Annotated in this window: 59 protein-coding genes and 1 pseudogene (1 of these 60 cut by a window edge); 33 read left to right on the plus strand and 27 right to left on the minus strand. The window is 60.0% G+C overall.

Features of this window, described 5'->3' with window-relative positions:
* Nucleotides 1–195: 195 nt before the first annotated feature.
* Nucleotides 196–447 (minus strand): outer membrane lipoprotei OprI, encoded by a 252-nt coding sequence (oprI, locus tag JJD66_RS19585; RefSeq protein ID WP_003172710.1) that lies wholly within the window; start codon nt 445–447, stop codon nt 196–198.
* Between the two features lie 612 nt (nt 448–1,059).
* Here oprI and JJD66_RS19590 point away from each other — a divergent pair.
* Nucleotides 1,060–1,341: a GNAT family N-acetyltransferase gene (locus JJD66_RS19590; RefSeq protein WP_003189869.1), complete on the plus strand. Its 282-nt coding sequence runs from the start codon at nt 1,060–1,062 to the stop codon at nt 1,339–1,341.
* A gap of 69 nt (nt 1,342–1,410) precedes the next feature.
* On the opposite strand, the gene JJD66_RS19595 is transcribed toward JJD66_RS19590, so the two are convergent.
* Together JJD66_RS19595 and JJD66_RS19600 are read right to left on the minus strand one after the other, a co-directional pair.
* Nucleotides 1,411–2,487 (minus strand): 3-deoxy-7-phosphoheptulonate synthase, encoded by a 1,077-nt coding sequence (locus JJD66_RS19595; protein WP_003189871.1) that lies wholly within the window; start codon nt 2,485–2,487, stop codon nt 1,411–1,413.
* A 130-nt stretch (nt 2,488–2,617) separates the two neighbouring features.
* A complete protein-coding gene (locus JJD66_RS19600; protein ID WP_200648815.1) occupies nt 2,618–3,052 on the minus strand; it encodes a PilZ domain-containing protein in 435 nt (144 codons plus the stop codon).
* On the opposite strand from JJD66_RS19600, the gene JJD66_RS19605 reads away from it, so the two are divergent.
* The 5 genes from JJD66_RS19605 to cysB all read left to right on the plus strand — a co-directional run bounded on the left by JJD66_RS19605 (nt 3,051) and on the right by cysB (nt 6,956).
* Entirely contained in the window at nt 3,051–3,437 is a 387-nt protein-coding gene (locus JJD66_RS19605; protein WP_200648816.1) for a thioredoxin, read from the plus strand. The genes JJD66_RS19600 and JJD66_RS19605 overlap by 2 nt on opposite strands.
* Entirely contained in the window at nt 3,434–4,396 is a 963-nt protein-coding gene (locus JJD66_RS19610) for a putative 2-dehydropantoate 2-reductase (protein ID WP_072448180.1), read from the plus strand. The genes JJD66_RS19605 and JJD66_RS19610 overlap by 4 nt, the downstream gene beginning before the upstream one ends.
* A gap of 15 nt (nt 4,397–4,411) precedes the next feature.
* Nucleotides 4,412–5,329 (plus strand): 5'-nucleotidase, encoded by a 918-nt coding sequence (locus tag JJD66_RS19615; protein ID WP_034126732.1) that lies wholly within the window; start codon nt 4,412–4,414, stop codon nt 5,327–5,329.
* Nucleotides 5,330–5,377: 48 nt separating this feature from the next.
* Nucleotides 5,378–5,878 carry a universal stress protein gene (locus JJD66_RS19620; RefSeq protein ID WP_034126733.1) on the plus strand — a complete coding sequence of 167 codons (501 nt, stop codon included), beginning with the start codon at nt 5,378–5,380 and terminating at the stop codon, nt 5,876–5,878.
* Between the two features lie 103 nt (nt 5,879–5,981).
* Nucleotides 5,982–6,956 carry an HTH-type transcriptional regulator CysB gene (cysB, locus tag JJD66_RS19625; protein WP_003189876.1) on the plus strand — a complete coding sequence of 325 codons (975 nt, stop codon included), beginning with the start codon at nt 5,982–5,984 and terminating at the stop codon, nt 6,954–6,956.
* Between the two features lie 18 nt (nt 6,957–6,974).
* On the opposite strand, the gene JJD66_RS19630 is transcribed toward cysB, so the two are convergent.
* Nucleotides 6,975–7,457, minus strand: a complete 483-nt coding sequence (locus JJD66_RS19630; RefSeq protein ID WP_034127037.1) for a GreA/GreB family elongation factor — start codon at nt 7,455–7,457, stop codon at nt 6,975–6,977.
* Between the two features lie 14 nt (nt 7,458–7,471).
* A complete protein-coding gene (locus JJD66_RS19635) occupies nt 7,472–7,840 on the minus strand; it encodes a hypothetical protein (RefSeq protein ID WP_054920156.1) in 369 nt (122 codons plus the stop codon).
* A 132-nt stretch (nt 7,841–7,972) separates the two neighbouring features.
* On the opposite strand from JJD66_RS19635, the gene earP reads away from it, so the two are divergent.
* Both earP and JJD66_RS19645 read left to right on the plus strand, forming a co-directional pair.
* Complete coding sequence (gene earP, locus JJD66_RS19640; protein WP_200648817.1) at nt 7,973–9,106, plus strand: elongation factor P maturation arginine rhamnosyltransferase EarP; 1,134 nt, start codon at nt 7,973–7,975, stop codon at nt 9,104–9,106.
* Nucleotides 9,107–9,155: 49 nt separating this feature from the next.
* Nucleotides 9,156–9,728 carry an elongation factor P gene (locus JJD66_RS19645; protein ID WP_032892737.1) on the plus strand — a complete coding sequence of 191 codons (573 nt, stop codon included), beginning with the start codon at nt 9,156–9,158 and terminating at the stop codon, nt 9,726–9,728.
* Between the two features lie 66 nt (nt 9,729–9,794).
* Here JJD66_RS19645 and JJD66_RS19650 read toward each other — a convergent pair whose 3' ends face one another.
* The 3 genes from JJD66_RS19650 to JJD66_RS19660 form a co-directional block, all read right to left on the minus strand.
* Entirely contained in the window at nt 9,795–10,214 is a 420-nt protein-coding gene (locus JJD66_RS19650; RefSeq protein ID WP_034126737.1) for an organic hydroperoxide resistance protein, read from the minus strand.
* A 251-nt stretch (nt 10,215–10,465) separates the two neighbouring features.
* On the minus strand, nt 10,466–10,918 hold the full coding sequence (locus tag JJD66_RS19655; RefSeq protein WP_105229104.1) for a MarR family winged helix-turn-helix transcriptional regulator: 453 nt from the start codon (nt 10,916–10,918) through the stop codon (nt 10,466–10,468).
* Between the two features lie 81 nt (nt 10,919–10,999).
* Nucleotides 11,000–11,950 (minus strand): LysR family transcriptional regulator, encoded by a 951-nt coding sequence (locus JJD66_RS19660; RefSeq protein ID WP_072448175.1) that lies wholly within the window; start codon nt 11,948–11,950, stop codon nt 11,000–11,002.
* Nucleotides 11,951–12,058: 108 nt separating this feature from the next.
* Between JJD66_RS19660 and JJD66_RS19665 the strand changes: the two genes are divergently transcribed.
* Nucleotides 12,059–12,808 (plus strand): sulfite exporter TauE/SafE family protein, encoded by a 750-nt coding sequence (locus tag JJD66_RS19665; protein ID WP_200648818.1) that lies wholly within the window; start codon nt 12,059–12,061, stop codon nt 12,806–12,808.
* On the opposite strand, the gene JJD66_RS19670 is transcribed toward JJD66_RS19665, so the two are convergent.
* On the minus strand, nt 12,798–13,679 hold the full coding sequence (locus JJD66_RS19670; protein WP_200648819.1) for a LysR family transcriptional regulator: 882 nt from the start codon (nt 13,677–13,679) through the stop codon (nt 12,798–12,800). The genes JJD66_RS19665 and JJD66_RS19670 overlap by 11 nt on opposite strands.
* A gap of 70 nt (nt 13,680–13,749) precedes the next feature.
* On the opposite strand from JJD66_RS19670, the gene JJD66_RS19675 reads away from it, so the two are divergent.
* Nucleotides 13,750–13,956: a DUF1127 domain-containing protein gene (locus tag JJD66_RS19675; RefSeq protein WP_200648820.1), complete on the plus strand. Its 207-nt coding sequence runs from the start codon at nt 13,750–13,752 to the stop codon at nt 13,954–13,956.
* A 45-nt stretch (nt 13,957–14,001) separates the two neighbouring features.
* Nucleotides 14,002–15,231, plus strand: a complete 1,230-nt coding sequence (locus JJD66_RS19680; RefSeq protein WP_200648821.1) for a winged helix-turn-helix domain-containing protein — start codon at nt 14,002–14,004, stop codon at nt 15,229–15,231.
* A 96-nt stretch (nt 15,232–15,327) separates the two neighbouring features.
* On the opposite strand, the gene JJD66_RS19685 is transcribed toward JJD66_RS19680, so the two are convergent.
* The gene (locus tag JJD66_RS19685) at nt 15,328–16,674 is read right to left on the minus strand and encodes a class II 3-deoxy-7-phosphoheptulonate synthase (protein WP_105226257.1); all 1,347 of its coding nucleotides are present in this window, start codon (nt 16,672–16,674) and stop codon (nt 15,328–15,330) included.
* A gap of 123 nt (nt 16,675–16,797) precedes the next feature.
* On the opposite strand from JJD66_RS19685, the gene JJD66_RS19690 reads away from it, so the two are divergent.
* Entirely contained in the window at nt 16,798–17,553 is a 756-nt protein-coding gene (locus JJD66_RS19690) for a spermidine synthase (RefSeq protein WP_200648822.1), read from the plus strand.
* A gap of 126 nt (nt 17,554–17,679) precedes the next feature.
* Here the strand turns inward: JJD66_RS19690 and JJD66_RS19695 are convergent, their stop codons facing one another.
* Complete coding sequence (locus JJD66_RS19695; protein WP_105226258.1) at nt 17,680–18,471, minus strand: crotonase/enoyl-CoA hydratase family protein; 792 nt, start codon at nt 18,469–18,471, stop codon at nt 17,680–17,682.
* 423 nt (nt 18,472–18,894) lie between these two features.
* Here JJD66_RS19695 and JJD66_RS19700 point away from each other — a divergent pair, with 423 nt between their 5' ends.
* The gene (locus tag JJD66_RS19700; protein ID WP_014717677.1) at nt 18,895–20,568 is read left to right on the plus strand and encodes a DEAD/DEAH box helicase; all 1,674 of its coding nucleotides are present in this window, start codon (nt 18,895–18,897) and stop codon (nt 20,566–20,568) included.
* Between the two features lie 133 nt (nt 20,569–20,701).
* Here JJD66_RS19700 and JJD66_RS19705 read toward each other — a convergent pair whose 3' ends face one another.
* The gene (locus tag JJD66_RS19705; RefSeq protein WP_105226259.1) at nt 20,702–21,469 is read right to left on the minus strand and encodes a DODA-type extradiol aromatic ring-opening family dioxygenase; all 768 of its coding nucleotides are present in this window, start codon (nt 21,467–21,469) and stop codon (nt 20,702–20,704) included.
* Between the two features lie 103 nt (nt 21,470–21,572).
* Between JJD66_RS19705 and JJD66_RS19710 the strand changes: the two genes are divergently transcribed.
* A complete protein-coding gene (locus JJD66_RS19710; RefSeq protein ID WP_105226260.1) occupies nt 21,573–22,229 on the plus strand; it encodes a thiopurine S-methyltransferase in 657 nt (218 codons plus the stop codon).
* Between the two features lie 91 nt (nt 22,230–22,320).
* On the opposite strand, the gene htpX is transcribed toward JJD66_RS19710, so the two are convergent.
* Together htpX and JJD66_RS19720 are read right to left on the minus strand one after the other, a co-directional pair.
* The gene (htpX, locus tag JJD66_RS19715) at nt 22,321–23,208 is read right to left on the minus strand and encodes a protease HtpX (RefSeq protein WP_003189904.1); all 888 of its coding nucleotides are present in this window, start codon (nt 23,206–23,208) and stop codon (nt 22,321–22,323) included.
* Nucleotides 23,209–23,512: 304 nt separating this feature from the next.
* Entirely contained in the window at nt 23,513–24,724 is a 1,212-nt protein-coding gene (locus JJD66_RS19720) for a pyridoxal phosphate-dependent aminotransferase (protein ID WP_044273990.1), read from the minus strand.
* Between the two features lie 202 nt (nt 24,725–24,926).
* Between JJD66_RS19720 and msrB the strand changes: the two genes are divergently transcribed.
* A complete protein-coding gene (gene msrB, locus JJD66_RS19725; RefSeq protein WP_105226261.1) occupies nt 24,927–25,319 on the plus strand; it encodes a peptide-methionine (R)-S-oxide reductase MsrB in 393 nt (130 codons plus the stop codon).
* A gap of 150 nt (nt 25,320–25,469) precedes the next feature.
* Nucleotides 25,470–25,955 (plus strand): glutathione peroxidase, encoded by a 486-nt coding sequence (locus tag JJD66_RS19730; protein WP_200648823.1) that lies wholly within the window; start codon nt 25,470–25,472, stop codon nt 25,953–25,955.
* 21 nt (nt 25,956–25,976) lie between these two features.
* On the opposite strand, the gene JJD66_RS19735 is transcribed toward JJD66_RS19730, so the two are convergent.
* A complete protein-coding gene (locus JJD66_RS19735) occupies nt 25,977–28,286 on the minus strand; it encodes a hybrid sensor histidine kinase/response regulator (protein WP_105226262.1) in 2,310 nt (769 codons plus the stop codon).
* 163 nt (nt 28,287–28,449) lie between these two features.
* On the opposite strand from JJD66_RS19735, the gene JJD66_RS19740 reads away from it, so the two are divergent.
* Complete coding sequence (locus JJD66_RS19740; RefSeq protein ID WP_034127157.1) at nt 28,450–29,340, plus strand: ATP-binding protein; 891 nt, start codon at nt 28,450–28,452, stop codon at nt 29,338–29,340.
* Nucleotides 29,337–29,819, plus strand: coding sequence for a GAF domain-containing protein (locus JJD66_RS19745; RefSeq protein WP_073521721.1), 483 nt, complete (start codon nt 29,337–29,339; stop codon nt 29,817–29,819). Before JJD66_RS19740 ends, JJD66_RS19745 begins: the two co-directional genes overlap by 4 nt.
* 69 nt (nt 29,820–29,888) lie before the next feature.
* Here JJD66_RS19745 and JJD66_RS19750 read toward each other — a convergent pair whose 3' ends face one another.
* The 7 genes and pseudogenes from JJD66_RS19750 to JJD66_RS19780 all read right to left on the minus strand — a co-directional run bounded on the left by JJD66_RS19750 (nt 29,889) and on the right by JJD66_RS19780 (nt 37,526).
* A complete protein-coding gene (locus tag JJD66_RS19750; RefSeq protein WP_200648824.1) occupies nt 29,889–33,524 on the minus strand; it encodes a transporter substrate-binding domain-containing protein in 3,636 nt (1,211 codons plus the stop codon).
* An 8-nt stretch (nt 33,525–33,532) separates the two neighbouring features.
* Nucleotides 33,533–34,159, minus strand: a complete 627-nt coding sequence (locus JJD66_RS19755; protein WP_034127160.1) for a response regulator transcription factor — start codon at nt 34,157–34,159, stop codon at nt 33,533–33,535.
* Between the two features lie 263 nt (nt 34,160–34,422).
* Nucleotides 34,423–34,809: pseudogene (locus JJD66_RS19760) on the minus strand (response regulator); the annotation flags it as partial.
* A gap of 161 nt (nt 34,810–34,970) precedes the next feature.
* The gene (locus tag JJD66_RS19765; protein ID WP_034127162.1) at nt 34,971–36,302 is read right to left on the minus strand and encodes a deoxyguanosinetriphosphate triphosphohydrolase; all 1,332 of its coding nucleotides are present in this window, start codon (nt 36,300–36,302) and stop codon (nt 34,971–34,973) included.
* 164 nt (nt 36,303–36,466) lie between these two features.
* Nucleotides 36,467–36,808, minus strand: coding sequence for a hypothetical protein (locus JJD66_RS19770; protein ID WP_198716763.1), 342 nt, complete (start codon nt 36,806–36,808; stop codon nt 36,467–36,469).
* Nucleotides 36,805–37,209 (minus strand): phage holin family protein, encoded by a 405-nt coding sequence (locus JJD66_RS19775; protein ID WP_005786473.1) that lies wholly within the window; start codon nt 37,207–37,209, stop codon nt 36,805–36,807. The genes JJD66_RS19770 and JJD66_RS19775 overlap by 4 nt, the downstream gene beginning before the upstream one ends.
* A 2-nt stretch (nt 37,210–37,211) precedes the next feature.
* Complete coding sequence (locus tag JJD66_RS19780; RefSeq protein WP_003189926.1) at nt 37,212–37,526, minus strand: DUF883 family protein; 315 nt, start codon at nt 37,524–37,526, stop codon at nt 37,212–37,214.
* A 345-nt stretch (nt 37,527–37,871) separates the two neighbouring features.
* On the opposite strand from JJD66_RS19780, the gene JJD66_RS19785 reads away from it, so the two are divergent.
* Complete coding sequence (locus JJD66_RS19785) at nt 37,872–39,080, plus strand: ammonium transporter (protein ID WP_034127164.1); 1,209 nt, start codon at nt 37,872–37,874, stop codon at nt 39,078–39,080.
* On the opposite strand, the gene JJD66_RS19790 is transcribed toward JJD66_RS19785, so the two are convergent.
* Nucleotides 39,067–40,803: a cation:proton antiporter gene (locus tag JJD66_RS19790; protein WP_200648826.1), complete on the minus strand. Its 1,737-nt coding sequence runs from the start codon at nt 40,801–40,803 to the stop codon at nt 39,067–39,069. The genes JJD66_RS19785 and JJD66_RS19790 overlap by 14 nt on opposite strands.
* A gap of 238 nt (nt 40,804–41,041) precedes the next feature.
* Here JJD66_RS19790 and JJD66_RS19795 point away from each other — a divergent pair, with 238 nt between their 5' ends.
* The 3 genes from JJD66_RS19795 (at nt 41,042) to JJD66_RS19805 (ending at nt 42,648) form a co-directional block, all read left to right on the plus strand.
* Complete coding sequence (locus tag JJD66_RS19795; RefSeq protein ID WP_105226267.1) at nt 41,042–41,278, plus strand: glutaredoxin family protein; 237 nt, start codon at nt 41,042–41,044, stop codon at nt 41,276–41,278.
* A 74-nt stretch (nt 41,279–41,352) separates the two neighbouring features.
* Nucleotides 41,353–41,688: a hypothetical protein gene (locus JJD66_RS19800; protein WP_003189932.1), complete on the plus strand. Its 336-nt coding sequence runs from the start codon at nt 41,353–41,355 to the stop codon at nt 41,686–41,688.
* A gap of 69 nt (nt 41,689–41,757) precedes the next feature.
* A complete protein-coding gene (locus JJD66_RS19805; RefSeq protein ID WP_105226268.1) occupies nt 41,758–42,648 on the plus strand; it encodes a pseudouridine synthase in 891 nt (296 codons plus the stop codon).
* A 55-nt stretch (nt 42,649–42,703) separates the two neighbouring features.
* Here the strand turns inward: JJD66_RS19805 and JJD66_RS19810 are convergent, their stop codons facing one another.
* Together JJD66_RS19810 and mobA are read right to left on the minus strand one after the other, a co-directional pair.
* Entirely contained in the window at nt 42,704–42,925 is a 222-nt protein-coding gene (locus JJD66_RS19810) for a YgdI/YgdR family lipoprotein (protein WP_003189935.1), read from the minus strand.
* A 79-nt stretch (nt 42,926–43,004) separates the two neighbouring features.
* Nucleotides 43,005–43,607, minus strand: a complete 603-nt coding sequence (gene mobA, locus JJD66_RS19815; protein WP_200648827.1) for a molybdenum cofactor guanylyltransferase MobA — start codon at nt 43,605–43,607, stop codon at nt 43,005–43,007.
* A gap of 76 nt (nt 43,608–43,683) precedes the next feature.
* On the opposite strand from mobA, the gene moaB reads away from it, so the two are divergent.
* Nucleotides 43,684–44,223 (plus strand): molybdenum cofactor biosynthesis protein B, encoded by a 540-nt coding sequence (gene moaB, locus JJD66_RS19820; protein WP_057976686.1) that lies wholly within the window; start codon nt 43,684–43,686, stop codon nt 44,221–44,223.
* Nucleotides 44,207–45,433, plus strand: coding sequence for a molybdopterin molybdotransferase MoeA (locus tag JJD66_RS19825; RefSeq protein ID WP_200648828.1), 1,227 nt, complete (start codon nt 44,207–44,209; stop codon nt 45,431–45,433). Before moaB ends, JJD66_RS19825 begins: the two co-directional genes overlap by 17 nt.
* Nucleotides 45,434–46,091: 658 nt before the next feature.
* Here the strand turns inward: JJD66_RS19825 and JJD66_RS19830 are convergent.
* Both JJD66_RS19830 and fliK read right to left on the minus strand, forming a co-directional pair.
* Nucleotides 46,092–46,421 (minus strand): EscU/YscU/HrcU family type III secretion system export apparatus switch protein, encoded by a 330-nt coding sequence (locus JJD66_RS19830; protein WP_198716759.1) that lies wholly within the window; start codon nt 46,419–46,421, stop codon nt 46,092–46,094.
* Nucleotides 46,418–47,995: a flagellar hook-length control protein FliK gene (fliK, locus tag JJD66_RS19835; RefSeq protein WP_200648829.1), complete on the minus strand. Its 1,578-nt coding sequence runs from the start codon at nt 47,993–47,995 to the stop codon at nt 46,418–46,420. The genes JJD66_RS19830 and fliK overlap by 4 nt, the downstream gene beginning before the upstream one ends.
* 200 nt (nt 47,996–48,195) lie before the next feature.
* Here fliK and ccmA point away from each other — a divergent pair, with 200 nt between their 5' ends.
* From ccmA to ccmI, 9 genes are all read left to right on the plus strand, one after another.
* Complete coding sequence (gene ccmA, locus JJD66_RS19840) at nt 48,196–48,831, plus strand: cytochrome c biogenesis heme-transporting ATPase CcmA (protein ID WP_200648830.1); 636 nt, start codon at nt 48,196–48,198, stop codon at nt 48,829–48,831.
* Complete coding sequence (ccmB, locus tag JJD66_RS19845; protein WP_014717701.1) at nt 48,828–49,496, plus strand: heme exporter protein CcmB; 669 nt, start codon at nt 48,828–48,830, stop codon at nt 49,494–49,496. The genes ccmA and ccmB overlap by 4 nt, the downstream gene beginning before the upstream one ends.
* Before the next feature lie 87 nt (nt 49,497–49,583).
* The gene (locus JJD66_RS19850; RefSeq protein ID WP_054899080.1) at nt 49,584–50,339 is read left to right on the plus strand and encodes a heme ABC transporter permease; all 756 of its coding nucleotides are present in this window, start codon (nt 49,584–49,586) and stop codon (nt 50,337–50,339) included.
* A complete protein-coding gene (ccmD, locus tag JJD66_RS19855) occupies nt 50,336–50,512 on the plus strand; it encodes a heme exporter protein CcmD (protein ID WP_003172771.1) in 177 nt (58 codons plus the stop codon). The genes JJD66_RS19850 and ccmD overlap by 4 nt, the downstream gene beginning before the upstream one ends.
* A complete protein-coding gene (gene ccmE / locus JJD66_RS19860; protein ID WP_014717703.1) occupies nt 50,509–50,967 on the plus strand; it encodes a cytochrome c maturation protein CcmE in 459 nt (152 codons plus the stop codon). Before ccmD ends, ccmE begins: the two co-directional genes overlap by 4 nt.
* Nucleotides 50,968–50,970: 3 nt before the next feature.
* The gene (locus JJD66_RS19865; protein WP_034127176.1) at nt 50,971–52,959 is read left to right on the plus strand and encodes a heme lyase CcmF/NrfE family subunit; all 1,989 of its coding nucleotides are present in this window, start codon (nt 50,971–50,973) and stop codon (nt 52,957–52,959) included.
* Nucleotides 52,956–53,492 carry a DsbE family thiol:disulfide interchange protein gene (locus tag JJD66_RS19870; RefSeq protein ID WP_200648831.1) on the plus strand — a complete coding sequence of 179 codons (537 nt, stop codon included), beginning with the start codon at nt 52,956–52,958 and terminating at the stop codon, nt 53,490–53,492. Before JJD66_RS19865 ends, JJD66_RS19870 begins: the two co-directional genes overlap by 4 nt.
* Nucleotides 53,489–53,962 (plus strand): cytochrome c-type biogenesis protein, encoded by a 474-nt coding sequence (locus tag JJD66_RS19875; protein WP_020301388.1) that lies wholly within the window; start codon nt 53,489–53,491, stop codon nt 53,960–53,962. Before JJD66_RS19870 ends, JJD66_RS19875 begins: the two co-directional genes overlap by 4 nt.
* Nucleotides 53,955–54,334: the 5' end (the start) of a c-type cytochrome biogenesis protein CcmI gene (ccmI, locus tag JJD66_RS19880; RefSeq protein ID WP_105226273.1), read on the plus strand. The gene runs 811 nt beyond the window's last position; only the first 380 of its 1,191 coding nucleotides appear in the window; the start codon lies at nt 53,955–53,957; the stop codon falls past the right edge of the window. The genes JJD66_RS19875 and ccmI overlap by 8 nt, the downstream gene beginning before the upstream one ends.

A 54,334-nucleotide genomic window follows, 5' to 3' on the forward strand; every position in this document is an offset into this window, starting at 1 on the left:
ACCACACAGGCGTTGGTAATACTGGCCCGCAAGCTTGCTCGGGTGGTGTTCGCTCTGCTGAAAGGGCAAAGCGAATATCAACCAAAAGTTGGTTGAGGGTTGCCCCTCAACCATAGAATCTCCCACACGCCAAATCAAAGGCAAAAAAAAGCCGACCCATAAATGGATCGGCTTGATAACAACCCCGAAGGATTATTACTTGCGGCTTGCTTTTTCAAGCATGCGCAGAGCGCGCTCGTTAGCTTCGTCAGCAGTCTGTTGTGCTTTTTGAGCAGCAGCCAGAGCTTCATCAGCTTTACGGTAGGCTTCGTCTGCACGGGCCTGGGAGCGAGCTGCTGCGTCTTCAGTTGCAGTCAGACGAGCTTCGGTTTCTTTGGAGACGCTGCTGCAACCGGTAGCCAGAACTGCGGCCAGAGCCAGAGCAGAGAATTTCAGAACGTTGTTCATCGTGTTCCCCTTCAAGGACTTTCAATTTAATGGCTACTTTCTCAGAGTGAGCTAATAGCCGGCGTACATACTACCCATTACTTGTAGTAAGTAAACTGACGTTGCGCAAGAAGCAAAAAAAATTCTTGTACCGAATCTATTTTGGCTAATCTTTTGGCGGTCTGTATGAAAACTGTCCAGATTTTTGCACCTCGACGAACATTGGATCCAGGCTGAAAGGGCCGGCCCGCATGTGTTAAGCCTTGTAAACAGATGAAATTTTATATAACGAAGCGGGGCACTTTGGTTGCGCTCGGCTTTACTGCGGCAGGCATCTTTCGCGCATCTAGAGGTGACTTTAAGTGCGCCAGTTCGTCTCAAGCTTCAACTGCCGGCAATGTTCAGGCTATCGGTCACCGGTTGATCGAGGCCCTTTCTATATCCACCAGCGGCAGGGGATGACGAGTGCGCCTTGAGCAATTTCAGGATTGGTGCCTACTATTCCCTATGTGCTGGTTGTGAGCGCTCACGGTTTTCTCGCTGTCGAAACCGGCACGGGGTGGCGTAGATGTTCCTTCGCCGGAAAAACATCGGTAAGGTAGGGTCGTTAATTCAGACCCGCGAGGAGTAGTGATGAGCGAGGCGTTGTCCATCCACCATGACCAGGCTGGTCATCAGTTCGAGACCAATGTGGACGGTCATCGTGCCTACCTGACCTACATGGACCTCGGGAAGCAGACCCTGGATATCTATCGCACCTTCGTGCCCAACGCACTGCGGGGGCGAGGCATTGCGGCTGCGTTGACCGAGGAAGCCTTGAAGTTTGCCGAAGAGGCTGGCTACACGGTGATCCCCTCATGCTCCTATGTCGAACGCTATATGGAGCGCCACCAGCGCCATGCTGCGAAGCTGTAACTGACCAGTTGCCAATACAAAACGCCGGGCTTGGCCCGGCGTTTTTGTGTGCGCGAAACAGGTATTGGCTCAGGTGCGTTTGCGCTGGGGCAACACGTCCTTGAGTTTGGCATGCATGCTGCGCAGGGTGGTTTCAGTGGCGGACCAGTCGATGCAGGCATCGGTGATCGACACGCCGTATTGCAAATCGGCCAAGTCTTTTGGAATCGCCTGGCAACCCCAGTTCAAATGGCTCTCGACCATCAAGCCGATGATCGACTGGTTGCCCTCCAGAATCTGGTTGGCAACGTTCTCCATCACCAGCGGCTGCAACGCCGGGTCTTTGTTGGAGTTGGCGTGACTGCAGTCAACCATGATGTTTGGCTTGATCTTGGCCTTGTTCAGTGCCTGTTCGCACAACGCGACGCTGACCGAATCATAGTTGGGCTTGCCATTGCCACCACGCAGCACCACGTGACCGTAGGCGTTGCCCTTGGTCGTCACGATGGACACGCCGCCTTCCTGGTTGATACCCAGGAAACGGTGAGGGCTGGAGACCGATTGCAGCGCATTGATCGCCACGGTCAGGCCGCCGTCAGTGCCGTTCTTGAAGCCTACGGCCGAAGACAGGCCGGACGCCATTTCGCGGTGCGTCTGGGATTCGGTGGTGCGTGCGCCGATGGCCGACCAGCTGATCAGGTCCTGCAGGTATTGCGGGGAGATCGGGTCGAGGGCTTCGGTTGCGGTGGGCAGGCCCATTTCAGCCAGGTCCAGCAGCAGCTTGCGACCGATGTGCAAGCCATCCTGGATTTTGAAGGAGTCGTCCAGGTACGGGTCGTTGATCAAGCCTTTCCAGCCGACGGTGGTACGCGGTTTCTCGAAATACACGCGCATGACCAGGTACAAGGTGTCGGACACCTCTGCCGCCAGCACCTTGAGGCGCTCGGCATATTCGTGGGCGGCCTTGAGGTCGTGGATAGAGCAGGGCCCGATCACCACGAACAGGCGGTGGTCGGTGCCGTCGAGAATGTCACGGATGACTTCGCGGCCCTTGGTGACGGTCTGCAGGGCAGCGTCGCTCAGGGGGATTTCGCGCTTGAGCTGATCGGGGGTGATCAGGGTCTCGTTGGATTCAACGTTAAGGTCATTGATCGGTAAATCAGCCATCGTGTTACTCGCCAGGGTCACGGGTGCCGGCCGCCAGCTATCCCCGTGCGGCGGGCACAGCATGATTTGAATGCAGGGGGGAGGAACCTTAGCGCGTAACACGGGCCCGCGACAATGGGCAAAGCCCGGTTTAATCCAGCGCTGGCTGCACAATCGCCTCATGGGAGAACTCGCCGGCATGGCGCGACACCCAGTCACGGGCCATGGCTTCAAGTTGCGCAGGCGTTGGCTCGGCATCTTCGTGCAGGCGGCAGTAACGCTCGATCTGGCACACTTGCTCGCCCATTCGCGCACCGAACAAGGCGTGTTCATCGGTAAAGCAAATACCGATGCGATAGCCCTGTTCGACTTTGCGGCACCAGGCGACATAGCCCGGATAACGGGCGCTGGGCCCCAGGGAAGGGATACGCAGGTCAACCGCCGTGCCGGCGCGCCAGGCACGTGGCCAATTGCAGGCGACGCCGCCGCGGCCGATAGTGTGCAGGCGTTGGCGGGGCAGGGCGGGAGAGGGACGTTGGATCAACTCGACAGCGACATCATCAGGGTGAGGTAAAAAACGACCCATGTACACGGACTCCGAGCGCCGTCCAGTTGACGGCAATAGCAGCAGTATAGTGAAGGAACTGGAATTGACCGACCTGGATATTGACCAGCAATTGCTGGGATTGCCAGGTATTTCGCTGGTAGTGTTCACCAGTGTCGGTTGTGCCAGTTGCCGCTGGGCACGCCAGCAGTTGCCTGGCTGGCACTTGCCGGTGGACCGCGTGTGCTGGGTGGATGCCGGGCACAACGGCGGTGCGGTGGAACGCTACCAGATCTTTCATTTGCCGGCGTTGTTCCTGGTGTGCGAGGGTCAATTCCTTGGGCAATTACAGACACGTCTTACAGCATCCGACCTCGCCGAATGCGTAAACCAGGCGCTCAATCGAATACCAGAGGATTTGCCATGACCGCAGTTGCAGCCCCGTCGCCACGCATTGGCATTATCGGTACCGGTGCCATTGGTGGTTACTACGGACTGATGCTGGCGCGTGCCGGCTTCGATGTGCATTTCTTGTTGCGCAGCGAATATGCCGCGGTGAGCAGGCATGGCCTGCACGTCAACAGTACGGTGCATGGGCAACTGCACCTGCATCCGGTGCAGGCCTATGCCAGCGCCGCCGACATGCCGCCGTGCGACTGGCTACTGGTGGGCACCAAGTCCACCGGCAATGTGGACCTGGCGCCAACCATCGCCCAGGTGGCGGCGCCGGACGCCAAAGTGGTGCTCTTGCAAAACGGCCTCGATGTGGAAGACAGCCTGCGTGAACACCTGCCGCCGTCGCTGCATCTGTTGGGCGGCCTGTGCTACATCGGTGTGCACCGCTCGGCCCCCGGTGTGGTCGAGCATCAGGCGTTGGGCCGGGTCAACCTGGGCTATCACAGTGGCGCGGCGGCCAACGACGAGGTGCAGCAACAGGCGATTGTCGAAGCCGGCGCCGGGCTGTTTCATCAAGCTGGCATCGAGTCCCAGGCCATGGCCAATGTGCATCTGGCGCGTTGGCACAAGCTGGTCTGGAACGTGCCGTTCAACGGCCTCTCTGTGTTGTTGGGCACGGGCACCACGGCCATGATGGCCGATGAGTCCAGCCGCGAGTTGATCCAGGCGCTGATGGCCGAGGTGGTGCAGGGCGCTCATGCCTGCGGGCATGAAATTCCTGCCAGTTACGCTGGGCAGATGTTCGCCATGACAGAAACCATGGACGACTACCTGCCCAGCATGTACCACGACCATCTGCACAAGCGGCCGCTGGAGCTGGCGGCCATCTACGCCCGCCCCTTGGCCGCTGCCAAAGCGGCCGGTTGCGAACTGCCACGCATGCAGGCGCTCTATCAGGCCTTGAGTTTTATTGATCGGCACAACCGCTGATTGGGGGGAACCACCATGGTGAAGGGATTGGCTGACAAACTGGTGCTGGCGATTTCCTCACGAGCGCTGTTCGACCTGAGTGACAGCCACAAGGTTTATCTGGCTGAAGGGGTCGAGGCTTACCGCAAATACCAGATCGAGCACGAGGAAGAAACCCTCGAGCCTGGCGATGCCTTCCCGCTGGTCAAGAAGCTGCTGAGCCTGAATGCCAGCCTGGGGCGTGCGCGGGTCGAGGTGGTGTTGGTGTCGCGCAACAGTGCCGATACCGGGCTGCGGGTGTTCAACTCGATCCAGCATTACGGCCTGGATATTTCCCGCGCCGCTTTCGTAGGCGGGCGTAGTCCCTATCCCTATTTGGCCGCCTTCGGTTGTCATCTGTTTCTCTCCACCCATGCTGAAGATGTGCGCAGCGCCCTCGATGCCGGGTTTGCGGCCGCGACGATTTTGTCTGGCGGCCCGCGCCGCGCTTCCAGCGAAGAGCTGCGCATCGCATTCGATGGCGATGCCGTGCTGTTCTCCGATGAGTCCGAGCGTGTCTACCAGGCCGGCGGGCTGGCAGCCTTCCAGGCCAGCGAGCGAGAGTCGGCGCGCCAGCCTTTGCACGGCGGTCCGTTCAAGGGCTTCCTGGCGGCACTGAACCTGTTGCAACGCGAGTTTGCCGATGAGGCCTGCCCGATCCGTACCGCGTTGGTCACCGCACGTTCGGCACCGTCCCATGAACGCGTGATCCGCACGTTGCGCGAGTGGGATATCCGCCTGGATGAGTCGCTGTTCCTCGGTGGCCTGGAAAAATCCGCGTTTCTGGAAGCCTTTGCCGCCGATGTGTTTTTCGATGACCAGGCCGGCCATTGCGAGAAAGCCAGGGAGGTAGTGGCCACCGGGCACGTGCCCCATGGCATCAGCAATGAGTTGAGAATCCAGACCGAGAGCTAGCTGCTAAGCTCATTCAATTCCCGCCATCCTGGCAGTCCAGGAGGTTATATGATTCGCTCGATGCTGTTTGCCACGGACCTCGGTCTGTATGCACCCTATGTGATGCAACATGCAGTGGCGCTGGCGCGAACGTTCAAGGCTGACCTGTATGTGATCCACGTGGTCGAGCCCATTGGCTTGTTCGCCGAATCGGTGTTGCAGAGCTACCTTGATGAAACCGCCTTGAGCGAATGGCAGAGCAAGGGGCTGAGCACGGTGATGGCGACGATTGAACAGCGCGTGCTGGACAGCTTTCGCGAGGAGTGGGAGGAAGGGGAGCAGGACCTGCAATGGATTCGCTCGGTCAAGGTTATCCAGGGGGACCCTTGCGAGGTGATTCTCGACCAGTTGCGAAAACTGTCCGTCGACTTGCTGGTCGTAGGCAGTCATAGCCAGGCAACCGGCGTGGCCGTCCCCCTTGGGCGTACCGCCGCACGGGTGTTGCAGTTGTCCCCGGTGCCGGTTTACCTGGTGCCGTCGCTGCAGCGTCGGCGCAGTGACGATAGTTGATCGGTAAAAACGATAAAAAGTTCTAGATTTATCCGTTAAACCTTTAATATAGTTATATACCGTCGCTGATACCCGTGGCGTCTATCTGCTTTGAGGGATTCATATGAAGCTTCAACAACTGCGCTACATCTGGGAAGTGGCGCACCACGACCTCAACGTTTCCGCTACCGCTCAAAGCCTCTATACCTCGCAGCCTGGTATCAGCAAGCAGATCCGCCTGCTCGAAGACGAGTTGGGCGTCGAAGTCTTCGCACGCAGCGGCAAACACTTGACCCGTGTCACTCCAGCTGGCGAGCGCATCATCACCACCGCCGGCGAGATCCTGCGTAAAGTCGAAAGCATCAAGCAGATCGCCCAGGAGTTCTCCAACGAGAAGAAAGGCACCTTGTCGATCGCCACCACTCACACCCAGGCGCGCTATGCATTGCCGCCGGTGATCCGTGATTTCATCAAACAATACCCAGACGTAGCGCTGCACATGCACCAGGGTTCGCCCATGCAGATTGCCGAAATGGCCGCTGACGGCACAGTCGATTTTGCCATCGCCACCGAGGCCCTGGAATTGTTCGGCGACCTGGTAATGATGCCTTGCTACCGTTGGAACCGCTGCGTGGTTGTGCCCCAGGGGCACCCTTTGGCCAAGCTGCCGAAGCTGACCCTGGAAGCCTTGGCTGAATACCCGATCGTGACGTACGTGTTCGGCTTTACCGGCCGTTCCAAGCTCGACGAAGCGTTCAGCCATCGCGGCCTCACGCCCAAGGTGGTGTTCACCGCTGCCGATGCCGACGTGATCAAGACCTATGTTCGCCTGGGCCTGGGCGTCGGGATCGTCGCCAAGATGGCGGTCGACACCAACCTGGACAAAGACCTTGTGGTGCTGGATGCCAGCGAACTGTTCGAGTCCAGCGTGACCAAGATCGGTTTCCGCCGCGGCACCTTCCTGCGCGGCTTCATGTGCGACTTCATCGAGAAGTTCGCACCGCACCTGACCCGTGAAGTGATGGCCAAGGCGATCCAGTGCCACAACAAGCAAGAGCTGGAAGAGTTGTTCGACGGCGTTGAATTGCCCGTCCACTGACCGCGATGACCCTGTAGGTTATCTGGCCTCGGTAACCGTAAAGTGCTGCCGAGCGCCGGCCACCAGAATCTCCACCTCTTCATCGATACGCTTGCCCAACAGGCCTTTGCCCAACGGCGAGCGCGGCGTGATGACGGTCACCGGTTGCCCGACCACATCCACTTTCAAACCCGCTGCATCCGGCGCCAGGAACAGCCATTGCTGACGACCGTCCTCGTCTTCCAGGCCCACCAGCGTGCCGATCTCTATCCCGCGTCGATCATCGTATGCACGTAGCTGCAGTTGCTGGCACAGCACCAGCGATTGCTTGATCTCCTCCACTCGCCGGGCCTGCCCGGTGGCCAGGTACGAAGCCTCCAGGCCGAGGGTGTCGTATTTGTTCTCGGCAATGTTTTCTTCGTGGGTCGCGGTTTCGTAGGCGGTCTGCGCGGCGCGTTGGACGATGTCGAGGTCGACGGTGAGCTTTTCCAGGATCAACTGGAGCACGGCGTGTTTATTCATGGCGGTATCTGGCATCAATCGCAGAATTGCAGGACATTGGCCCGCGTCTTTTCATTGGGGGCGTTCTGGTCTTGTTGCAGCCAGAACTGGCATTTGGGATTGGACAGGTTACGCGCGTTGCTTCGGGCCTGGTCCAGGGCCTGTTGTTGTGCCTGTTTTTGCAGGTTTTGTTGGTACTGTTCGAACAGACGGTTCGGTGGCTGCGGCTCAACCATCGCCGGTTTGCCCAATTGCTGAACCGCCTGTGCCACCGGCGCCAGGCTCTGGGGGAACAGGTAGCGAGACGCCAGCCAGGTGGTCAGCGCAATGGCGATAAACCCTAGCCACACGCCTGCGGCAATCGCGATGCAGAGTTTGAGCAGCGATAACGGACGGTCAGACATGAGAGCCTCCTGGCAGGCATTGACGGCATGACGGTGATTGTCGCACAGCCTCTGTGCAGAATAATCGCGATCAAGCCTTCTGCATCCACGCATTTATGCGGACAATCGAACCTTTGATTGATGGAGCCCGGAATGAAAGCCCGCTGGGATATTTTTTGCAGTGTCGTCGACAACTACGGCGACATCGGCGTGACCTGGCGCCTGGCCCGGCAGTTGGTGGTGGAGCATGGCTGTGACGTGCGCTTGTGGGTCGATGACCTGCGGGCCTTCGAACGCATGTGCCCGGACATTGATGTGCAGGTGGGCCAGCAATGGCAAGAGGGCGTCGAAGTGCGTCACTGGCCGGCCGAATGGCCAGGCGCGCACCCGGCCGATGTGGTGATTGCTGCGTTCGCTTGCCAGCTACCGCCTGAGTACATGGACTGCATGGCCGAGCGTGAGCGTATGCCATTGTGGATGAACCTGGATTACCTCAGCGCTGAAGACTGGGTGGTGGGTTGTCATCGCTTGCCTTCGGTGAAGTACAAAGGCGTGCAGAAATACTTTTTCTTCCCCGGGTTTCGCCCTGGCACCGGCGGCCTGTTGCGTGAAGCCGGCTTGTTGGAGCGACGCCAGGCGTTTCAACAGGACGCCGCCGAGCAGCAACAGTTCCTGCAAAGCCTGGGCGTTGCTCCGACGGCCGGCGCGCGTTTGATGTCGCTGTTTGCCTATGAGAATGACGGGTTGGCCGGCTGGCTGGACGTGCTGGCAGCCGATGGGCGCAGGACGCACTTGCTGGTGCCGGAAGGGCGCATTCTGGGGGATGTGCAACGCTGGCTGGGGGTGAGCAGTTTGTCGGCGGGAGACATTCAGGTGCGCGGCACGCTGACCGTTCAGGTCATTGCATTCGTGCGTCAGGAGCAATATGACCGATTGCTATGGTGCTGCGAATTCAACGCCGTACGTGGCGAAGACTCGTTCGTGCGTGCCCAGTGGGCGGGGAGGCCAATGCTATGGCACATCTACCGCCAGGACGAAGACATCCACCTGGACAAGCTCGATGCCTTCCTGGAACTGTACACTGCCGCACTTTCACCGGCCGCCAAGGCTGCCGTCGTCACGCTTTGGCAAGCCTGGAACGCTGATGGCGATATGGCTCAGTCCTGGAAAATGCTGCTGGAACACTGGCCCGAGGTCACCCAGCACGCTGAGAAGTGGTGTCTGGAACAAGGCTTGCAGGCCGATCTTGCGACGGCGCTGGTACAGTTTTATGAAAGTTGGATATGATACGCCACCTTGATTTTTGTCAATCCCATCCAAATTTCGGATATACGCAATGAAAACTGGTAAAGAACTGAAACCCGGTACAGTGATCCGTCTCGAAAACGACCCTTGGCTGGTTCAGAAAGCTGAGTTCACCAAGTCTGGTCGTAACAGCGCAATCATGAAGACCAAGCTGAAGAACCTGCTGACCGGTTACAAGACCGAGATCGTCTACAGCGCCGATGACAAACTGGACGACGTAATCCTCGACCGCAAAGAAGCGACCCTGTCCTTCATCAGCGGCGACACCTACACGTTCATGGACACTACCGACTACACCATGTACGAGCTGAACGCTGAAGATATCGAAGCCGTTCTGCCGTTCATCGAAGAAGGCATGGAAGACGTCTGCGAAGCTATCTTCTTCGAAGATCGCCTGGTTTCCGTAGAGCTGCCGACCACCATCGTGCGTCAGGTTGACTACACCGAAGGTTCGGCTCGCGGTGACACTTCCGGCAAGGTGATGAAGCCTGCCAAACTGAAGAACGGTACCGAGCTGAGCGTTGCAGACTTCATCGAAATCGGCGACATGATCGAGATCGACACCCGTGAAGGTGGTTCGTACAAAGGTCGCGCCAAGAAGTAATTCTGGCCCCGGCGATACGAAGAAAAGCCCGACCTTGAGTCGGGCTTTTTCATGGGCGTCTGTTTTTCAGACCGTTACATGCAAGCGCACATCAACGTTGCCACGGGTGGCGTTGGAGTATGGGCAGACCTGGTGCGCGGCGTCGACCAGGCTTTGCGCGTCATCCTGGGCCAGGCCCGGCAGGCTGACATGCAGGTCGATATCCAGGCCGAAGCCGCCCGGGATCTGGCCGATGCCAACGTGGGCGGTGATCGAAGCGTCATCCGGGATTTTGCGTTTGGTCTGGCTGGCAACGAATTTCAGTGCGCCGATAAAGCAGGCGGAGTAGCCGGCAGCAAACAATTGTTCGGGGTTAGTGGCCTGGCCACCGGCGCCACCCAACTCCTTGGGAGTCGACAGTTTGACGTCGAGGATATTGTCGCTGGAAACGGCGCGACCATCACGGCCGCCAGTGGCGGTGGCTACTGCGGTATAGAGCGTTTGCATGGGGCGTTCCTCTGTTGTTTTGCGCTAAACATTTGCGCGCCAAGTAGTTGGTGAGGTGAATGTATAGCGCTAATGTTTAGTGCGCAAGTTAATTTTTCAGCTTTTTGGCTGATTAAAAAATTTGAGGGCACCGCAGAGCAAAAAGTGGGAGCTGGCTTGCCTGCGATGACGGTGTGTCAGTCAATGCATTGTTGACTGATGTACCGCCATCGCAGGCAAGCCAGCTTCCACTTTTTTAGGTGTGTGTTGCGTCAGATGCTGGTTTGCAGATTGGCGCGCAACGCGATCAGGTCTCCTTGCAGCTTGCGCAATTGCTCCAGCGCCATCCCGCTGGCGCCCAGGATGCATTGCGGAACATCCTTGGCCTTCTGCTGCAAGGCGCGCCCGGCGTCGGTCAGTTCCACGACTACCACTCGTTCATCTTCGCGGCTGCGGGTACGGCTGAGCAGACCCTCGGCTTCGAGGCGCTTGAGCAGTGGCGTCATGGAGCCTGGGTCCGTCAGCAAGCGGCTGCTGATTTCGCTGACGGTCAATTCATCCTCTTCCCACAGCACCATCATGGCCAGGTATTGCGGGTAGGTCAGGCCGATGGCTTGGAGCAGCGGCTTGTAGACCTTGGTCATCAGCAATGAAGTAGAGTGCAGGGCGAAGCACAGCTGGTTGTCCAGCAACAGCGATTCGCAAGGATCAGGGTTTTTGCTCATGGTGGCGTCTCGAAAAAGCATGTCTGGGCTGGAATCTAGCGGGCAGATCTTTAATGCGCCAGATAATTGTTGTCCTCGGCTTCAGACCAGGCCACTTTGCAATGCCAGATCCCAAGGCGGCACCGGGCTGAAACGGGATTTGAGATATTCGAGCAGCAACCGGCTGCGAGCATTGGGCTGCTGTTCCAGGCGCAGCGCATAGATGCCGGCGGTTTCCGGGCTGGGCAAACCGTCTTCGCAAAACAGCGGCAACAGTTCGCCGCGTACCAGGTATTCACTGGCCAACCAGGTCGGCAGGTGAGCGATGCCCAGCCCGGCCAGTGCACCCGAGAGCAGGGCTTCGGCATTATTGGCGCTCATGCGGATGCGCCGGGGGCGATAGGTGGTGCGGCGCCCGTCCAGTTCGAAGCGCCAGGCGAACATTGGCGCCAGCCCGTCCCAGTCCAGGCCATCATGTTCGCTCAGCTCTCGAGGATGGGCCGGCGTGCCACGGCTTTTCAGGTACGCGGGGCTGGCGCAGGCGATACGCACGATACTCGCCAACGGCGTAGCGACCAGCCGGGTATCGACAATATGCCCAGCGCGCAGAACCAGATCGACCTTACCCAGATGCGCGCCCTGCATATCGACAAAGCTGTCGATCAAGTGCAGGTGCACGTCCAGTCCGGGGTACAGGTTCAAAAAGTCCGCAATGACCGGCGCCAGGTGCCGGCGGCCGAATGCTGCGGGCGCATCGACCCGGATCAACCCTTCCGGCGCATGGCTCAGCGAAACCGCTTCGGCCCGTGCCAGCTGCAACTCGCTGACAATCCGTCGTGCCCGCTCGGCAAAGGCCAGGCCCGCCGAGGTGGGCACCACCGCATGGGTGCTGCGTTGGAACAGGCGGCTGCCCACTGAGTTCTCCAGGCTGTCGATACGCCGGGCTACGGCGGAAGGTGTCAGCGGATGGCGGCGCGCGGCGGCGGAAAAACTACCGGCTTCCAGCACATCCAGAAACAGGCTGAGTTGGTCGGTCAAGGTGTTGGGGTTCATGGCTCGACGCTTATGCGAAATTGGCACAGCCATTGTGCGTTGCTGTGCGTTTCCGCGCCAGGGCCGACTGCGTAGCATGCCAAGCTTGGAATAGCGGAGTAGCGAGCGGTGTGGGATTTAGTGATGTACCTGGCATTGGGTGCGGTGTTGGGCACCGTGGGTGGGCTGTTTGGCATCGGCGGCGGGCTGATTGCTATCCCGGTACTCGGCGTGTTGTTCGGGCTGGATCAGCAAATTGCCCAGGGCACCGCTTTGGTGATGGTCGTGCCGAACGTGATGCTCGCCCTGTGGCGCTATCACCAGCGTAACCGCATCGAGTTGCGTCACGCCTTACCCTTGGGGCTGACCGGCTTTTGCTTTGCCTGGCTGGGATCGATCTGGGCGGTGGGGCTGGATGCGGGCGCCATGCGCATTGGTTTTATTGCGTTCTTGGTGGCGCTGTCTGCCTACAACTTGCTGCGCATGTTCACCCGCAACGCGCCGCCCACCACGCAAATGCGTTATTCCTGGCCCTGGCTTGGCGTCTTGGGCGCGGCATCCGGCTCCATGGGCGGGCTGTTCGGGGTCGGTGGCGCGGTGGTGGCCACACCGGTACTCACCAGCGTGTTCGGCACTACTCAAGTGGTTGCCCAAGGGTTGTCGTTGGCCTTGGCGTTGCCCAGTACCGGTGTGACCCTGGTCACCTATGCCTGGCACCACGAGGTGGACTGGATGATCGGCTTGCCGCTGGCGGTGGGTGGCCTGCTGAGTATCAGTTGGGGCGTGAAAGTGGCTCATGCCTTGCCGGAGCGTCTGTTGCGCGGCCTGTTCTGTGGCTTTTTGGTGGTGTGCGCGGTGATGCTTACCTTTAAAGTTTGAAGCCTTCGACGATGTAGTCCGCCAGGCACTCGGTGATCGGCGAGGTCATCTGCGGGTTACGCAGCAAGCGCAGGTTCATCGACGGCAAAGGCGGGAAGCCTTCGTCGCTGCCGAGCACTCGCAGGTCGTCGGTGACCAGGCTTTCCATGCTGACCATCGCCGCCAGGCCCGCACTCACCACCGCCAGGATCGCTGCTCCGTTAGAGCTGTGATAGGCCAGGCGATAATCTCGCCCGGCCGCGTCCAATGCGGCACGTGCCCAATGGGTGTACAGGCAGTCGTCGCCGGACACCGCCAGGGGCAGGGCATCGTGCTCCTCCACACAAAAGCACGGTGATGCTGCCCATACCATGCGTTCGGTACGCAACAACTCACCCAGATCATTGCCGGGCTCGCGGCTGATCACGGTCAGCGCCAAGTCCCGCCGTTGCATCAATACGGTCGATGCTTCGCAGTGCATTTCGATTTGAATCAGTGGGTAGGCTTTGGAGAACTTTTTCAGGATCCCTGGCAGAAAGCGCATCAGATAGTCATCCGGCGTGCCGATGCGCACCAATCCCACCATATGCGGCTCGCGCAGGGTATTGAACACTTCACTGTGCAATTTCAGGATGCGCCGCGCATAACCCAGCAGCACCTGGCCTTCGGGCGTGAGCCGTACCTGCCGGCCATCGCGCTCGAACAGTTTGCGCTGCAACACGTCTTCTTCCAGACGCTTCATCTGCATGCTAACCGCCGATTGAGTGCGATTGACCGTCTCGCCGGCACGGGTGAAACCGCCCTGGTCGGCAATGGCGACGAAGGTGCGCAGCACGTCTGTGTCGATGCTGGGATAGGCGGACAATTGATCAATCTCTGAGATGTAATGCATAAGAAACATTCGTTGGATTGATCATAATGCCAGGCACACACTGTCGTCATCCCCACTGGAGGGCGAGAAGATGAAAGGTCAAAAAGGTTTCATATCGACGGATAACTGGCTGTTTTCCGGGCTGTTTCACAGATTCGCGCGTTGGCAGCTGTTGCATCAGGAGCGGCAGATGCTGGCGACCCTGAGCGATGACGCACTCAAGGACATCGGGCTCAATCGCGCCGACGTCGCCCAGGAAAGCCATAGGCATTTCTGGGAAGACCCGCTGCGAAAATAAGTCCGGATGCAGTAGGGTAGGGGGCGAGCCTCAATGGAGATCGCCATGCCCGCCGACCTGTGTATTTCACTCAAGCAAGCTCGACGCATGGCGCTGGCTGCCCAGGGGTTTTCCGGGCGTCAGGCGCCTGCACAGATAAAGGCCACGCACCTCAACCGCTTGATCGAACGCCTGGGCGTTTTACAGATCGACTCGGTCAATGCGCTGGTGCGTTCCCACTACCTGCCCGTGTTTTCCCGCCTTGGTTCTTATTCCCCATCGATTCTTGAGCAGGCGGCCTGGAGCCTGGGGCGGCGGCGTACTCTGTTTGAATACTGGGGGCATGAGGCGTCGCTGCTGCCCTTGACGCTGTACCCGCTGATGGGTTGGCGTATGGAGCGCGCCCGGCAAGGGCAGGGGATCTATTCGCAGATGGCACGTTTTGGCCGTGAGCAGCAGGCGACGATTCAGCGCGTATTGCGCACCGTCGAACAGCAGGGCGCCGTGGGGGCGGGTAGCTTGTCGACCCGCGAGGAGCGTGCCGGGCCCTGGTGGGATTGGAGTGATGAAAAGCACGCGCTGGAATGGCTGTTCGCCGCTGGCCTGGTTACGGTTGCCGGTCGTCGAGGGTTTGAGCGGCTTTATGATCTGCCCGAGCGTGTTATTCCCGCAGAGGTGCTCAGGGTCTCCATGAGTGAAGGTGAAGCGCAGCGTGGCTTGCTGTTGCACAGTGCGACTGCATTGGGTGTCGCCACTGAAAAAGACCTGCGCGATTATTTCCGCCTCGACCCCGCCGACAGCCGCAACCGCTTGGTCGAGCTGGTCGAGGATGGGCAACTGCTGGCGTGCCAGGTGCGGGGCTGGAAACAACCAGCCTATTGCCTGGCGGCGCCCAAACTGCCGCGCAACGTGCCGGCCAGTGCATTGTTGTCGCCGTTCGATTCGCTGATATGGGAGCGCAGCCGCACCGAGCGCTTGTTCGAATTTCGCTATCGCCTGGAGATCTACACGCCGCAAGAAAGACGCGTGTATGGCTATTACGTCCTGCCGTTTCTCCACAACGAACGCATTGCCGCACGCGTCGACCTGCGGGCCGAGCGTGCCCATGGGCGCCTGGCCGTGCATGCCGTGCACGAGGAAGAACCTGGGCTGGATGAGGAAGGTATGTTGGCGCTGGCCTTGAACCTGCGAAAGATGGCCGACTGGCTAGGGCTGGAACAGATCCAGCTCAATTGCCAGCGGCCCAGTGCTGCCCGGTTGAGGGCTGCGATGCTGAACCGGGACGTCAGCCTTTAAGACCCTATCGCGGGCAAGCCCGGCTCCCACAGAGAAACGCGTTCAAATGTGGGAGCCGGGCTTGCCCGCGATGGCGTCATCCCCGTCGATAAAACGTCAGCGCTTTACCTGTTTCAAGGTCTCGGCAATCAGGAACGCCAACTCCAGCGACTGATCGGCATTCATCCGTGGGTCGCAATGGGTGTGATAGCGGTCCGACAGGCCGTCTTCGGTGATCGGCCGTGCGCCGCCGATGCATTCGGTGACGTTCTGCCCGGTCATCTCGATATGGATCCCGCCGGCGTAGCTGCCTTCTGCCTGGTGCACCTGGAAGAAATCCTTCACTTCGCCCAGGATCTGCGCAAAGTCGCGGGTCTTGTAGCCACTGCTGGCCTTGATGGTATTGCCGTGCATTGGGTCGCAACTCCACAGCACCTGCTTGCCCTCGCGCTGCACGGCACGGATCAGGTTGGGCAAATGGTCGCCGACCTTGCCTGCACCCATACGGGCAATGAGGTTGAGGCGGCCAGGGTCGTTATCCGGGTTGAGGATGTCGATCAGGCGGATCAGGTCGTCCGGGTTCATGCTCGGTCCGACTTTCACACCAATAGGGTTGTTCACCCCGCGCAGGAACTCGACATGGGCGCCGTCCAACTGACGGGTACGGTCGCCGATCCACAGCATATGCGCCGAGCAGTCGTAGTAATCGTTGGTCAGGCTGTCGCGGCGTACGAAGGCTTGTTCATAGTTGAGCAGTAACGCTTCGTGGGCGGTGAAGAAGCTGGTTTCGCGCAATTGCGGCGAGCTGTCCATGCCACAGGCGCGCATGAAGGCCAGGGTTTCGTCGATGCGGTCGGCCAGTTGGCTGTACTTTTCGGCGAGGGCGGAGTTGGCGATGAAATCCAGGTTCCACTTGTGCACTTGATGCAGGTCGGCAAAACCGCCCTGGGCAAAGGCGCGCAGCAGGTTGAGGGTGGCGGTGGACTGGTGGTAGGACTGCAACAGGCGGTCCGGGTCTGGCACGCGGCTTTTTTCGTCGAAGCCGATGCCGTTGACGATATCGCCGCGGTAGGCGGGCAGGGTGATGCCGTCGATGGTTTCATCGTTGGCCGAACGTGGCTTGGCGAACTGGCCGGCCATGCGCCCGACTTTCACCACCGGGCAACCGGCGGCGAAGGTCATGACAATGGCCATCTGCAGCAGCACCTTGAAGGTGTCGCGGATCTTCGCGGCGGAAAACTCGGCGAAGCTCTCGGCGCAATCGCCACCTTGCAGCAGGAAGGCACGACCCTGGGTCACTTCGGCAAACTGACGGCGCAATTCGCGGGCTTCGCCGGCAAACACCAGGGGCGGGTAGCTCGCCAGGCTCTGCTCCACTTGCTCCAAGTGCGCGGCGTCCGGGTATCGGGGTTGCTGCTGGATCGGCAGGGCTCGCCAGCTATCGGGACTCCAGGGGTGGCTCATCATGAACTCGTTTGCAGGTGGATGTTAGGGCGCCAATGTTAGCAGCAATTAGTGCGTGACCTGTGGTTGCCGCTTGGCCGACAATCGCGCCTTTGTCGTGCGGTAAACCCTTTAGGAGTAGTGATGAGCGAGGAGCGTGTCGAGCGCCTGCTGGCCGAAGTCCATGATGAATTCGGCATGATCCGTGTGCTTGAAGTGGCTGATTACCGCTTTCTCGAATTTGGCGACGCCATCGAGCAAAGCTGTGTGTTCACCGCTGACCCGAGCTGGCTGGAATACGACTACACCCGCGCGATGCTGATCGGCGCGTTGTGCCATGAACAGCCGGAAAGTGCGTTGTTCCTCGGCCTGGGCGCGGGCACGTTGACCCAGGCATGCCTCAAGTTCCTGGCGCTGGAGGATGTCGAAGCCATTGAGCTGCGCCCCGATGTACCGCGCCTGGCGATTGAATATCTGGGGCTGGATGACGATCCGCGCTTGTACATCCGCATTGGTGACGCGCTGCAATTGCTCGACAGTGCTGAAGCGGCCGATCTGATTTTCGTCGACCTCTACACCGATGTCGGCCCGGGCGTGGGGCATCTGGCCTGGACCTTCCTGGAAAACTGTCAGAAGAAACTCAACCCCGGCGGCTGGCTGGTGATCAACCAGTGGGCCACCGATGACGGCAAACCGCTGGGGGCGGCGTTGCTGCGTGGGTTGTACCACCGGCATTACTGGGAGCTGCCGGTGAAGGAGGGCAATGTGATTCTATTGGTGCCTTCGGAGCTGGATCAGGTGCTGGACCTGGATGCGCTGTCAGCCCGCGCCGAAGCCTTGGCGCCGCGATTGGGGTATTCGTTGCAGCCGTTGATCAAGGCGATTCGGCCAGCAACTTAGTTGTCAGTTCGGACGCTTTCGCGGGCAAGCCCACAGTCGAATTGCACTCTGGTTAAAATGCAATCCCCTGTGGGAGCGGGCTTGCCCGCGAAGAGGCCCTCACTAGCGACGGCTAATTCAGTTTGGTCAAATTCCCTTGAACACCCCGGGCCGCTTCTCGACCATCGCCCGAACACCCTCCTTGGCATCCTCACTGTTGAGCAGTTTACCCACCATGGGCGGCAGCGCGGCGGCTGCGACGGCCTCACCCTCCATGCGCGCCAGGCGTGCCGACATCAACGTGGCCTGCACACCCAGCGGCGCCTGGCGCGCAATGCGGTTGGCCAATTCAATGGCACGGGGCAACAGGTCTTCACTGGCCATCACTTCCTGCACCAACCCCAGGCGCAGGGCCTCATGGGCGTCGAATTCGTCGCCGGTGAGCAGCCAGCGCATCGCATTGCCCCAGCCGGCAATCTGATGGAAGCGCAATGTCGCGCCGCCAAACGGAAAGATGCCGCGTTGCACCTCCATCTGGGCAAAGCGGGTATTGCTGGCGCAGAGGTTGATATCTGCCGCCAGCATCAACTCGATACCGATGGTCAGACAGTAACCTTGGGCGGCGACGATTACCGGCTTGCTCACGCGCGGGCCGGCAAACACCCCCCACGGGTCGCACCCTCCCAGCGGCGGTTGCCAGCCGCCGGCCATTACGCCGCTGACATTGGCCAGGTCCAGCCCTGCGGTGAAGTGATCGCCATGGGCAAACACCACGGCCACACGTGCGTCATCGTTTCGATCAAATTCGCCATAGGCCAGGCTCAGGTCATTGAGCAAATCCAGGTCAAAGGCGTTGCGCTTGGCCACGCGGTCCAGGCCTAGCAATAGAACATGGCCCTCAAGTGCGCGGCTGACACGGCTACTGCTGGCTTGATTCATCGGGTGTGCCCTCGGGGCGCAGGTGAGGTTTCAGACCAAAGGGTCTCAATGGGTGGGTGAACCGTTTAAGCTCGATGACCAACAGGGCCGGGCCTTTGAAAAATAGACCCTGGCGCACGGATCTGCAAAGCGCGTGACCCAGTGCGGTTTATCGGCGCCTGGCGATAAAAAAAGCTCCCTTTTTCAGCTATTTCCGGTATAGTGCGCGCCGGCCTTTAACCGGGCCGCGTTTAGGTAGCGCAATTCCCCGAAGTCAGCTTCGGCTGCACGTCCGCACAGCGGACTCTTCCTTGACGAATCTTTTTCATTCATTCGTTTTCGCAAATCCCCGCCGACAAAGCAGCCAGGGCGACTCTTGAGTCTCAACACGGCATGCGCAGCTTTGGAGCATGGGTCTTTGCGGATGCACTTAGAGGCAGACCCATGACCCAGGAAACCGGCGGCTTCGCCGCTTTTAATCTTAACCCGAATATTCTTGCAGCCGTCGCAGCGACCGGCTACGAAGAACCTTCGGCGATTCAGCAGCAATCGATCCCGATCATCATGGCCGGTAAGGACATGATTGGCCAGGCGCAAACCGGTACCGGTAAAACCGCCGCGTTCGCCCTGCCTATTCTGCATTGCATCGATCCTGCCAAGCGCGAGCCGCAAGCCCTGATCCTGGCGCCAACCCGTGAGTTGGCGCTGCAAGTAGCAACCGCCTTTGAAACCTACGCCAAGCAAATGCCGGGTGTAACTGTTGTGGCCGTTTACGGCGGCGCGCCTATGGGCCCACAACTCAAGGCAATCCGTAATGGCGCACAGATCGTTGTCGCCACTCCGGGCCGTCTGTGCGACCACCTGCGTCGTGACGAAAAAGTCCTGTCGACCGTGAACCACCTGGTTCTGGACGAAGCTGACGAAATGTTGAAGCTGGGCTTCATGGATGACCTGGAAGTCATCTTCAAGGCACTGCCAGCGACCCGTCAGACCGTACTGTTCTCGGCTACCCTGCCGCAGTCCATCCGTGCCATTGCCGAACGCCACCTGCGCGATCCGGAGCACGTTAAGATCCAGACCAAGACCCAGACCGTTACCGCGATCGAACAGGCTCACCTGTTGGTTCACGCTGACCAGAAGACCTCGGCTGTATTGAGCCTGCTGGAAGTCGAAGACTTCGACGCCCTGATCATGTTCGTGCGCACCAAGCAAGCGACCCTGGACCTGGCCAGCGCTCTGGAAGCCAAAGGCTACAAAGCCGCTGCGCTGAACGGTGACATTGCCCAGAACCAGCGTGAGCGCGTGATCGACTCCCTCAAGGATGGCCGTCTGGACATCGTTGTGGCGACCGACGTTGCTGCCCGTGGCCTCGACGTTCCACGTATCACCCACGTGTTCAACGTTGACATGCCTTACGATCCAGAGTCCTACGTTCACCGTATCGGCCGTACTGGCCGTGCCGGTCGCGAAGGTCGTGCATTGCTGCTGGTGACTCCACGTGAGCGCCGCATGCTGCAAGTGATCGAGCGTGTTACCGGCCAGAAAGTTGCCGAAGTCCGCCTGCCGGATGCCCAGGCCGTTCTCGATGCGCGCATCAAGAAACTGACCAACAGCCTGGCGCCACTGGTGGCTGACGCTGAATCGACCCACGGCGACCTGCTGGACCGCCTGACCGCCGATATCGGTTGCACCCCGCGTGCCCTGGCTGCAGCCCTGCTGCGCAAAGCTACCAATGGTCAGGCCCTGACCCTGGCAGCCATCGAAAAGGAACGTCCACTGGTTCCGAACAGCGCGCCACGCGGTGATCGTCCAGAGCGTTCCGGTGACCGTCCAGACCGTGGTGACCGTGAGCGTCGTGCTCCAGTGCCATTGGCTGAAGGCCGTGCTCGTTGCCGTACCGCGCTGGGTGCGCGTGATGGTATCGCGGCCAAGAACCTGCTGGGTGCTATCCTCAACGAGGGTGGCCTGGCACGTGAAGCCATCGGTCGCATCCAGGTGCGTGACAGCTTCTCCCTGGTGGAGCTGCCGGAAGACGGCCTGGAAAAACTGCTGGCCAAGCTGAAAGACACTCGCGTTGCCGGTAAGCAGCTCAAGCTGCGTCGCTACCGCGAAGATTGATCCGCCCTTGGGCTGATTGATCGCACATAAAAAATCCCCGACTGGTTCGGGGATTTTTTTTCGCCTCATGTTTTAGGCTCCGACGCGATCAACTGTGAGAGCAGGCAAGCCAGCTCCCACAGGTATAACGGTGTCAGCCAAAGCGATAGATATCCATGCCCAAGGCACCCAGTGTGAAGCCTTGGTGCGCCACGCTGAAATCTGCGCCCGCACCCCGCGCAAAGTACAGCGGCAGCAAATGTTCATCGCTGGGATGGCTGCGCACGGCATGTGGCGCCTGGCGGCGATAGTCATGCAAGGCGGCGTCGTCATTGGCCGCTAGTTTGTCGACCACCCAGTCGCGAAATTCCCGGGCCCACGGTGTGATCGTCTCCGGCCCGGCGCGCCAATCCAGTTCGCCCAGGTTGTGGGTGATGCTGCCGGAGCCGATCAGCAGCACACCCTGTTCGCGCAGGCTCGCGAGTGCATGCCCGACTCGAGTCTGCAAAGCCGGGCCCAGGCGGCTGGGCAAGGACACTTGTACCACCGGGATGTCCGCTGCCGGGTACATCAGCGACAGCGGGACCCAGGTGCCGTGGTCGAAGGGGCGTTGCTCGTCAATACGTGCAGCCAGACCGTCGGCGTGCAGCAGTTCGACGATCTCACTGGCCAGCTGCGGGTCACCCGGCGCGGGGTATTGCACCGCAAACAGCTCGCGCGGAAAGCCACCGAAGTCGTGCCAGGTTTCGGGGGCAGCACTGCCGCTGACCAGCAGGTCCGGGCTTTCCCAATGCGCCGACACCACCACAATGGCTTTGGGCCGTGGCAGTTCGGCAGCGAGGCGCTGCAGCGCAGGACCGCTGGCCCCGGGTTGCAAGGCCAGCATGGGCGAGCCGTGGGAGATAAACAGGCTGGGGAGCATGAGCAGAGTCCTGAGGGTTAAGATGGAGCCATCTTCAATCAGATCATCGATCTAAATCTAATATAAGTTTTAGCGCCTTTTGATCGAATTTTCGGAGTGATTCATGCAGCCTGAATTTTGGCAGGACCGCTGGGCGAGCAATCAGATCGGTTTCCATCAGCACGAGGTTAATCCCTATTTGCAGAGGCACTGGCCAAGGCTGGGGGTGGCCGAGGGGGCAAAAGTGCTGGTGCCGTTATGTGGCAAAAGCCTTGACTTGGTATGGCTCAAGAGCCAGGGGTACCAGGTAGTGGGCGTGGAGCTGTCGGAGCAGGCGGTTGAGGCGTTCTTCAGCGAGCAGGGGCTTGTGCCGCACGTCAGTCAGCAGGGCGCCTTCAAGGTCTACCAGGCCAGCATGATCGAGCTGTGGTGTGGCGATTTCTTTAGCCTCGATGCCGGGGCGCTGGCCGGTTGCAGCGCCGTTTATGACCGCGCAGCGTTGATAGCATTGCCGCCACTGATGCGCGCGCAATACGCAGAGCATCTGAATGCCTTGCTGCCCTCAGGCTGCCAGGGGTTGCTGATTACCCTCGATTACGACCAGGGGCAGAAGGCCGGCCCACCCTTTGCTGTCACGGACGAGGAAGTGCAGGTGCTATTTGCACTGCATTGGGCGTTGGAGCGGCTGGAGGAGCGGGACATCCTGAGGGAGAGCGGAAAGTTCCTGCAGGACGGTGTTACTCGCCTTGAAGAGCGTGCTTATCGGCTGACCAGGCGCTAAAAGGGTTTTTCCTTTTGTAGGGGCGAGCGGTGAAATCAGCAGGCACAAAAAAGGGGCGATCAGATCGCCCCCTTGTTGAGTCATCCGGCTATCAGCCCCGGCGACGCAGTGCGTCAATCCGCTCTTCCAGCGGCGGGTGGCTCATGAACAGGCGAGCCAGGCCCTGCTTGATGCCGCCGTTGATGCCGAAGGCGGTCAGGCTGTCGGGCATATGCACCGGCAGGCCCTGTTCGGAGCGCAAGCGTTGCAGCGCGCCGATCATTGCGCTGGTGCCTGCCAGGCGTGCGCCGGCTTCATCTGCGCGGAACTCGCGTTTGCGCGAGAACCACATCACGATGGCGCTGGCCAGGAAGCCCAGGACCAGCTCGGCGAAAATGGTCGCCACGAAGTAGGCAATACCACGGCCTTCTTCGTTCTTGAAGATGACCTTGTCGACGAAGTTGCCGATGATCCGCGCAAAGAACATCACGAAGGTGTTCACCACGCCCTGTACCAGCGCCAGGGTGACCATGTCACCGTTGGCCACGTGACCGATCTCGTGGGCCAGCACCGCCTTGACTTCGTCGGGCGAAAACCGCTCCAGCAGGCCCTGGCTCACGGCCACCAGCGCGTCGTTCTTGTTCCAGCCGGTCGCAAAGGCGTTGGCCTCATAAGCCGGGAAAATCCCGACTTCGGGCATTTTGATGCCTGCTTCTTGAGACAACTGCTCCACGGTTTGCATCAGCCATTGTTCATGGCGAGTGCGTGGTTGCGTAATGATCTGGGTGCTGGTGCTCATCTTTGCCATCCACTTGGAGATGAACAGCGAGAACAGCGAACCGGCAAAACCAAAGACTGCACAGAAAATCAGCAGCTGATTGAGGTTCAGATCAACCCCATTGGCCGCCATGAACCCGTTGAAGCCAAAAAGGCTCAGGGTGACGCTGGCAATCAGTACGACTGCCAGGTTAGTGGCCAAGAACAGCAGGATGCGCATCATGGTTGTAGAATTCTCCTCATGCTTAATATGTCGCTCACTGCGGGGTATATAAGGTGCGGCATGGGGTGATTCAACCGGGGGACTATTTCAAACTGTGTCCTACACCGTTGGCGTAGGGCCTTGAAGGGATTTTCCGACCTGTATTGTCAGCCCTGATCGACCCGATGCTACCCTGTCGCCCCGTGATTATAGGGGGCACGTCATTGGCAGGGGCCAAATGAAGTACAACCGCAAGTAAGTGACACAGAAGTGTTGCCAGATAATCGCTGTACGACCCTTTGTGAGTCGTACAGCGTCAATTGCCTTACTGGCGATAGGACTTCAGGAAGTTACCGATGCGACCAATCGCCATCTCCAGGTCATCCACACGTGGCAATGTCACCACGCGGAAGTGATCCGGCCATGGCCAGTTGAAGGCGGTACCTTGCACGACCAGCAGTTTTTCCGACAGCAGCAGGTCGAGCACGAACTTCTCGTCGTTGAGGATCGGGCAGACTTTCGGGTCGATCCGCGGGAATGCGTAAAGCGCGCCCATGGGCTTCACACAGCTCACGCCGGGGATAGCGTTGAGCAACTCCCAGGTGCGGTTACGTTGCTCCAGCAGGCGACCTTGGGGCAGGATCAGGTCGTTGATGCTCTGGTAGCCGCCGAGGGCGGTCTGGATCGCGTGCTGGCTCGGTACGTTGGCGCACAGGCGCATGTTGGCCAGCATGTCGATGCCTTCGATGTAGCTTTGCGCATTGTGCTTGGGGCCGGAGATGGCGATCCAGCCGGAGCGGAAACCCGCCACGCGGTAGGACTTGGACAGGCCATTGAAGGTCAGGCACAGCAGGTCCGGGGCCAGGGAGGCAGTGCAGATATGCACGGCGTCATCGTAGAGGATCTTGTCGTAGATCTCGTCGGAGAACACCACCAGGTTGTGCTGACGCGCCAGTTCCAGCATGCCCAGCAATACTTCCCTGGAGTACACGGCGCCAGTGGGGTTGTTCGGGTTGATGATCACCAGGGCCTTGGTGTTGGGTGTGATCTTGGCCTTGATGTCGGCCAGGTCCGGGAACCAGTCGGCGCCCTCATCACACAGGTAATGCACCGGGTGGCCGCCCGCCAAGGTCACGGCGGCGGTCCACAGCGGGTAATCCGGGGCTGGCACCAGTACTTCATCGCCATTGTTGAGCAACGCCTGCATGGACATCACGATCAGCTCGGACACGCCGTTGCCCAGGTAGATGTCCTCGATGCCGACGCCTTCGACCTGCTTCTGCTGGTAGTACTGCATCACCGCCTTGCGCGCGCTGAACAGGCCCTTGGAGTCGCTGTAACCCTGGGCGGTCGGCAGGTTGCGGATCACATCCTGGAGGATTTCGTCCGGCGCTTCGAAACCAAACGGCGCCGGGTTGCCAATGTTCAGCTTGAGGATGCGATGGCCTTCCTCTTCCAGGCGTTTGGCGTGCTTGAGCACTGGGCCGCGAATGTCATAGCAGACGTTGGCGAGCTTGTTCGATTTGCTGACCTGCATGGCGATGTGATCCTGAAAATGAACGATCCCGACGGCGTAGGCACTACCGTAGGGTGAAGCCTGCACGGCCCGCACCCATAAATACGTTTGAATGCCGATGGCGCGGGTGCCAGACTGGCGTTTTGAAGAGGCGCAATCATACGTGCCGCCTGATCCATGGAAAAGACACAGATCAGGGTTTTTCAGTTGCCGAGGTGTATCGATGGATAAGTTGCAGAAAACTGTAGATGAATGGAAGGCGATGCTCGATCCGGAACAGTACAACGTGTGCCGTCTCAAGGGTACCGAGCGACCGTTCAGCGGCAAGTACAACGCCACCAAGACCGACGGCGTCTACCACTGCATCTGCTGCAACGAGCCGCTGTTCGATTCCAAGGCGAAGTTTGATTCCGGCTGTGGCTGGCCCAGCTTCTTTGAGCCGATCGCCGACAGCGCGATGGTCGAGATCCGCGATGTCAGCCACGGCATGATTCGCACCGAAGTCACCTGCGCCAAGTGTGACGCACACTTGGGGCATGTGTTCCCGGACGGCCCACCGCCGACGGGCCTGCGCTACTGCATCAATTCGGTATGCCTGGAGCTGGTGCCGCGCTAGGCTTGCATGGTCCCTGTAGGAGCGAGCTTGCTCGCGAAAAACGTCAACGATACCGCGGGTTTCCTGAATGAACGCGGCGTCTGATAGTTTTTCGCGAGCAAGCTCGCTCCTACAAATAAGGCTCTTCTTTCCCTGACTTGAGGCATTGCCATGAGCGACTCCCTGCTGAGCATCCCTTGCACCACCATCAAGGGTGAGCAAAAGACCTTGGCCGATTTTGCCGGCAAGGCCATTCTGGTGGTCAACACCGCGAGCAAATGCGGCTTCACCCCGCAGTACAAGGGCCTCGAGCAACTTTGGCAGCAATACAAGGACCAGGGGCTGGTGGTGCTCGGCTTTCCCTGCAACCAGTTCGGCAAGCAGGAACCCGGCAATGAAGGCGCGATATCCGAGTTCTGCGAGCTGAACTTTGGTGTCAGTTTTCCGCTGTTCAAGAAAATCGACGTCAATGGCAGCGATGCCCACCCGTTGTTTGTGCAGTTGAAAAAACAGGCCCCGGGGCTGCTGGGTTCCAAGAACATCAAGTGGAACTTCACCAAGTTTCTCATTGGCGGTGATGGCAAGCAGGTCAAGCGTTTTGCGCCAACCACCAAGCCCCAGGACTTGACCCAGGAGATCGAAGCCCTGCTCAAATGACCGCAATATTGCGGGTACCCATCAGAGGCTGGTTGTTTTAGGTACCCACAGTTCCAGTAAGGCGTTGAGTTCTTCCCGGCGAAACGGCTTGGCCAGGTAATCGTTCATTCCCGCGGCCCGGCAACGCTCGCGTTCTTCGGCCATCGCGTTGGCGGTCAAGGCAACAATGGGCAAGTCCGGCCAACGCCCGCTGCGGCGAATTTGTCGGCTGGCCTCATAGCCATCCATCACAGGCATGTTGCAGTCCATCAACACCAAGTCGAAGCGCTGGTCCTCCAGAAGCTTGAGGGCTTCGCCGCCATGGGCCGCGACGATCACCTCACACCCGAGCTTGCTGAGCATGCCCTTGGCCACCAGTTGATTGACTGCGTTGTCCTCCACCAGCAGGATGCGCGCGCGGTGCGCAAGCGGTGCGGTTTCTATCTGGACCGGGTCGAGCACCAGTTGCGCGCCGCTGCGCAGGTTGCGTTGCAGGATCTGGTACAGCGCGTTGCGGCTCAATGGGCGCGCTTGTTGCTGCAGCGGCGCCAGGGCCGTGACTTCTTCGCTGGGCAAAAAGTTGCCATAGGCGGTAACCAGCAGAATCGGCGCGCTGATGCCCGGGCGCAAGCGGAACAAGCATTCAGGGCAGTCGGTGATCAACAGGTCGGGCACCAGCCCGCTCAAATCATCGTCCTGGGAATAGCAGCGCGGTGTCAGCCCCCAAGAGGGCAATAGCGTGGTGAGCAGCTCCGTTAGCCCTCCGCCGGCGTTGGTAATGGCGATCACCTCGCCCGTGAGCGGTGCATAGTGCATGGCAGGCAAATGTGCGGGCAGTGGAAGGTCGGCGCAGAACTGGCTGCCAAAGCCCACCTCCGAGCTGATACTCAAGCGGCCTTGCATGGCTTCGCACAGGTTATGAGTCAACGCCAGGCCCAATCCCGTTCCGCCAAACTGGCGGGTAATGCCAGCGCCGGCCTGGGTGAACGGCTGGAAAATTTTCACCTGGGCTTCCTGGGCGATGCCAATGCCGGTATCGCACACTTCAATGCTGACCCGACCTTCCAAGGCGCGCAGGCGCACATCGACGCGGCCAAAGCGGGTGAACTTCAAGGCGTTGGAGAGCAAGTTACTGACGATCTGCCGCACACGGGTAGGGTCGCCGACCACCTGGGCGGGAAATTGCGGGTCGATCAGACAGGTCAGTTCCACACTCGGAGCGGCATTTTGCGATAGCAGGTTGGCGGTGTCTTCCACCAATGAGCCCAGGTCGAACGGGATATGCTCCAGTTCCAGCTGGCCGGCGTCGAACTTGGACAGGTCAAGAATATCGTTGAGCAACTCCACCAGCACTTTGCCTGAGTCATGGGCAATGGACAGTTGCTGGCGCTGTTCGGCGGTCAGCGGGCTATCCAGTGAGAGGGCAATCATACCCAGCAACCCATTGAGCGGCGTGCGGATTTCATGGCTCATATTGGCCAGGAATGCTGCCCGTGCCTGAGCCATGCCCAGGGCAGTCATTTTCGCCGCCTCCAGCTCATCATTGGACTGGCTCAAGCGTTGGTTGCTGGCCTTGAGTTCGAGGGTGCGCGCAGAAACGATATTTTCCAGTTGCCCCAGATACTCCGTGAGGCGATCTTCGGCATGGCGCCGTTGCTGGATCTCGGTTTCCATGTTTTCGAATTGTTGGTTGGCGACGCTGACCAGCACGCCGATTTCATCGTGTTCATGCCCCGGTGGGCAATCCAGGCGCGCCTGTTTGCGTGTGCTCAGCTCGCGGATAATGCGCACCAGCGGTTGGGTGAGCATTACGTAGAACAGGCCGAGCAAAATCCCGGTGAGCAGCAGGCTGCGGGCGAAGCCGTTGAGCAGAGTGATCTCGGCGCGATGCAGGAAACGGCTGCCAAAGGCATAAGTATCGACGTCCAGGCGTAGCACACCAAGGGAGTCGTTGGGCATATGGCTGAGAAACAGTCGGTCTTCGAATTGGCGATTGGCACCAAACAGAAAGTCGCTGACCGGCCGATAGTTGCTTTCCTTGCGCGGACGGTTGACGTCGGCCAGCACCACGCCATTGTTGTCGATCAACTGCGCGCGGATGATGGCGGGGGAGTGCAGCAGGCCCAAGGTCAGTTCCTGGGCGAGTTCGGCATCGATGTTGTAGGCGATTCTTGACGCCGGGTTATGGCTGATTTCAATCAGTGAGCGTATTTCACGGTTGATGGATGCGTCTTCACTGGCATAATCAATGCCGATTTGGATCAGACTGAGCAGGGTTCCCAAGACGAAACCGACCAGCACAGTCAATCTGGCTTGTTTATAAGACAAGCGGTGGGCGAACTTGATATCCATCGAGTGTTGAACCACTTAGCGTTTCCCTTCGCCCGGCAAGCATAGCTGAACATCCACAAGCTTTTGCTCGCCCGGCATGAATCGTTTGTTTGATGCAGCCCTGCAGTTTGCCGCAGGGTTGCCAATACGCCATCTTTTGCAAGAAGTTGCCAGAGGAATAGCTGTGGATTCTCGATTGAATGCCTTTCTTGAGCGCGCCGACGCGGTGCTGGCTCGCCTGGAACCGTTGTTACCCGCCCCACGCCAGGCGATCGACTGGCACCAATGCCTGGCCGCCCGTTGGCAGCGCGAAGGTCGCAATGGCTTCCTGTTACCGTTGGAAGTGAGCCTGGACATGCGCCTGTCGGACCTGATCGGTGTCGACAAACAACGTGAACAACTGGCGCGCAACACCCAACAGTTCCTCGATGGGTTACCCGCCAACCATGCGCTGTTATGGGGTTCGCGTGGCACCGGCAAGTCTTCCATGGTCCGGGCCTTGCTCGCCCAGCACGCCAACGCCGGCCTGCGTCTTATCGAGATCGAGCGTGACCACCTGGCTGACCTGCCGCGGGTGGTCGAGCAACTGGTCAAGCTACCACAACGCTTCATTTTGTTTTGCGATGACCTATCGTTCGAGGCCGGCGAAGGTGACTATCGCGTGCTCAAGAGCGTGCTGGATGGTTCCCTGGAACAGGCGCCGGAAAACGTGCTGCTGTACGCCACGTCCAACCGTCGCCACCTTGTGCCGGAAAACCAGAGCGACAATGACAACTGGAAACGCGTGGACGGCGAATTGCACCCGAGCGAGGCGGTTGAAGACAAGATTGCCTTGTCGGATCGTTTTGGCTTGTGGTTGTCGTTCTACCCCTTTACCCAGGAGCATTTCCTGGATGTGGTGGAACACTGGATCGGTGAGTTGGCCAGCAAGGCCGGCTTGCAGTGGCAACGCGATGAGCAGCTTGACGTTCTCGCGGTGCGTTGGGCCACTGGGCGCGGCAACCGCAATGGCCGGTGCGCCTATCAATTCGCCCGTTACTGGGTGGGTCTTAAATTGCTGGAACGTCAACCATGATCGATTTACAACAGGCCGGCAGCGGCCTTGATGGCTATGCCATGCTCTGCGCGCAACTGGAGTCATTGCTGGCTGATGAGCGCGATTTTATTGCCAACAGTGCGCAGTTTTCCGCGTTCCTGTTCAACCAGTTGGATGACTTGAACTGGGCTGGCTTTTACCTCAATCGTAACGAAGAGCTGGTGCTTGGGCCCTTTCAGGGGCAGATCGCCTGTGTGCGCATTCCGTTTGGTCGCGGTGTGTGTGGTGCGGCTGCGGCCTCACGGAAAACCCAGCGCGTGGAGGACGTGCACGCGTTCCCAGGCCATATCGCCTGCGACAGCGCTTCGAACAGTGAATTGGTGGTGCCATTGGTCAAGGACGGCCAACTGATTGGTGTCCTTGATCTCGACAGCCCATTGCTGGGCCGCTTTACCCCTCAGGACCAGGTGGGGATTGAGCGGCTGGCGGAGATTTTCCTGCAGTTGACCGACTGCTGAAGCGGTGGGTACTTATGCTGGTCGCGGTAGGAGCGTATTTACTCGCTCCCGCCACGACGGGCCTTGGTGCTATGGGTCTTGCAGCTCATCCAGTTGAGCCCGCAGCATCTTCTCCAATTCCAGCATGAGCTGTTCCAGGGCCCTGATGCCGCTTTCGATCACGGCCCACTCGTCATTGCGAGAACAGGTTTGCTCCAAGGTTTCGCATTGCCCCGCCAACGAATGGGCTTGAACGATGCGGGCGGCACCCTTGATCTTGTGGGCTTGCTCAATGATGTCCGAGGGGGGCGCGTGTCGATCCCGCAGTTCGATAAGGACCCTGCGGTCGTGAAGGCTGCTGCTCAGCAGCTCCTCCAGCAAGCGTCGACTCAACTGTGGATCACCGCCGGTCAGCGCTTCCAGGCATTCGAGGTCCAGCCGTTGGGGCACGGCTTCAGGGACGATATGTGCCAGTTGGCGCTCTAATATGGTAAGGCTGATGGGTTTGAACAGGCAGTCATCCATGCCGGCTTGCACGCACCGTTGCCTTTCCTCCGGCTGGGCGTTGGCGGTAAAGCCCAGTACCACGCAGGGCACCAATTGTTCGCGTTGCTCATATTCACGGATTGAACGGCTCAGTTCGTAGCCATTCATGATGGGCATGTTGCAGTCGGCAATTACCAGGTCGAAATGCTCTTTACGCCAGGCCTGGAACCCTGCGGCTCCGTGCTCGGCGGCGATGAATTTATGCCCCAGGTAGCCCAATTGCTGGCACATCAGCAGGCGATTCGCCGGGTGGTCGTCTACCACCAGTACGTTAAGCACCCGTGCGGTGGCCGGCGTTGGCGGCGTGTGTTCACCCGCCGCCTGGATCGCTTGCAGGCGAGGCATGCTCAGGTTGACGTGCACCTGGGTGCCCACCATGGGCACGCTGCTCAGGCTCAATTGGCCGCCCATCATCGCGCACAGGCTGCGGCAGATCACCAGCCCCAGGCCCGCGCCACTGCGCGCCAGTTGCCCGGAGTTGTCCGCCTGGGCAAAGGGTTCGAACAGGCGCTGTTGGTCATCCCGGCTGATGCCGATGCCGGTATCTTCCACCACCAGTTTCAGCTCGATCTGCTCCGGGGCCTGGGTAGGCTGCAGCTCGACCTTGATCTTGACCTGCCCTTGTTCGGTGAACTTGATCGCGTTGCTCACAAGGTTCGATAGCACCTGCTTGAAGCGCAGTGGGTCTATCAGCACCTCGATATCGTTCAGGTCGGGTTTGAACTCCAGCAGCAGGCTGAGGGTTTTCTGCCGTGCGAGACCGTCGAAGACGCGCACCACTGATTCAATTACCTCCCGCAGGTTGACGCGCTCCGGCGCCAGGCTGAGGCGGCCGGACTCGATACGCGCGATGTCGAGAATGTCACCGATCAGCTCCAGCAGGTCTCTGGCCGAGTTGTACGCTACCTCGATCGCCGGACGGTCAAGGTGTCCTTGGTCGGCGCGCTTGAGCGTCAGTTCGAGCATGCCGATCACAGCGTTCATCGGGGTGCGAATCTCGTGGCTCATGGTAGCCAGGAACGTGCTCTTGGCGCGGTTGGCTTCGTCGGCACGCTCCTTGGCAGCGCGTAGTTCATCGAATAGCTGGCGTCGGTCACTGATATCGATCCAGCCACCGATGATGCCCTGGACTTCACCCGTAGAGTCGCGGTAGGGAAGGATCCAGTGATAGATGGTCAGTTTCTTGTCGTGGATATGCAGGCTGCGATCGAGGATCAGCGGGTTACCCTCGGCCACCACACGCAGATAGTCAGCATGATATTGGGCTGCCTCCGACGCCAGCGCCATGGTCATCTGGGTCACGCTTTTGCCGATCACCTCTTCGCGCTTGACGTCGAACACCTGCAGGTAGCTGTCGTTACAGGTCTGCAACAACCCATTGCGGTCGCGCACGTAGATCGGATGGGGCGTTTCATTGACCAGTGCACGCATGAACTCGAACTGATCGTTGAGGGCGCGTTCGGCCATTTTTCGATGCTTGATCTGGCGACGCATGTAGGCGTTCCAGGCCAGGGAAATCAATAGCAACAGCCCGGTGCCAATGATTATGCGCGCGATCAGTTGATGGTAATTACGCCAATAGCTGTCGGAGGCGGCGGTGTAGCCACGCCAGCGACTGTTGATCACACCCATTTCATCCGGGGCAATGCTGAGCAGGGCCTTGTCGATGATCGAGCTCAATTCCGTGGCTTGGCGCGAGGTGGCCAGAGTGAAGGTCGCGGGGGTGGTGCCGATGCTGGCGCTGATTTGCAGGCGGTCCTGGAAAACCTGGGAAGACAGGAAGTAGTTGGCGATCACCAGGCTGTTCACTGCCCCCTCCACTTGTCCCTGTGCGAGCAGCTCAGATGCTCTGAATGTATCACTGGTTTCCACCAGGTGAATGCCAGGAAAGTCCCTGCGCAGGGTTGCGGCCAAGGGGTTGCCCTGGGTTAGCGCCAGGCGCTTTCCTGCCATTTGCTCCATGTTAGCGGGCGCCCCTGGCTCTTTGCGCGTCAACAGCACATAGGAGTTTTCGAGGTAGGGGCGGCTGAAATTCAGCTGTGAGTCTCGTTCGTTGCTTGGAACGATGGCTCCGATCATATCGACGTTCTGGGTTGCCACCTGGTGGATCATCGCGTTGACGTCCCGACCGCGCTGGATCGAAAAACGCAGGCCCGTGCGCAGGCGTATCAACTCCAGCAGATCGGCGGTGATACCGCGAAAATTGCCGTCTGCATCGAAGAACGTCAGGGGCGCGAAAGTTTCGTTGACGACCACGGTGACCACCGGATGCTCTTTGAGCCAGCGCTCTTCGCGCTGGGTCAGTTGCAGCTTCTTGTCGGTCAGCAGGATGTCGCTGCCGGCGCTCCAGCGCTTGGCAATGCTTTCCCTTTCGTTGATGGGCACCGAGGCCAGGACTGAATCGACAATGCTGAGTAGCATCCGGTTGTCCTGGCGCATGGCAAAACTGAAGCCATAAGCTTCATGCTTGCCGAAGTTGGCCATGCGAATGTTTTTGAGATAGCCCTTGTTGATCATGTAATGGGTGGAAATGGTGTCACCGAGAAACACATCCGCCTGGTCGAAGGCCACTGCATTCAAGGCATTCTGATAGGACGGGTAGGCGCGGATGCTCGCCTTGGGGTACAGCTTTTCCACCTCGTTGAGCGGCAGGTAGTGATAGACAAGGCTCAGGCGCAGCCCATCGAGGCCTTCGCTGAGGCTGCGGGTTTCTCCCTCGCGCGTGACCAGCACCGGCTGGTCCACGGCATAGGGTTCGGAGAGGATAAGATTTGGCGTCGCAGCTTCAAACCCGTTTGAGGAGCCCAGCAGGTCAATTTCCCCGGCTTCCAGGGCACGAATGGCCGCCGCTCGGGAGGGGTAGCGCATCACATTGATTGGCAGGGAGAGTGCCTTGGCCAGTAATCCTGCGTAGTCGGCGGTAAGGCCTTCGTAGTCATGGCCGCTGGAAGTGAGGTCGAAGGGCGGGTAATCAGGTTTGGATGTCCCCAGCGTGAGTTCACGTTTGTTCTGCAGCCACTGGCGCTGGGCCTTGTCAAAATGAGTGTCCAGTTGAACAGCTCCCGCACGACTCAAGAGGGTGAAACGTTCCGGGCTGGTTTGGTGCTCCGCCAGCACGGTAGTGCTGAAGTACAAACCGGCACTTAATATAATCAGATAGTCCTTTATACGCCTGGGCATCCGCTTTCTCACACTAGCGCGTTTCGTTTTGCCATCTCGATGAGTTCTACCAAGGATTTGGCTTTGAGTTTTTGCATGAGTCTCTTTTTATAAGTACTGACCGTCTTGTTACTTAAAAACATACCTTTGGCAATTTCCTTGTTAGTGCGACCTTGCGCAAAAAGTTGCAGGACCATCAACTCTCGGTCATTAACTGACTTGAACAGTTCCAGCTCCTGGACATCCATGCCTTCGGCTCCGGGGCCACTCAATGCCTGGCTGGGGAAGTAGTTGTAGCCGGACAGGACAGCGCGAATGGCGCTCAGCAATTCGCTCAGGTCACCCTCCTTGCACACGTAGCCTTCGGCGCCCGAGCGCATGCACCGCGTAGCAAATAGCGTCGGGCACTGGGCCGTGAGCACCAGGGTCTTCATGGAGGTGTTCATGGCATTGAATCGGCAGAGCACCTCGAGACCGTCGAGTTTCGGGATGCTGATATCCAGAATCACCAAGTCTGGAAGGCACTCACGGACCATTTGTATGGCATCGCACCCGTTGTCTGTTTCGCCGACGACCTTGTAACCTTCGTGCTCCAGCAACATTCGAATAGCAAGCCGGATAACGGGGTGGTCATCGATAATAAAAACTGAGTTCATAATCACATTCCATGCAGGTGCAAATAAAGCGGGCACATTAGCTCAGAAGATAAGGGCACGGCATGAAGCGCACGAGCAGTAGATGCAAAACAGGAAAGTTCCTACAATTAAAAAGGTATACGCCTACAAGTTGATGGGTAGTCGTGACAGAGCATGTGAGCGTTTCGAACGCAATCGTGGCATGGTGATAGGCTTGAGTTTTTACGGCGGGCTTCGTAGCGTATTTCGCCGAAGGAGATGTTTAAAGTCCTACGTAGGGGGGGGGAAGTTAAGCCGATTAACTTTTCAAGTTCGTTCTTGTTCAACGGTTTTGATAAGTAGCCAAGAAGCGGAAGACTTCGTTGCGAGGCTTGTTTTGTCAGGCTCATCAGTTCTGGCGTGGGTAACCCGCTTAACAGAATAGCGCTGGTAATGAAGCGCCGACGGCTGGCGATTTCCACTAGTTCAAGTCCGGGCAGGTCGGGCAGGCATTGGTCGCACAACATCAGGTCAAAGGGATGTTCGGACTGGCTCATTGTGCGTATGGCCTGCTCTGCGTTTTCCACCGCAGTCAGTTGATCGAAGCCGAAGCTGTTGAGCAGGCATTGGGTGGCCAGAAGTTGAAACGGGTGATCCTCCACCAAAAGAATACGAAGAGAGTATCTGGGCATAGAAAGCACACAGTGAGGCAAGCGTCGATGGGGGCAGTAGAATTGCTCGGTCGGTTGGGAACGCGTGATTATTCTTCGGATGCTTGTACGAATTCGATCAGTCCGCTCTGTTCCCATCGTAGGGCAATTCGTTTCAGGGAACAGGCGGTCGGATGCAAGCGTTACTGAGGGCTGGAACGCCCAGTCATTTCCCGTGCCATTTCGGTGGCGTAGCTGTCGGTCATACCAGCAATGAAGTCGATCATTCGCAGGAACGAGGCGTGCAGTGGCCAGGCGGGGTCCGGTGCGCTGTTGCCCAGCAAATCGAGAATGCGCCGATTCTTGAACGACGGTGTTCGCCCGCCATGTTGTTCAAGGGCCGCGCCGCAGAACGCGTTCAGCAGGATTTCCAAGGTGGTGTAAGCGCCGATTTCATGCAATGTCTTGCGCTTGTCCTGGAAAATTTTCTTGCGAGCCATGTCTTTGGCATCCAGCACGCAGCGCTTTGCGGGGCCGTGCATATGCTCCACCAGATCTCCCTGCAGCGTGCCGGCCAGCAGGGCGTCCTGCTGTTCGACAAACGCCTGCGCAGCCGCATTGGTCAGGTGCTCGATGGCTTTGCCACGCAGGATCGCCAGCTTGCGGCGGCGAGAGTCCAATGGGCCCAGCTGGCGATAGGTTTGTGGCAGGTCATCACCGACCAGGTCGAGCAACAACGACTCCACTTCGCTGTACTGCAGAAGCTCCATTTCCAGGCCATCTTCCAGGTCGATCAACGCGTAGCAGATGTCGTCGGCTGCCTCCATCAGGTAGACGAGCGGGTGACGCGCCCACCGTTGCTCCTCTAACTGGGGCAAGCCAAGCTTGTGGGCGATCTGCTCAAGAATTGGCAACTCGCTCTGGTAACAGCCGAACTTGTGTTTCTTGTAGCCCAGCGAGTCGGCGTGACGGGCAGTCCAGGGGTATTTGAGGTACGTGCCCAAGGTGGCGTAGGTCAGCCGCGTGCCGCCGTCGAACTGGTGGTATTCAAGTTGGGTGAGTACCCGAAAGCCCTGGGCATTGCCTTCGAAGTTAAGGAAGTCATTGCGTTCGGCGCTGCTCATGCCATCCAGCCAACCTCGCCCGGCGGCCTGTTGGAACCAGTGGCGAATGGCGTCTTCGCCGGAATGCCCGAATGGCGGGTTGCCGATGTCATGGGCCAGGCAGGCCGATTGCACCACCATGCCCAGGTCGCTGGGGTCGCACCAGTCGGGCAGGGCGCTGCGCAGGGTTTCGCCCACGCGCATGCCGAGTGAGCGCCCCACGCAGCTGACTTCCAGGGAGTGGGTCAAGCGTGTGTGGATATGGTCGTTGCTCGAAACCGGATGCACTTGGGTCTTGCGTCCCAGGCGCCGGAACGCGCCGGAGAAAATAATGCGGTCGTGATCTTTGTGGAAGGGGCTGCGGCCCAGTTCTTCAGGGCTGTGCAGGGGTTTTCCAAGACGTTCGCGGGTTAGCAGGGTGGGCCAATCCAAGGCGCAGGCTCTCCGTAGTGTGAATGACAGTTCCAGCTTCCCGGTTCGGCCTTCAAGGGCAGGCGAATCCAGCGGTCGGCCGCGTCGGTATCAATTAGCAGGCAGCGCAAAAAACCGCAATGACCAGCAGGTGTCTGGTCATTGCGGTCATCGGCTCACGAGGGTCAGCTTTTGCGCGAAGAGCCTTGCATGGCCAACTTGATCAGGGGGATCAAGCCGGCACCTAGCCGCAACAGGCGCGTGATGCTGCTGATACTGCCGCCCTTGGCGCCCTTGCCGGTAAAGAAGCCCATCAGCGTAACCGCCGCCACGCCCCACAACGGCGCGTGCTTGATGCCCAGGCTGTCCTGCCAGTTGTGGCGCATGTTGCGCATTTTGTGCAGGGGCGCCATGAGTTGTTGGGACTCATGACGGATTTCCTGGCGGTGCATTTCCATGCGCAGGCGAATCAAGGCTTTGCGCATTTCCCGGCGAGAAGTATTTTGCGGGATCTCAGTCATGCTCATGGCAGCAGGCGCTCCCGGTCATTGGCCAGTTCTTCGAGCGTGGCGTGGAAGGGCGTGGACTCATCGAATACCGCCGCCTTCAAGCGCACACCGCAGAACGCAGCGGCCAGGCTGTAGAACACGCAGAGGCAGATGATGCCGGTCAGGCGATAGCCCGTGTCCCACACCAGGATCATCACCAGCGTCGACAACCCCACCAGCAACAGCAGGGCAAACACCAACGCCAGGCCGGCAAATAGCAACAGGCTGACGGTACGGGCCTTTTGCTCTTGTAATTCAATGCCGAACAACTCGACATGACTGTGCAGCAAGCCCAGCACAGCTGCGCCCAGGCGTCGGGAAGTTGAACCGCTTGCTGAGGAATGTGCGCTCGTGGATGAGCTGGATTCGCCGATAGACATGGTTAGCGCCTTGTAGCCAATAGACCGATCAAAAAGCCTACGCCGGCAGCAATGCCGACCGACTGCCATGGGTTGGCTTGCACGTAGTCTTCGGTGGCGGTGATTGCCGCCTGGCCGCGCTCGCGCAATGAGTCTTCGGTCAGTTGCAGGGTCTCGCGGGCCTTGAGCAGGCTCTCGTGGATCTTGGTGCGCAGCTCGTCAGCCTGGTCACCGGCCAGCACGGCAGTGTCGTCCAGCAGCTTTTCGGTATCGCTGACCAGGGTTTGAAAATCCTCCATCAGTATCTCTTGAGCAGTCTTTGCTGTTTTACCGGCCATGGTTATCTCCGTGGGTAGCTGATCTGTACGTGTGGTTTCGAGTCGCGGCGTTCGCTGAAGGTTCATTGCAATTGTGTGGTACAGCTTTTGCTTTGCCTTGGTGCGCAGGCCTTGGAGCCTGCGCTGAATCCGGGCGGTCGAGGTGAAAACCTTGGAAAACCTTACCCTAAATCACTTAATTTCGCGGAAAAACCCTTTCGGCAACGGCCTGTTGTGTTGATCGCTGCGCTAAAGCGGTTCACGCCCTCTGAAGAAAGGCGGAGCCGGCGGTGCCAATTTAGTGCGCTTAACCCTGGCTTGAACCGCTTTGGTGCTTTTTGCCTTGATGCAGGCCTGCCAACCTCCATGGAAAACTTGCAAAGCGCGGTGGACACCCTCGTCCACAGCTCCAATACCTTGTTCATTCTGATTGGCGCGGTCATGGTGCTGGCCATGCACGCCGGCTTTGCCTTCCTTGAAGTTGGCACGGTACGGCAGAAGAACCAAGTCAACGCCTTGTCGAAAATCCTCAGTGATTTCGCGATTTCAACGCTGGCCTATTTCTTTATAGGCTATTGGATCTCCTACGGTGTGAGCTTCCTGCAACCGGCCGCGGTGATCAGCGCCGATCATGGCTACGGCCTGGTGAAGTTTTTCTTCCTGCTGACGTTTGCCGCGGCGATTCCGGCAATTATTTCCGGCGGGATTGCCGAGCGTGCGAAGTTTGCCCCGCAGCTGTGTGCCACCGCGCTGATCGTGGCGTTTATCTACCCGTTCTTCGAAGGCCTGGTATGGAACGGCAACCTTGGCCTGCAAGCATGGCTGCTCGCAACCTTTGGCGCCAGCTTCCACGACTTTGCCGGTTCCGTGGTGGTTCACGCCATGGGCGGCTGGCTGGCGCTGGCGGCGGTGTTGCTGCTGGGCCCGCGCAATGGGCGTTATCGTGAAGGGCGCCTGGTGGCGTTTGCGCCGTCGAGCATTCCTTTCCTCGCGCTGGGCTCGTGGATTCTGATCGTGGGCTGGTTCGGCTTTAACGTGATGAGCGCGCAAACCCTCAATGGCGTCAGTGGCCTGGTGGCCGTCAATTCGCTGATGGCCATGGTCGGCGGCACCGTGGCTGCCCTGGTAATTGGCCGTAACGATCCCGGTTTTCTGCACAACGGTCCCTTGGCCGGGCTAGTGGCAATCTGCGCCGGTTCCGACCTGATGCATCCGGTGGGCGCGCTGGTCACGGGTGTGGTCGCTGGCGGCTTGTTCGTGTGGTGCTTTATCGCTGCCCAGGTGCGCTGGAAGATCGATGACGTGCTGGGCGTGTGGCCGTTGCATGGCTTGTGTGGCGTGTGGGGAGGCATTGCCTGCGGCATCTTCGGGCAGGCTGCCCTGGGTGGGCTGGGCGGCGTGAGCCTGATCAGCCAGTTGATCGGCACCGGGCTGGGTGTGGCGGTAGCATTTGGCGGCGGCTTGCTGGTTTACGGCGTGATCAAGCGCGTGCAAGGGCTGCGCTTGAGCCAGGAACAGGAGTATTACGGCGCGGACCTGTCGATCCACAAGATCGGCGCGGTCAGTCAGGACTGATCGGCGCGTCTTCGTCAGTGTGTGGCGGTGGGTAGAAACCGTGCAGCAGGCGATAGTGGTTGCGCCGTACTTCATTCACTCGCGCCTGCACCTGTTGGTCCGGCAGGCCCAGCAGGATCAGGGCGTGGGAGGCGAGCATCAGGCTCGACTCCAGCAACTCGGGCACCACCTCGCTGGCGCCCGCGGCCTTGAGTTCAGCCAACTGGGTATCATCGCGTGTGCGCACCAGGATCGGCACGTCTGGGTTGATCTGCCGCGCCTCCTTGAGCACCACCAGGGCGACATCGCTGTTATCCACCGCGATCACCACCAACCGCGCCCGTTCCAGGCCGACGGCGCTGAGTAATGCACGGCGGCGGCAGTCGCCGTAATGCACATTGCTGTCCTCGGTGGCGGCTTCCTGCACCCGTTCGGGGTCATCATCCAGGGCGATAAACGCCTGTTGTTCGCGGCGCATAAAGCGCCCGATGGACTGGCCTACCCGGCCATACCCGCAAATCACCACGTGTCCGTGCAATTGAGCGTTGAGTGCGGTGATGTTTTCCAGTTGCACTTGCTGGTTGGGCTTGCGATGCAGGCGCAGCGCGATGGCCGGTGCCGCACGTAACAGCAGCGGTGTCAGCAGCATCGAGCAGAAGGTGGCAGCCAGTAGCAGGCCGTTGAACTCATCGGGAATCAACCGGCTCTGCTGCATCTGCGCCATCAGCGCAAAACAGAACTCGCCGCCCTGGGCCAGCGCCAGACCGCTGCGCCAGGCTGTTTCGGTGTCACTGTTACGCCACTTGACCAGCGCCGCGACGACGCTGCCTTTGACCAGCATCAGCGTGAGCGTCAGGCCGAGGATCAACAGGCTGTGGCTGACGAACAACTGCAGATCGATGAGCATGCCGATGCTGACAAAAAACAGCCCCAGCAGGATGTCGCGAAACGGGCGGATATCGGCTTCGATCTGGTGTCGGTAATGACTTTCCCCCAGCAGCATGCCGGCCAGGAATGCACCGAGGGCAGGGGACAGGCCCAGCAGGTGGGTGAGCCAGGCGGTGAGCAAGACAATCACCAGCGCCAGCAGCACAAACAGTTCCGCCGAATGAGACGCGGCGACTTCACGGAACAGGCGCGGCAGCAGCCAGCGGCTGGCGAACAACAGGCCCACGAACAGCACCACGGTTTTGCCCAAGGTCAGCGGCAGCGCCCAGTACCAAGCTTGGTCGCTGCTGCCGGCAAATACCGGTACCAATGTCAGCAGCAACACCGCTACGACATCCTGGAACAGCAACACGCCGATCGCATTCTGCCCATGACTGCTGAAGACTTCACCCAGGCTGGTCAACTCCTTGCTGACAATGGCCGTGGACGATAACGCCAGCCCTGTGCCCAGTAACAACGCGACGCCAGGTGCGAGGCCAAAGCTCATCAATAACGCGCCCAGCAAGGCCCCGCACCCCAGCACTTGCAGGCTGCCCAGGCCAAATACCACGCTGCGCAGCGCCAACATTTTCGACAGGGAAAACTCAAGCCCCAGGGAAAACAGCAGGAACACCACACCCATCTCGGCCAGGTCTGGCAAGTCTTCGTTGTCATTGACCCAGTCCAGCGCGGTGGGGCCCACTGCCAGGCCTACGCACAGGTAGCCCAGCACGGGCGGCAGCTGCAGCCGGCGAAACAGTGCAATCACCACCAGGGATGAGGCCAGAATAATCAGCAGGTTGGCGAACACAGGCATCTCCGTTGCAGGGCGAGCGGCAAAAAGCCGCAAGAATCGCTGAATCAGTTATACGCCATGGTGATCTGGATCAGGCTTTTTGCGCCGTAGGAGCGAGCTTGCTCGCGAAAAACGTCAACGATACCGCGGGGTTCCTGAGTGAACGCGGCGCGCGGGAGTTTTTCGCGAGCAAGCTCGCTCCTACAGGGGCTTGTTGGGATTAGAATGGAGGTTCGTTTCTTGTTCGAGTCCTTTCATCATGCTTCCTGTATGCCAGCTGTTCGGCACCCTGGGTTGCCATCTGTGTGAGATTGCCGAAGCCGAAGTCATGCCGCTCGTCGAACACGGGCTGTTGGTGGAGTTGGTGGATATCGCCGATCCGGAGGACCTGACAGACGTCTACGGCCTGCGGATTCCGGTGCTTCGCCGCACGGACACCGGGGCGGAACTGGACTGGCCGTTCGACACCGCGCAGGTGGTTACCTTCCTGCGCTGAGATTTATGCGATGGCGGCTTTCCAAATATTAAGTTACTGTATATTCGTACAGCGATTGAATAGAGGGAACGCCCGTGGTGAATGTTGAACAACTTAAAAGCAGCGTCAATCGCATGTCCGCCGATGTGGTGCGTGACGCGGTGAACGAACTGCGCCTCGATGGCCTGGTCACGGAAGGCAAGACACCGTTTAACAAAGTGCATTTCAACACCTGCTTCGCGGAAATCGAGGCGCTGTTCCAGCGCGCCGGTTATCACAAGCAGCTCGATGTGGTGGGTTATCAGGGCTTGCTCTACGCGCTGTATGACCCGGGCCGTTGGGAAGCGGTGGACGTGCTGCGCTGGCTCAAGGAATTCACCGAGGCGGCAAGCGCCTCGCCGGTGCTGCGGGCTCAACTGGCCAAGGCCTGAGATAGGCCCTAGGCAATCGTGCGCCATGGGCGATAATGCCCGCCTGTTTTCCAGGCTTTGAGCGTCGGCATGTCCACTTCCGTTTTTTCCCCCTCCCAGCACCAAGCCAGCACCCTGTACTTGCCGCCGGGCTCCTGGGTGACGGTGCTCGATTGCCTGTGCGCACACTTTCCGGCCATCGGCCGCGAACAGTGGTTGGACCGCATTGCCCGCGGCCGGGTGCTGGATGTCAATGGCAGCCCGATCAGCGTGGGCCTGGGCTACAAGGAAGGCTTGTGCATCTATTACTTTCGCGAAGTGCCCAACGAGAAAGTGATTCCGGTGCAGGAAAACATCCTGTACGCGGATGAGCACCTGGTGGTGGCGGACAAACCGCATTTCCTGCCAGTGACACCCGCTGGCGAGTACGTCGAGCACACCTTGTTGCGACGCTTGATCCGGCGCCTGGACAATCCCGCCCTGGTACCCCTGCATCGCATCGACCGACATACGGCGGGGTTGGTGCTGTTCTCCGCCAACCCGCACAGCCGTTCGGCCTATCAGCAATTGTTTCCCACACGACGTATCGACAAATTCTACGAAGCCATCGCTCCGGCCCTGCCGCACCTCAGCTTCCCGTTGGTGCACAAAAGCCGTTTGGTGGATGGCGAACCTTTCTTTCGCATGCAGGAAGGGCCGGGTGCCAGCAACACCGAGACGGCGGTAGAGGTGCGCGAGAAAAACGCTGATCTATGGCGCTACGGCCTGTTCCCGGTGACCGGCAAGAAGCACCAGCTGCGCGTGCATATGACGGCGCTCGGGGCGAGCATCTGTAATGACCCGTTCTACCCCGAAGTGATCAAGGATGCCGAGGACGATTACGCCAAGCCACTCAAGCTACTGGCCCAGGGCGTGCGCTTTATCGACCCGGTAAGCGGTGAACAACGCAGCTTCCGCAGCCAGATCACCCTGGACTGGTAAACCCCAGGAACAACAAGGCCCGCGCGAGGCGGGCCTTGTGTGCAAGCGCTGAGGCTTACAGGTCTTTAACGGTGCGAACCTGATCTTTATTGATACGGGTGTGCTTGCCGTCCAGTTGTTCGAATTCGTAGAAGCCCGAATCTTCATCGTACTTCGGGGTGTCGACGGCCTGGATTTCGCGACCGTCATTCAGGGTGATCACTGTTGGCGAAGCGCAACCGGCGAGGGTGGCGAGGCCCAGTGCAAGCATGAGAGCGGCGATGGTCCGTTGAGTCATGAGTTTGTCTCCGAGAGAATACTTTTAAATTGCTGACCTTGTGACGTACGGGACGCCGGCAAAGTTCCTTGTGCAGGGTTCATTCTGACATGCCAGCCCCGGGGTGCAACAGCTCGGGCGTATTAAGATTGGCCAGGCGCGGGTCATCGGCCGGGCATTCCAAGGCCACCGCGCCCAGTTGCAGCCAGAGCTTACGCGGGCTGCGCTCACCCGCTTGCCATGCCTGTTCCACTTGGTTTTTCAGGCTCGTGGGAATGATGCACAGCAAGGGTTCCCAGCATTCACCCTGGCGCACCATCACCGGCGCCTGCGGGTTGCGTCGTGCGGTCGCACGCAGGTCGGCGAGCAGTCGCGCATCGATCTGCGGCACATCGCAAGGCAATATCAGCAGATGCTCATGGCGTGCGGCGAAGAGTCCTGCACGGATACCTGCCAGCGGGCCGGGGAAGCCCGGGTTGTCATCGCTCACCTGTTGGTCGGCATAGAGCGCGTAGCGTTCATGGTTGCGGTTGCACGAGATGATCAGGTCATCGGTGAGCGGCCGGGCCAACTGGTGCAGGTGGGCGATCAAGGGCTGGCCTTGCCATTCCAGCAGCCCTTTGTCCTGCCCGCCCATGCGTTGGCCGCGACCACCGGCCAGCAACAGGATCGAACACGGCAGGGAAGAAAATTCAAACGTCATGGTGGTTGCGCTGCGGCAGGGAAACAGGGGCCTGTGATATAACATCGGGCTGTTCCTTCGACAACCGGACCGTGCCATGAAAGCCAAGGCCGATGCGCCCTTTGTACCCCTGAATATTGCTGTATTGACGGTCAGCGACACCCGCACCCTGGAGACTGACACCTCCGGCCAGGTCTTCGTCGATCGTCTTGCCGCCGCCGGCCACCGCCTGGCCGAGCGCGTGCTGCTCAAGGACGACCTTTACAAGATTCGCGCCCAGGTGGCCCACTGGATCGCCGAAGACGTGGTGCAGGTGGTGCTGATTACCGGCGGCACCGGCTTCACCGGTCGCGACAGTACCCCTGAAGCAGTGAGCTGCCTGCTCGACAAGCAGGTCGATGGTTTTGGCGAGCTGTTCCGCCAGATCTCCGTGGCCGATATCGGCACCTCCACCGTGCAATCGCGCGCCTTGGCGGGGTTGGCCAATGGCACTCTTGTGTGCTGCCTGCCAGGGTCCACCAATGCCGTGCGCACCGGTTGGGACGGCATCCTCGCCGAGCAGCTGGATAACCGTCACCGCCCGTGCAACTTCGTCCCGCATCTGAAGCAGGCCGAACCTTGTGAATCCCGTGGATAAGCCCGGCAAGACCGGCGCCCTGATGCCGGTGGAAGCAGCCCTGCAGCGTTTGCTCGACATGGCCGCCGCCGCGCAGATCCGCGAGCAGGAAGTACTGCCCCTGGCTGAGTGTGATGGCCGGGTATTGGTCCAGGACCTGATCTCCACACTCGACCTGCCACCGTGGCCCAACAGTGCCATGGACGGCTACGCCGTGCGCCTGGCGGACTGGACCGGCGAGCCCTTGGTGGTGAGCCAGCGGATTTTCGCCGGCACTGCCCCTGAACCCTTGGCGGCCGGCACCTGTGCGCGCATCTTTACTGGCGCGCCGGTGCCCCAAGGCGCTGACTGCGTGCAGATGCAGGAAAACGCCGTGGTGCATACCGACCAGCGCGTGAGTTTCACCGAGCCATTGCAGATGGACGACAACATCCGGCCTCAGGGCCAAGAGACCACGGTCGGCGAGACCGTACTCAGTGCCGGCACCCGCCTGGGCCCTATCGAACTCGGTTTGGCTGCGTCTCTTGGACGTGATCGACTCGAGGTGGTGCGGCGCGTACGCGTGGCCGTGTTGTCGACCGGCGACGAACTGATCGAGCCAGGGTTGCCGCTCGGCCCTGGGCAGATCTACAACAGCAACCGCCGCGTGCTGTGCAGTTGGCTGATGCGCATGGGCTGCGAAGTGATCGATGCCGGGATTCTTCCGGATGATCTGGAACAGACCCGCGCGCGCCTGGCGGGGCTGGGCAGCGTTGACCTGATCCTCTCGACCGGCGGTGTGTCGGTGGGCGAAGCGGACTTCCTCGGCATTGCCTTGCGGGAAGAGGGTGAGCTGGCGCTGTGGAAGCTGGCGATCAAACCGGGCAAGCCGCTGACCTTCGGGCATTTTCGTGGCGTGCCGGTGATCGGCCTGCCGGGCAATCCGGCGTCGACCCTGGTGACTTTTGCGCTGCTGGCGCGCCCGTATCTGTTGCGCCGTCAAGGTGTGCTGGAGGTGCAGCCGCTGCGCTTCGAAGTGCCGGCAGGGTTCGTCTGGCCCAAACCCGGCAACCGCCGCGAGTACCTGCGCGGGCGGATCGAACAGGGCAAGGCGATCATCTACCGCAACCAAAGCTCCGGGGTGCTGCGCAGTGCGGCGTGGGCTGAAGGCTTTGTCGAGGTGATGGAAGGGACCACGCTGGCCATCGGCGACCGGGTCAACTTCATTCCTTTGAGCGAAGTCCTGAACTGAACACAGATCAAAAATGTGTGTGGGCTTGCCTGCGATAGCCATAGGTATCTACACAACTTCAGTACGACACTGACCCTGTGGCGAGTGAACCTGCTCCCGTGACGGCGCTGACAGCGCTGATCTAGCTGACGCAACGCGATCCAAATGTGGGAGCTGGCTTGCCTGCGAAGACGGCCTCACAGTCGACACCGTTATACCGGGTGTATATCCATTCCTGCGGTAACGGCCGCTTAGGGTTCCGCTCTGACAGCGGCTCACTTTTGAAAGGAGCCCAAAAGTAAGCAAAAGGCTCTTGCCCCACCACTCGGCACCTCGCTTGAGCTCGGTGTGCCCGTAATCCGCCAGTGATTTGGGGGGCCGCCGCCACGCGCCATCCATGGCGCGGGGCGGCTAAACCGGCATCCCTGCCGGTTTACCCCCCAAATCCCTGTCGAATTTCGGCCAGCGTGGTTTAACGGGGCGCCTGAGATCAAGATCAAAAGCAGATCAAGATCAAGAGCGGCTCGCTTCGCATCGTGGTTACCGTTGAGCGCTACAGAGTTGTGTAGATACCTATGCTGCGATAGCGGTGTATCAGTCACCTGACATCAGGCTGACCCACCGCTATCGCAGGCAAGCCAGCTCCCACAGTTGGTTGGTGTATGGGCCTCATGAGCAATCAGTAATCGTCACCCTGCTCAGTGACATCCCGCTCCACCGGCCCCGCATCCGGGTCGTAGCCCGCCGGGAACTTGCCCTTCAACGTCCAGGCAAACGCAATGATCTCGGCAATCGTGCGGTACAACTCTTCCGGAATGCTGTCCCCCAGTTCCATGCGCGCCAGCAGCTTCACCAACTCGGCGTTTTCATAGATCGGTACTTCATTCTCCCGTGCCAGCTTGAGGATGGCTTCGGCCAGGGCATCATCGCCTTTGGCTGTCAGGGTAGGGGCCTGTTGGCCGTCGTACGTGAGGGCGATGGCCTGGCGGGGCGGGTCGGCGTTTCTCATGCGGTTTCATCCACCCAGCGTTGCTCCAGTCCGGTTTTTGGCCCGCGTGGCGGGGTGCCCAGGTGGCAATCCAGGTCGCCGACGTTGAGCCCGGATGAGACCAGGCGCTCACGCAGGCTGCCCAAGTGGCTTTCGATCAGGCTGGCCGTGAAAGGGCGGCTGGCCCATAACTGGCTGGACAGTTTGCCCTGGGACAGCTGCGCCTGAACTTGCAACGGCCCCAGCGGCTCCATGTCGAAGGCCAGTTCGACGCGCCAAAGCATCTGTTTCGGGTCTTTTTTATCCTTGCGCTCGGGCTGGTCCTTGTCTGGCGCGGGCTCCTCGCGTTGGAACTTGACCTGCAACGGCACGATGTCTTGCAGGGTGCGCATGGGAATCTCCAACTGCCAGGTCGTTTGCAGGCGTCCGTCGGCGGTGGTGCCGGTCTGTTCTAGGCTCGACAGTTGATGGCTCTGCAGGCGCGAGATCGCCCCGGCGGCCAGGCGTAGCAGATTTTCCAGGTCGCCTTCACCTTCCAGTTTTGCCATCAGTCTTTCGGGCAGCGGGAAGCCGGCGGGTATCTGCCGGGCGCCGACCTGGCCGAGGGTGTTCAGCGGGCTGCGCACAAAGTGCGGCAACACCTGGGCCAGGGTATTGGCGGCGAGGATCGCATTCAGGTTGGTGCTGGCGGGCAGGGCGGGCAGCAGGTCTGCGACCAGGCGTAACAGCGCGCCTTTCATGTCCAACGGTGGGATTTGCGGGTTCTGGCCGGCGAGCAGTTTGGCTTCCAGAAAGGCGCCGCTGTTCTGCACCACCTGAGCCAGCACCTTGGGGTTGCTGACCTGTGCCAGATCGGGCAAGGCCGCCAACAATCGCTCGGCGGCGGCCCGCAGCTCGGCCGATGTGCTGTCGCCACGGGGCAGGTTTTGCAAGGCGGTGAACACCGCATCCAGCGAGCCTTGGCGACTTTGCTGGGTGGCAAGCTGCTGCGTCACGGCCAGTTGGTCCTTCAAGCCGCTTAGCGGTACGAAGTTCAGGGTCTGCGCGTTCTGCACCACGGCACTGAGCAAGCTGCCCACCCTCAGCGGCTGGGGGCTTTCCAGGGTGAGGGTGGCACCGGCCAGGGCGTTATTGAGCACACTCACCAGCGAGCGATAGATCGCCGGTTGCGCCGTGCCCTGGGGCAGCATCTGCGTGGTCAGCACCTTGGCTTGCAACAACGTACCCACCGGCATCTGGTGGGGGTCGAGGCGAGTGAGAGCGGCCACGTTGGCACTCATGGCTTGCTGCAAGGTAATGGCCAGGTTGCCCGCAGGCGTCTGGCTCACCGCCACATTGCTGCCTAGAGGCAAGGGTTGGGCACTGCTGGCCTGCACCAGCGTCTGGCGACCGCCTTCGAGGGTCAGTTTGAGCAGTAACTGAAAGGCCTCGCCGCCTTGTTTAAGCGCGATGACCTCGGCGTTCACGGTTTTCCCCGGGTCGATCAACCCAGCCTGCGGCTCCAGCAGTTTGAGCAGCTCGCCGGCGGCCGGCAGCGGTGCGGGCCCGGGCGCGGAGGTTGGCGGCAGTGGAGGAAGGTTGATCTCACCGGTCATCGTGCGCATCGTCTCTGGGGAAATTGCCCTCTTTAGAGTAGGGCATCGCATGTATAATGCCGCCCGTCTGCAAAGAGAGCGGTAAAAACCTCACAACTATTTGATCCAGCTCTCTAAAATCGGTCGCCAAAGCCGTTATTGTGCATCTCTCTATAACGGCCGCTGCACCGCCGACTTGAACCGTAAAGGCCCGCGATCTTTTGACCAGCCCTCTTCTTGAAGCCGTAGCGCTTGCCTGTGAACGCGACCTGCGCCTGCTGTTCGAGCAACTCGACCTGCGGCTGACGGGTGGGGACATGGTGCAAATCAGTGGCCCCAATGGCAGCGGCAAGACCAGCCTGCTGCGCCTGCTGGCCGGGCTGATGCAGCCGACGGCCGGCGTGGTGCATCTCAACGGCAAGCCCTTGAACGAACAGCGTAGCGAGCTGGCGCGCAACCTGATCTGGATCGGCCACGCCGCCGGCATCAAAGACGTACTCACTGCTGAAGAAAACCTCAGTTGGCTCAGCGCCCTGCATCATCCTGCTTCCCGTGACGCCATCTGGCAGGCCCTGGCCGCGGTGGGCCTCAAGGGCTTTGAGGACGTTCCCTGCCACACCCTGTCCGCCGGCCAGCAGCGCCGCGTGGCCTTGGCCCGCTTGTACTTGCCCGGCCCGCCGTTGTGGATTCTCGACGAGCCTTTCACCGCCCTCGACAAACAAGGCGTGGCTCAACTCGAAGTACACCTGGCCCAGCACTGCGAGCAAGGCGGCCTGGTGGTGCTCACCACCCACCACACCTTGGCGCGCATGCCCGCTGGCTACCGTGAGTTGGACCTGGGGCGGTGGTCGCTATGAGTGTGTTCGCCCTGTTGGTCGCCCGCGAAGCCCGGCTGTTGTGCCGTCGCCCCGCCGAACTGGCCAACCCGCTGGTGTTCTTTGCCATCGTGATCGCGCTGTTCCCGCTGGCGGTTGGCCCGGAGACTAAACTGTTGCAAACCTTGTCCCCAGGACTGGTGTGGGTCGCCGCGCTTTTATCGGTTCTGCTCTCGCTGGACGGGCTGTTTCGCAGTGATTTCGAAGACGGTTCCCTGGAGCAGTGGGTCCTTTCGTCGCACCCGTTGCCACTTCTGGTACTGGCCAAGGTGCTGGCACACTGGGTTTTTTCCGGCTTGGCGCTAGTCTTGCTCTCGCCACTGCTTGCCATGATGCTTGGGTTGCCCGTTGAATGCCTGCCGGTGCTGCTCCTGTCTTTGTTACTCGGCACGCCGGTGCTCAGCCTGTTGGGGGCGGTGGGCGCAGCGTTGACCGTCGGCTTGAAACGGGGCGGGCTGTTGCTGGCCCTGTTGATTCTGCCTTTGTATATCCCGGTGTTGATCCTGGGCAGTGGCGCGTTGCAAGCCGCGCTCATGGGCATGCCGGCGACCGGTTACCTCTTGTGGCTGGGTAGCCTGACCGCCCTGGCGGTAACCCTGACACCTTTTGCTATAGCCGCCGGCCTGAAAATCAGCGTCGGTGAATAATGAGGTCTGACCCGGCGTCAATGACGCTGAGTCAGTAAAGACCCTGAGCTTTTCGCCACGACGAAAAGCACCGTGATGGAAACAGCAATGAACTGGACCTGGTTTCACAAGCTCGGCTCGCCCAAATGGTTTTATGGCATCAGTGGCAAGCTGCTGCCGTGGTTGAGTATCGCCGCCATCCTGCTGATCGGCACCGGCCTGGTCTGGGGCCTGGCCTTTGCGCCGCCGGACTATCAGCAAGGCAATAGCTTTCGCATCATCTATATCCACGTACCTGCCGCGATGCTGGCCCAGTCCTGCTATGTGATGCTGGCGGTGTGTGGCATCGTCGGCCTGGTATGGAAGATGAAGCTGGCCGACGTGGCCCTGCAATGCGCCGCGCCGATCGGTGCATGGATGACCGCCGTGGCACTGGTGACCGGTGCGATCTGGGGCAAGCCGACCTGGGGCTCATGGTGGGTGTGGGATGCGCGCCTGACCTCGATGCTGATCCTGCTGTTCCTGTATTTCGGCCTGATTGCCCTGGGCAACGCCATCAGCAACCGTGACAGCGCCGCCAAGGCCTGCGCGGTGCTGGCGATTGTCGGCGTAATCAACATCCCGATCATCAAGTACTCGGTGGAGTGGTGGAACACCCTGCACCAGGGCGCCACCTTCACCCTCACCGAAAAACCGGCGATGCCCGTGGAGATGTGGGCGCCGTTGCTGTTGATGGTGCTGGGCTTCTACTGTTTCTTCGGCGCCGTATTGCTGCTGCGCATGCGCCTTGAAGTGCTCAAGCGTGAAGCCCGTACCAGTTGGGTGAAAGCCGAAGTGCAAAATTGCCTGGGAGCACGCGGATGAGTTTTGCTTCTTTCAGCGATTTTCTCGCCATGGGCCACCACGGCCTGTATGTCTGGACGGCCTATGGCATCTGCCTGGCGGTGCTGGCCCTCAACGTCGCCGCGCCGATCCTGGCCCGCAAGCGTTACCTGCAACAAGAGGCGCGACGTCTGCGCCGGGAGACCGAAAAGTGAATCCGCTGCGTAGAAAGCGTCTGTTGATCATCCTTGCCATCCTGGCCGGCGTCGGCATTGCCGTGACCCTGGCCCTGAGCGCCCTGCAGCAGAACATCAACCTGTTCTACACGCCCACCCAGATCGCCAATGGCGAGGCACCGGTCGATACGCGCATCCGCGCTGGCGGCATGGTAGAGCAGGGCTCGTTGAAGCGTTCCGGCGATTCGTTGGACGTGACCTTCGTCGTCACCGATTTCAACAAGGCCGTGACCATCACCTATCGCGGCATCCTCCCGGACCTGTTCCGGGAAGGCCAGGGCATTGTCGCCCTGGGCAAGCTCAACGCCGATGGCGTGGTAGTGGCTGACGAAGTGCTGGCCAAGCACGATGAAAAATACATGCCGCCCGAGGTCACCAAAGCCTTGAAAGACAGCGGCCAAACCGCTCCCGCCACCCCAGTCAAGGAGGGCTGAGCCATGACGTCCGCACTGTTTATTCCGGAGCTGGGCCAGTTGGCGATGATCCTCGCGCTGTGCTTTGCCGTGGTCCAGGCCGTGGTGCCCTTGCTCGGTGCCTGGCGCGGCGACCGCCTGTGGATGAGCCTGGCGCAGCCGGCCGCCTGGGGCCAGTTTGCGTTCTTGCTGTTCGCCTTTGGGTGCCTGACCTACGCCTTCATGACCGACGATTTTTCGGTCGCCTACGTTGCCAACAACTCCAACAGCGCTTTGCCCTGGTACTACAAGTTCAGCGCCGTGTGGGGTGCCCACGAAGGTTCATTGCTGTTGTGGGCCTTGATCCTCGGCGGCTGGACCTTCGCCGTCTCGGTGTTCTCGCGCCAATTGCCGCAAGTGATGCTGGCGAGGGTGCTGGCGGTGATGGGCATGATCAGCATCGGCTTCCTGCTGTTCCTGATCATGACCTCCAACCCGTTCACCCGCATCCTGCCGCAGATCCCGGTGGACGGTCACGACCTCAACCCGTTGCTGCAGGATATCGGCCTGATCGTGCATCCGCCGATGCTCTACATGGGTTATGTGGGGTTCTCCGTGGCCTTCGCGTTTGCCATCGCCGCCTTGCTCGGCGGTCGTCTCGACGCCGCCTGGGCGCGCTGGTCACGGCCATGGACCATCGTTGCCTGGGCCTTCCTCGGTATCGGTATCACCCTGGGCTCATGGTGGGCCTACTACGAACTCGGCTGGGGCGGCTGGTGGTTCTGGGACCCAGTGGAAAACGCCTCCTTCATGCCGTGGCTGGTGGGTACCGCGCTGATTCACTCCCTGGCCGTCACCGAAAAACGCGGTGTGTTCAAAAGCTGGACGGTGTTGCTCGCCATCGCGGCGTTTTCCCTCAGCCTGCTCGGCACTTTCCTGGTGCGCTCGGGCGTGCTGACCTCGGTGCATGCGTTTGCCTCAGACCCTGAGCGCGGCGTGTTCATCCTGATCTTCCTGCTGTTTGTCGTCGGCGGCTCGCTCACCTTGTTTGCCCTGCGCGCGCCGGTGGTCAAGAGCCAGGTCGGTTTCAACCTGTGGTCGCGGGAAACCCTGTTGCTGGGCAATAACCTGGTGCTGGTGGTAGCCGCGTCGATGATCCTGCTCGGCACCCTCTACCCGCTGGTGCTGGACGCCTTGAGCGGCGCCAAGCTGTCCGTGGGGCCGCCGTACTTCAATGCGTTGTTCATCCCGCTGATGGGCCTGTTGATGGTGGTGATGGCGGTCGGCGTGCTGGTGCGCTGGAAAGACACCCCGGTGAAATGGCTGGTGGGCATGCTGATGCCGGTGCTGCTCGGCAGCGTGGCCCTGGCGGTGATCGCCGGGTTTGCCTACGGCGACTTCAATTGGGCGGTACTCGCGACGTTCCTGCTGGCAGCCTGGGTGTTGCTCGCGGGGGCGCGGGACATCGTCGACAAAACGCGCCACAAGGGTTTGCTCAAGGGCCTGCCCACCCTGACCCGCAGCTACTGGGGCATGCAGATCGCCCACATTGGTATCGCGGTGTGCGCCCTTGGGGTAGTGCTGTCCAGCCAGAACAGCGCCGAGCGCGACCTGCGCCTGGCGCCGGGCGAGTCCATGGACCTGGCCGGTTACCACTTCATCTTCGAAGGTGCCAAGCACTTCGAAGGGCCGAACTTCACTTCCGACAAAGGCACGGTGCGCGTAGTGCGCAATGGCAAGGAAATCGCCGTGCTGCACCCGGAGAAACGCCTGTACACCGTGCAGAGTTCGATGATGACCGAGGCTGGTATCGACGCCGGTTTCACCCGTGACCTGTATGTGGCCCTCGGTGAACCCTTGGGCGACGGCGCCTGGGCCGTGCGCGTGCATGTCAAACCCTTCGTGCGCTGGATCTGGTTCGGCGGTTTGCTCACCGGGTTCGGCGGGTTGCTCGCAGCGCTGGACCGGCGCTATCGGGTCAAGGTCAAGAGCCGGGTGCGTGAAGCGCTTGGCCTTTCGGGAGCTGCGGTATGAAGCGTTGGTTGATGGTTGTGCCGCTGGCGTTGTTCCTGCTGGTGGCGGTGTTCCTGTATCGCGGGTTGTACCTGGACCCTGCCGAGCTGCCTTCGGCGATGATCGGCAAGCCGTTCCCCGCCTTCAACCTGCCAACGGTGCAGGGTGACAAGACCCTGACCCAGGCAGACTTGCAGGGCAAGCCGGCGCTGGTCAACGTGTGGGCCACCTGGTGCATCTCTTGCCGCGTCGAACACCCAGTGCTGAACAAGCTGGCCGAGAGGGGCGTGGTGATCTACGGCATCAACTACAAGGACGACAATGCGGCGGCCGTGAAGTGGTTGGCGGAATTTCATAACCCGTACCAGCTGGATATCCGCGACGAAGACGGCAACCTGGGGTTGAACCTGGGTGTGTACGGCGCGCCGGAAACTTTCTTCATCGACGCCAAAGGTGTGATCCGCGACAAGTACGTCGGCGTGATCGACGAAACGGTGTGGCGTGAGCAACTGGCCGCCAAGTACCAGGCCCTGGTCGATGAGGCCAAGCCATGAAGCGTTGGTTGACCGCTGCCGTTTTAGCCCTGGGCCTGGCCGGCGTGGCCCACGCCGCCATCGACACCTATGAATTCGCCAACGACGCGCAGCGTGAGCGTTTCCGCGACCTGACCAAGGAACTGCGCTGCCCCAAATGCCAGAACCAGGACATCGCCGACTCCAATGCCCCGATCGCCACCGACCTGCGCAGAGAGATTTTCCGCATGCTGGGGGAGGGCAAGGACGACCAGCAGATCATCGACTTCATGGTCGACCGCTACGGTGATTTCGTACGCTACAAACCGGCACTCACTGGCAAGACCGCGCTGCTGTGGTTTGGCCCGGCCGGGCTGTTGCTGGCCGGTGTGGTGGTAATGGCCGTGATCGTGCGTCGGCGCCGTGTCGCACCGATTGATGGCGCCGATGCGCTGTCCCCTGAAGAGCGTAAACGCCTCGACCAATTGCTGGACACCAAGACTGATGATTGATTTCTGGCTCGCAGCCGGTTTGCTGCTATTGATTGCCCTGAGTTTCCTGTTGATCCCTGTGTTGCGTGGCCGTCGTGCCCAGCGTGAAGAGGATCGCACCGCGTTGAACGTGGCGCTGTACCAGGAACGCGTCGCCGAGCTGCAAGCGCAGCAGGACGAAGGTGTGTTGAATACCGCGCAACTCGACACCGGCCGCGCCGAAGCGGCCCGTGAGTTGCTGGCCGACACTGAAGGTGTGGAAAAGCCCCGCGAATCGCGGTTAGGCAAACCGCTGCCGTTTTTGGCGGCGTTTCTGGTGCCTGTGCTGGGCGTTGCGCTGTACCTGCATTATGGCGCGAGCGACAAGGTTGAACTGACCCGTGAGTTTTCCCA

Source organism: Pseudomonas sp. MF6751 (assembly GCF_016613265.1).
GTDB classification, from domain to species: domain Bacteria; phylum Pseudomonadota; class Gammaproteobacteria; order Pseudomonadales; family Pseudomonadaceae; genus Aquipseudomonas; species Aquipseudomonas fluorescens_BV.

Bases quoted from the DNA above. Each gene is read 5' to 3' on its own strand.
- oprI (WP_003172710.1), bottom strand. From the start codon at position 447: ATGAACAACGTTCTGAAATTCTCTGCTCTGGCTCTGGCCGCAGTTCTG.
- JJD66_RS19590 (WP_003189869.1), top strand. From the start codon at position 1,060: ATGAGCGAGGCGTTGTCCATCCACCATGACCAGGCTGGTCATCAGTTC.
- JJD66_RS19595 (WP_003189871.1), bottom strand. From the start codon at position 2,487: ATGGCTGATTTACCGATCAATGACCTTAACGTTGAATCCAACGAGACC.
- JJD66_RS19605 (WP_200648816.1), top strand. From the start codon at position 3,051: ATGTACACGGACTCCGAGCGCCGTCCAGTTGACGGCAATAGCAGCAGT.
- JJD66_RS19600 (WP_200648815.1), bottom strand. From the start codon at position 3,052: ATGGGTCGTTTTTTACCTCACCCTGATGATGTCGCTGTCGAGTTGATC.
- JJD66_RS19610 (WP_072448180.1), top strand. From the start codon at position 3,434: ATGACCGCAGTTGCAGCCCCGTCGCCACGCATTGGCATTATCGGTACC.
- JJD66_RS19615 (WP_034126732.1), top strand. From the start codon at position 4,412: ATGGTGAAGGGATTGGCTGACAAACTGGTGCTGGCGATTTCCTCACGA.
- JJD66_RS19620 (WP_034126733.1), top strand. From the start codon at position 5,378: ATGATTCGCTCGATGCTGTTTGCCACGGACCTCGGTCTGTATGCACCC.
- cysB (WP_003189876.1), top strand. From the start codon at position 5,982: ATGAAGCTTCAACAACTGCGCTACATCTGGGAAGTGGCGCACCACGAC.
- JJD66_RS19630 (WP_034127037.1), bottom strand. From the start codon at position 7,457: ATGAATAAACACGCCGTGCTCCAGTTGATCCTGGAAAAGCTCACCGTC.
- JJD66_RS19635 (WP_054920156.1), bottom strand. From the start codon at position 7,840: ATGTCTGACCGTCCGTTATCGCTGCTCAAACTCTGCATCGCGATTGCC.
- earP (WP_200648817.1), top strand. From the start codon at position 7,973: ATGAAAGCCCGCTGGGATATTTTTTGCAGTGTCGTCGACAACTACGGC.
- JJD66_RS19645 (WP_032892737.1), top strand. From the start codon at position 9,156: ATGAAAACTGGTAAAGAACTGAAACCCGGTACAGTGATCCGTCTCGAA.
- JJD66_RS19650 (WP_034126737.1), bottom strand. From the start codon at position 10,214: ATGCAAACGCTCTATACCGCAGTAGCCACCGCCACTGGCGGCCGTGAT.
- JJD66_RS19655 (WP_105229104.1), bottom strand. From the start codon at position 10,918: ATGAGCAAAAACCCTGATCCTTGCGAATCGCTGTTGCTGGACAACCAG.
- JJD66_RS19660 (WP_072448175.1), bottom strand. From the start codon at position 11,950: ATGAACCCCAACACCTTGACCGACCAACTCAGCCTGTTTCTGGATGTG.
- JJD66_RS19670 (WP_200648819.1), bottom strand. From the start codon at position 13,679: ATGCATTACATCTCAGAGATTGATCAATTGTCCGCCTATCCCAGCATC.
- JJD66_RS19675 (WP_200648820.1), top strand. From the start codon at position 13,750: ATGAAAGGTCAAAAAGGTTTCATATCGACGGATAACTGGCTGTTTTCC.
- JJD66_RS19680 (WP_200648821.1), top strand. From the start codon at position 14,002: ATGCCCGCCGACCTGTGTATTTCACTCAAGCAAGCTCGACGCATGGCG.
- JJD66_RS19685 (WP_105226257.1), bottom strand. From the start codon at position 16,674: ATGAGCCACCCCTGGAGTCCCGATAGCTGGCGAGCCCTGCCGATCCAG.
- JJD66_RS19690 (WP_200648822.1), top strand. From the start codon at position 16,798: ATGAGCGAGGAGCGTGTCGAGCGCCTGCTGGCCGAAGTCCATGATGAA.
- JJD66_RS19695 (WP_105226258.1), bottom strand. From the start codon at position 18,471: ATGAATCAAGCCAGCAGTAGCCGTGTCAGCCGCGCACTTGAGGGCCAT.
- JJD66_RS19700 (WP_014717677.1), top strand. From the start codon at position 18,895: ATGACCCAGGAAACCGGCGGCTTCGCCGCTTTTAATCTTAACCCGAAT.
- JJD66_RS19705 (WP_105226259.1), bottom strand. From the start codon at position 21,469: ATGCTCCCCAGCCTGTTTATCTCCCACGGCTCGCCCATGCTGGCCTTG.
- JJD66_RS19710 (WP_105226260.1), top strand. From the start codon at position 21,573: ATGCAGCCTGAATTTTGGCAGGACCGCTGGGCGAGCAATCAGATCGGT.
- htpX (WP_003189904.1), bottom strand. From the start codon at position 23,208: ATGATGCGCATCCTGCTGTTCTTGGCCACTAACCTGGCAGTCGTACTG.
- JJD66_RS19720 (WP_044273990.1), bottom strand. From the start codon at position 24,724: ATGCAGGTCAGCAAATCGAACAAGCTCGCCAACGTCTGCTATGACATT.
- msrB (WP_105226261.1), top strand. From the start codon at position 24,927: ATGGATAAGTTGCAGAAAACTGTAGATGAATGGAAGGCGATGCTCGAT.
- JJD66_RS19730 (WP_200648823.1), top strand. From the start codon at position 25,470: ATGAGCGACTCCCTGCTGAGCATCCCTTGCACCACCATCAAGGGTGAG.
- JJD66_RS19735 (WP_105226262.1), bottom strand. From the start codon at position 28,286: ATGGATATCAAGTTCGCCCACCGCTTGTCTTATAAACAAGCCAGATTG.
- JJD66_RS19745 (WP_073521721.1), top strand. From the start codon at position 29,337: ATGATCGATTTACAACAGGCCGGCAGCGGCCTTGATGGCTATGCCATG.
- JJD66_RS19750 (WP_200648824.1), bottom strand. From the start codon at position 33,524: ATGCCCAGGCGTATAAAGGACTATCTGATTATATTAAGTGCCGGTTTG.
- JJD66_RS19755 (WP_034127160.1), bottom strand. From the start codon at position 34,159: ATGAACTCAGTTTTTATTATCGATGACCACCCCGTTATCCGGCTTGCT.
- JJD66_RS19770 (WP_198716763.1), bottom strand. From the start codon at position 36,808: ATGAGCATGACTGAGATCCCGCAAAATACTTCTCGCCGGGAAATGCGC.
- JJD66_RS19775 (WP_005786473.1), bottom strand. From the start codon at position 37,209: ATGTCTATCGGCGAATCCAGCTCATCCACGAGCGCACATTCCTCAGCA.
- JJD66_RS19780 (WP_003189926.1), bottom strand. From the start codon at position 37,526: ATGGCCGGTAAAACAGCAAAGACTGCTCAAGAGATACTGATGGAGGAT.
- JJD66_RS19785 (WP_034127164.1), top strand. From the start codon at position 37,872: ATGGAAAACTTGCAAAGCGCGGTGGACACCCTCGTCCACAGCTCCAAT.
- JJD66_RS19790 (WP_200648826.1), bottom strand. From the start codon at position 40,803: ATGCCTGTGTTCGCCAACCTGCTGATTATTCTGGCCTCATCCCTGGTG.
- JJD66_RS19795 (WP_105226267.1), top strand. From the start codon at position 41,042: ATGCTTCCTGTATGCCAGCTGTTCGGCACCCTGGGTTGCCATCTGTGT.
- JJD66_RS19805 (WP_105226268.1), top strand. From the start codon at position 41,758: ATGTCCACTTCCGTTTTTTCCCCCTCCCAGCACCAAGCCAGCACCCTG.
- JJD66_RS19810 (WP_003189935.1), bottom strand. From the start codon at position 42,925: ATGACTCAACGGACCATCGCCGCTCTCATGCTTGCACTGGGCCTCGCC.
- mobA (WP_200648827.1), bottom strand. From the start codon at position 43,607: ATGACGTTTGAATTTTCTTCCCTGCCGTGTTCGATCCTGTTGCTGGCC.
- moaB (WP_057976686.1), top strand. From the start codon at position 43,684: ATGAAAGCCAAGGCCGATGCGCCCTTTGTACCCCTGAATATTGCTGTA.
- JJD66_RS19830 (WP_198716759.1), bottom strand. From the start codon at position 46,421: ATGAGAAACGCCGACCCGCCCCGCCAGGCCATCGCCCTCACGTACGAC.
- fliK (WP_200648829.1), bottom strand. From the start codon at position 47,995: ATGACCGGTGAGATCAACCTTCCTCCACTGCCGCCAACCTCCGCGCCC.
- ccmB (WP_014717701.1), top strand. From the start codon at position 48,828: ATGAGTGTGTTCGCCCTGTTGGTCGCCCGCGAAGCCCGGCTGTTGTGC.
- JJD66_RS19850 (WP_054899080.1), top strand. From the start codon at position 49,584: ATGAACTGGACCTGGTTTCACAAGCTCGGCTCGCCCAAATGGTTTTAT.
- ccmD (WP_003172771.1), top strand. From the start codon at position 50,336: ATGAGTTTTGCTTCTTTCAGCGATTTTCTCGCCATGGGCCACCACGGC.
- JJD66_RS19865 (WP_034127176.1), top strand. From the start codon at position 50,971: ATGACGTCCGCACTGTTTATTCCGGAGCTGGGCCAGTTGGCGATGATC.
- JJD66_RS19870 (WP_200648831.1), top strand. From the start codon at position 52,956: ATGAAGCGTTGGTTGATGGTTGTGCCGCTGGCGTTGTTCCTGCTGGTG.
- JJD66_RS19875 (WP_020301388.1), top strand. From the start codon at position 53,489: ATGAAGCGTTGGTTGACCGCTGCCGTTTTAGCCCTGGGCCTGGCCGGC.